At 70.2% G+C, this 55,992-nt stretch carries 57 protein-coding genes (2 of these 57 running past the window's edge); 23 read left to right on the top strand and 34 right to left on the bottom strand.

The annotated features are described in order from the left end of the window. Together EER30_RS16200 and EER30_RS16195 are read right to left on the bottom strand one after the other, a co-directional pair. Positions 1–555: the 5' portion of a class II 3-deoxy-7-phosphoheptulonate synthase gene (locus EER30_RS16200; RefSeq protein ID WP_127501286.1), read on the bottom strand. Its footprint begins 852 nt before the window's first position; 555 of the gene's 1,407 nt are visible here — the first part of the coding sequence; it begins with the start codon at positions 553–555; its stop codon lies beyond the left edge, outside the window. A 66-nt stretch (positions 556–621) separates the two neighbouring features. Then, positions 622–2,079 (bottom strand): glycosyl hydrolase family 18 protein, encoded by a 1,458-nt coding sequence (locus EER30_RS16195; RefSeq protein ID WP_127501285.1) that lies wholly within the window; start codon positions 2,077–2,079, stop codon positions 622–624. Between the two features lie 221 nt (positions 2,080–2,300). On the opposite strand from EER30_RS16195, the gene EER30_RS16190 reads away from it, so the two are divergent. Then, positions 2,301–2,972: a DUF429 domain-containing protein gene (locus tag EER30_RS16190; RefSeq protein ID WP_240670052.1), complete on the top strand. Its 672-nt coding sequence runs from the start codon at positions 2,301–2,303 to the stop codon at positions 2,970–2,972. Here EER30_RS16190 and EER30_RS16185 read toward each other — a convergent pair. Continuing rightward, a complete protein-coding gene (locus EER30_RS16185; protein ID WP_127501283.1) occupies positions 2,969–3,487 on the bottom strand; it encodes a hypothetical protein in 519 nt (172 codons plus the stop codon). The two genes, EER30_RS16190 and EER30_RS16185, sit on opposite strands and share 4 nt — an antisense overlap. Positions 3,488–3,648: 161 nt before the next feature. Here EER30_RS16185 and EER30_RS16180 point away from each other — a divergent pair, with 161 nt between their 5' ends. Genes EER30_RS16180 through EER30_RS16170 form a run of 3 tightly spaced genes read left to right on the top strand, consistent with a single transcriptional unit; the run spans position 3,649 to position 7,369 of the window. Beyond that, a complete protein-coding gene (locus EER30_RS16180; protein WP_127501282.1) occupies positions 3,649–5,508 on the top strand; it encodes an SCO2524 family protein in 1,860 nt (619 codons plus the stop codon). Positions 5,509–5,510: 2 nt separating this feature from the next. After that, positions 5,511–6,413, top strand: a complete 903-nt coding sequence (locus tag EER30_RS16175) for an SCO2523 family variant P-loop protein (RefSeq protein ID WP_127501281.1) — start codon at positions 5,511–5,513, stop codon at positions 6,411–6,413. Then, positions 6,410–7,369, top strand: a complete 960-nt coding sequence (locus tag EER30_RS16170) for an SCO2522 family protein (RefSeq protein ID WP_127501280.1) — start codon at positions 6,410–6,412, stop codon at positions 7,367–7,369. The genes EER30_RS16175 and EER30_RS16170 overlap by 4 nt, the downstream gene beginning before the upstream one ends. 3 nt (positions 7,370–7,372) lie before the next feature. Here the strand turns inward: EER30_RS16170 and EER30_RS16165 are convergent, their stop codons facing one another. Together EER30_RS16165 and EER30_RS16160 are read right to left on the bottom strand one after the other, a co-directional pair. Next, on the bottom strand, positions 7,373–8,344 hold the full coding sequence (locus EER30_RS16165) for a DUF6879 family protein (RefSeq protein ID WP_127501279.1): 972 nt from the start codon (positions 8,342–8,344) through the stop codon (positions 7,373–7,375). Beyond that, complete coding sequence (locus EER30_RS16160; RefSeq protein WP_127501278.1) at positions 8,341–9,273, bottom strand: SCO2521 family protein; 933 nt, start codon at positions 9,271–9,273, stop codon at positions 8,341–8,343. Before EER30_RS16160 ends, EER30_RS16165 begins: the two co-directional genes overlap by 4 nt. A 180-nt stretch (positions 9,274–9,453) precedes the next feature. Here EER30_RS16160 and EER30_RS16155 point away from each other — a divergent pair, with 180 nt between their 5' ends. Then, positions 9,454–10,428, top strand: coding sequence for an FAD-dependent oxidoreductase (locus tag EER30_RS16155; protein ID WP_127501277.1), 975 nt, complete (start codon positions 9,454–9,456; stop codon positions 10,426–10,428). Here the strand turns inward: EER30_RS16155 and EER30_RS16150 are convergent. The 5 genes from EER30_RS16150 to EER30_RS16130 form a co-directional block, all read right to left on the bottom strand. Continuing rightward, a complete protein-coding gene (locus tag EER30_RS16150; RefSeq protein ID WP_127501276.1) occupies positions 10,391–11,254 on the bottom strand; it encodes a GNAT family N-acetyltransferase in 864 nt (287 codons plus the stop codon). The two genes, EER30_RS16155 and EER30_RS16150, sit on opposite strands and share 38 nt — an antisense overlap. Positions 11,255–11,482: 228 nt before the next feature. Further along, positions 11,483–12,304 carry a pyrroline-5-carboxylate reductase gene (gene proC, locus EER30_RS16145; RefSeq protein WP_127501275.1) on the bottom strand — a complete coding sequence of 274 codons (822 nt, stop codon included), beginning with the start codon at positions 12,302–12,304 and terminating at the stop codon, positions 11,483–11,485. A gap of 61 nt (positions 12,305–12,365) precedes the next feature. Further along, a complete protein-coding gene (locus EER30_RS16140; protein ID WP_127501274.1) occupies positions 12,366–13,394 on the bottom strand; it encodes a 6-phosphofructokinase in 1,029 nt (342 codons plus the stop codon). A 178-nt stretch (positions 13,395–13,572) separates the two neighbouring features. Next, positions 13,573–14,061: a polyadenylate-specific 3'-exoribonuclease AS gene (locus tag EER30_RS16135; RefSeq protein WP_127501273.1), complete on the bottom strand. Its 489-nt coding sequence runs from the start codon at positions 14,059–14,061 to the stop codon at positions 13,573–13,575. Between the two features lie 7 nt (positions 14,062–14,068). After that, positions 14,069–14,923 (bottom strand): phosphotransferase enzyme family protein, encoded by an 855-nt coding sequence (locus EER30_RS16130; RefSeq protein ID WP_127501272.1) that lies wholly within the window; start codon positions 14,921–14,923, stop codon positions 14,069–14,071. Positions 14,924–15,173: 250 nt separating this feature from the next. Between EER30_RS16130 and EER30_RS16125 the strand changes: the two genes are divergently transcribed. After that, on the top strand, positions 15,174–15,851 hold the full coding sequence (locus EER30_RS16125; RefSeq protein ID WP_432417546.1) for a Crp/Fnr family transcriptional regulator: 678 nt from the start codon (positions 15,174–15,176) through the stop codon (positions 15,849–15,851). 80 nt (positions 15,852–15,931) lie between these two features. Here the strand turns inward: EER30_RS16125 and EER30_RS16120 are convergent, their stop codons facing one another. Then, positions 15,932–16,663, bottom strand: a complete 732-nt coding sequence (locus EER30_RS16120; RefSeq protein WP_127501270.1) for a lysophospholipid acyltransferase family protein — start codon at positions 16,661–16,663, stop codon at positions 15,932–15,934. A 139-nt stretch (positions 16,664–16,802) separates the two neighbouring features. On the opposite strand from EER30_RS16120, the gene EER30_RS16115 reads away from it, so the two are divergent. Together EER30_RS16115 and EER30_RS16110 are read left to right on the top strand one after the other, a co-directional pair. Continuing rightward, positions 16,803–17,636, top strand: coding sequence for a DUF308 domain-containing protein (locus EER30_RS16115; protein ID WP_127501269.1), 834 nt, complete (start codon positions 16,803–16,805; stop codon positions 17,634–17,636). 75 nt (positions 17,637–17,711) lie between these two features. Continuing rightward, a complete protein-coding gene (locus EER30_RS16110) occupies positions 17,712–19,124 on the top strand; it encodes an alpha,alpha-trehalose-phosphate synthase (UDP-forming) (RefSeq protein ID WP_127501268.1) in 1,413 nt (470 codons plus the stop codon). Here the strand turns inward: EER30_RS16110 and EER30_RS16105 are convergent. From EER30_RS16105 to EER30_RS16080, 6 genes are read right to left on the bottom strand one after another with little or no spacing between them, the layout of a single operon-like run. Beyond that, positions 19,110–19,889 (bottom strand): alpha/beta hydrolase, encoded by a 780-nt coding sequence (locus tag EER30_RS16105; RefSeq protein ID WP_127501267.1) that lies wholly within the window; start codon positions 19,887–19,889, stop codon positions 19,110–19,112. The genes EER30_RS16110 and EER30_RS16105 overlap by 15 nt on opposite strands. Continuing rightward, positions 19,886–21,229 carry a flavin-containing monooxygenase gene (locus EER30_RS16100; RefSeq protein ID WP_127501266.1) on the bottom strand — a complete coding sequence of 448 codons (1,344 nt, stop codon included), beginning with the start codon at positions 21,227–21,229 and terminating at the stop codon, positions 19,886–19,888. The genes EER30_RS16105 and EER30_RS16100 overlap by 4 nt, the downstream gene beginning before the upstream one ends. A gap of 25 nt (positions 21,230–21,254) precedes the next feature. Further along, a complete protein-coding gene (locus EER30_RS16095) occupies positions 21,255–21,938 on the bottom strand; it encodes an endonuclease/exonuclease/phosphatase family protein (protein WP_127501265.1) in 684 nt (227 codons plus the stop codon). Positions 21,939–21,953: 15 nt separating this feature from the next. Next, complete coding sequence (locus EER30_RS16090) at positions 21,954–22,904, bottom strand: ROK family glucokinase (RefSeq protein ID WP_127501264.1); 951 nt, start codon at positions 22,902–22,904, stop codon at positions 21,954–21,956. Between the two features lie 25 nt (positions 22,905–22,929). Further along, positions 22,930–23,871, bottom strand: a complete 942-nt coding sequence (locus EER30_RS16085) for a hypothetical protein (RefSeq protein ID WP_127501263.1) — start codon at positions 23,869–23,871, stop codon at positions 22,930–22,932. Positions 23,872–23,885: 14 nt separating this feature from the next. Continuing rightward, the gene (locus tag EER30_RS16080) at positions 23,886–24,335 is read right to left on the bottom strand and encodes an SRPBCC family protein (RefSeq protein ID WP_127501262.1); all 450 of its coding nucleotides are present in this window, start codon (positions 24,333–24,335) and stop codon (positions 23,886–23,888) included. 90 nt (positions 24,336–24,425) lie between these two features. Here EER30_RS16080 and EER30_RS16075 point away from each other — a divergent pair, with 90 nt between their 5' ends. Both EER30_RS16075 and EER30_RS16070 read left to right on the top strand, forming a co-directional pair. After that, entirely contained in the window at positions 24,426–26,114 is a 1,689-nt protein-coding gene (locus tag EER30_RS16075; protein WP_432417545.1) for a GAF domain-containing sensor histidine kinase, read from the top strand. A 7-nt stretch (positions 26,115–26,121) separates the two neighbouring features. Then, complete coding sequence (locus EER30_RS16070) at positions 26,122–26,790, top strand: response regulator transcription factor (RefSeq protein ID WP_020512124.1); 669 nt, start codon at positions 26,122–26,124, stop codon at positions 26,788–26,790. A gap of 127 nt (positions 26,791–26,917) precedes the next feature. Here the strand turns inward: EER30_RS16070 and EER30_RS16065 are convergent, their stop codons facing one another. After that, positions 26,918–27,334 (bottom strand): DUF4395 domain-containing protein, encoded by a 417-nt coding sequence (locus EER30_RS16065; RefSeq protein ID WP_127501261.1) that lies wholly within the window; start codon positions 27,332–27,334, stop codon positions 26,918–26,920. Positions 27,335–27,509: 175 nt separating this feature from the next. Here EER30_RS16065 and EER30_RS16060 point away from each other — a divergent pair, with 175 nt between their 5' ends. Beyond that, positions 27,510–27,806: a hypothetical protein gene (locus EER30_RS16060; RefSeq protein WP_240670051.1), complete on the top strand. Its 297-nt coding sequence runs from the start codon at positions 27,510–27,512 to the stop codon at positions 27,804–27,806. 40 nt (positions 27,807–27,846) lie between these two features. On the opposite strand, the gene EER30_RS48690 is transcribed toward EER30_RS16060, so the two are convergent. From EER30_RS48690 to EER30_RS16035, 5 genes are all read right to left on the bottom strand, one after another. After that, a complete protein-coding gene (locus tag EER30_RS48690) occupies positions 27,847–28,227 on the bottom strand; it encodes a TlpA family protein disulfide reductase (RefSeq protein ID WP_240670050.1) in 381 nt (126 codons plus the stop codon). A gap of 349 nt (positions 28,228–28,576) precedes the next feature. Beyond that, positions 28,577–29,704, bottom strand: coding sequence for a glycosyltransferase family 4 protein (locus EER30_RS16050; RefSeq protein WP_127501259.1), 1,128 nt, complete (start codon positions 29,702–29,704; stop codon positions 28,577–28,579). Continuing rightward, a complete protein-coding gene (locus EER30_RS16045) occupies positions 29,704–30,960 on the bottom strand; it encodes a M48 family metallopeptidase (protein ID WP_127501258.1) in 1,257 nt (418 codons plus the stop codon). Before EER30_RS16045 ends, EER30_RS16050 begins: the two co-directional genes overlap by 1 nt. A gap of 76 nt (positions 30,961–31,036) precedes the next feature. After that, positions 31,037–31,258 carry a hypothetical protein gene (locus EER30_RS16040; protein WP_127501257.1) on the bottom strand — a complete coding sequence of 74 codons (222 nt, stop codon included), beginning with the start codon at positions 31,256–31,258 and terminating at the stop codon, positions 31,037–31,039. A 117-nt stretch (positions 31,259–31,375) separates the two neighbouring features. Then, positions 31,376–32,746, bottom strand: a complete 1,371-nt coding sequence (locus EER30_RS16035) for an NYN domain-containing protein (protein WP_127501256.1) — start codon at positions 32,744–32,746, stop codon at positions 31,376–31,378. A gap of 103 nt (positions 32,747–32,849) precedes the next feature. Here EER30_RS16035 and EER30_RS16030 point away from each other — a divergent pair, with 103 nt between their 5' ends. The 4 genes from EER30_RS16030 (at position 32,850) to EER30_RS16015 (ending at position 37,911) form a co-directional block, all read left to right on the top strand. Next, the gene (locus EER30_RS16030; protein WP_127501255.1) at positions 32,850–34,649 is read left to right on the top strand and encodes a DEDD exonuclease domain-containing protein; all 1,800 of its coding nucleotides are present in this window, start codon (positions 32,850–32,852) and stop codon (positions 34,647–34,649) included. A 108-nt stretch (positions 34,650–34,757) separates the two neighbouring features. Further along, positions 34,758–36,548 carry a RelA/SpoT family protein gene (locus EER30_RS16025; protein ID WP_127501254.1) on the top strand — a complete coding sequence of 597 codons (1,791 nt, stop codon included), beginning with the start codon at positions 34,758–34,760 and terminating at the stop codon, positions 36,546–36,548. 83 nt (positions 36,549–36,631) lie between these two features. After that, positions 36,632–37,081 (top strand): NUDIX hydrolase, encoded by a 450-nt coding sequence (locus EER30_RS16020; RefSeq protein ID WP_127501553.1) that lies wholly within the window; start codon positions 36,632–36,634, stop codon positions 37,079–37,081. After that, positions 37,078–37,911: a nucleotidyltransferase family protein gene (locus EER30_RS16015; RefSeq protein WP_127501253.1), complete on the top strand. Its 834-nt coding sequence runs from the start codon at positions 37,078–37,080 to the stop codon at positions 37,909–37,911. The genes EER30_RS16020 and EER30_RS16015 overlap by 4 nt, the downstream gene beginning before the upstream one ends. A 519-nt stretch (positions 37,912–38,430) precedes the next feature. On the opposite strand, the gene EER30_RS16010 is transcribed toward EER30_RS16015, so the two are convergent. The 5 genes from EER30_RS16010 to ctaE form a co-directional block, all read right to left on the bottom strand. After that, entirely contained in the window at positions 38,431–38,718 is a 288-nt protein-coding gene (locus EER30_RS16010; protein WP_127501252.1) for an Lrp/AsnC family transcriptional regulator, read from the bottom strand. A 119-nt stretch (positions 38,719–38,837) separates the two neighbouring features. Beyond that, a complete protein-coding gene (gene qcrB / locus EER30_RS16005; protein WP_127501251.1) occupies positions 38,838–40,445 on the bottom strand; it encodes a cytochrome bc1 complex cytochrome b subunit in 1,608 nt (535 codons plus the stop codon). Further along, entirely contained in the window at positions 40,442–41,548 is a 1,107-nt protein-coding gene (gene qcrA, locus EER30_RS16000) for a cytochrome bc1 complex Rieske iron-sulfur subunit (RefSeq protein WP_127501250.1), read from the bottom strand. Before qcrA ends, qcrB begins: the two co-directional genes overlap by 4 nt. Beyond that, a complete protein-coding gene (qcrC, locus tag EER30_RS15995) occupies positions 41,545–42,399 on the bottom strand; it encodes a cytochrome bc1 complex diheme cytochrome c subunit (RefSeq protein ID WP_127501249.1) in 855 nt (284 codons plus the stop codon). Before qcrC ends, qcrA begins: the two co-directional genes overlap by 4 nt. A gap of 52 nt (positions 42,400–42,451) precedes the next feature. Then, entirely contained in the window at positions 42,452–43,051 is a 600-nt protein-coding gene (ctaE, locus tag EER30_RS15990; protein WP_127501248.1) for an aa3-type cytochrome oxidase subunit III, read from the bottom strand. A 124-nt stretch (positions 43,052–43,175) separates the two neighbouring features. Between ctaE and EER30_RS15985 the strand changes: the two genes are divergently transcribed. The 4 genes from EER30_RS15985 (at position 43,176) to EER30_RS15970 (ending at position 46,078) form a co-directional block, all read left to right on the top strand. Continuing rightward, the gene (locus EER30_RS15985) at positions 43,176–44,153 is read left to right on the top strand and encodes a cytochrome c oxidase assembly protein (protein WP_127501552.1); all 978 of its coding nucleotides are present in this window, start codon (positions 43,176–43,178) and stop codon (positions 44,151–44,153) included. Positions 44,154–44,203: 50 nt separating this feature from the next. Then, a complete protein-coding gene (locus EER30_RS15980; protein ID WP_127501247.1) occupies positions 44,204–44,641 on the top strand; it encodes a hypothetical protein in 438 nt (145 codons plus the stop codon). 50 nt (positions 44,642–44,691) lie between these two features. After that, the gene (trpD, locus tag EER30_RS15975; protein WP_127501246.1) at positions 44,692–45,750 is read left to right on the top strand and encodes an anthranilate phosphoribosyltransferase; all 1,059 of its coding nucleotides are present in this window, start codon (positions 44,692–44,694) and stop codon (positions 45,748–45,750) included. 121 nt (positions 45,751–45,871) lie between these two features. Then, positions 45,872–46,078, top strand: coding sequence for a hypothetical protein (locus tag EER30_RS15970; RefSeq protein WP_127501245.1), 207 nt, complete (start codon positions 45,872–45,874; stop codon positions 46,076–46,078). 1,339 nt (positions 46,079–47,417) lie between these two features. Here the strand turns inward: EER30_RS15970 and EER30_RS15960 are convergent. After that, a complete protein-coding gene (locus EER30_RS15960; RefSeq protein WP_127501244.1) occupies positions 47,418–47,843 on the bottom strand; it encodes a cytochrome c oxidase subunit 4 in 426 nt (141 codons plus the stop codon). A 7-nt stretch (positions 47,844–47,850) separates the two neighbouring features. Beyond that, positions 47,851–48,729 (bottom strand): aa3-type cytochrome oxidase subunit II, encoded by an 879-nt coding sequence (ctaC, locus tag EER30_RS15955; RefSeq protein ID WP_127501551.1) that lies wholly within the window; start codon positions 48,727–48,729, stop codon positions 47,851–47,853. A gap of 250 nt (positions 48,730–48,979) precedes the next feature. Between ctaC and EER30_RS15950 the strand changes: the two genes are divergently transcribed. Both EER30_RS15950 and EER30_RS15945 read left to right on the top strand, forming a co-directional pair. After that, the gene (locus EER30_RS15950; RefSeq protein WP_240670049.1) at positions 48,980–50,125 is read left to right on the top strand and encodes a cysteine desulfurase family protein; all 1,146 of its coding nucleotides are present in this window, start codon (positions 48,980–48,982) and stop codon (positions 50,123–50,125) included. Then, complete coding sequence (locus tag EER30_RS15945) at positions 50,125–50,340, top strand: sulfurtransferase TusA family protein (RefSeq protein WP_127501242.1); 216 nt, start codon at positions 50,125–50,127, stop codon at positions 50,338–50,340. Before EER30_RS15950 ends, EER30_RS15945 begins: the two co-directional genes overlap by 1 nt. Positions 50,341–50,375: 35 nt before the next feature. Here the strand turns inward: EER30_RS15945 and EER30_RS15940 are convergent, their stop codons facing one another. From EER30_RS15940 to EER30_RS15925, 4 genes are all read right to left on the bottom strand, one after another. Beyond that, on the bottom strand, positions 50,376–50,876 hold the full coding sequence (locus tag EER30_RS15940; protein ID WP_127501241.1) for a P-loop nucleotide/nucleoside kinase family protein: 501 nt from the start codon (positions 50,874–50,876) through the stop codon (positions 50,376–50,378). A gap of 54 nt (positions 50,877–50,930) precedes the next feature. Continuing rightward, positions 50,931–51,908 carry a carbohydrate kinase family protein gene (locus EER30_RS15935; RefSeq protein WP_127501240.1) on the bottom strand — a complete coding sequence of 326 codons (978 nt, stop codon included), beginning with the start codon at positions 51,906–51,908 and terminating at the stop codon, positions 50,931–50,933. A 121-nt stretch (positions 51,909–52,029) separates the two neighbouring features. Beyond that, positions 52,030–52,398, bottom strand: coding sequence for an iron-sulfur cluster insertion protein ErpA (gene erpA, locus EER30_RS15930; RefSeq protein WP_127501239.1), 369 nt, complete (start codon positions 52,396–52,398; stop codon positions 52,030–52,032). A gap of 129 nt (positions 52,399–52,527) precedes the next feature. Beyond that, entirely contained in the window at positions 52,528–53,637 is a 1,110-nt protein-coding gene (locus EER30_RS15925; RefSeq protein ID WP_127501238.1) for a glycerate kinase family protein, read from the bottom strand. Positions 53,638–53,698: 61 nt separating this feature from the next. On the opposite strand from EER30_RS15925, the gene nadA reads away from it, so the two are divergent. Then, on the top strand, positions 53,699–54,919 hold the full coding sequence (nadA, locus tag EER30_RS15920) for a quinolinate synthase NadA (RefSeq protein ID WP_127501237.1): 1,221 nt from the start codon (positions 53,699–53,701) through the stop codon (positions 54,917–54,919). Between the two features lie 249 nt (positions 54,920–55,168). Beyond that, positions 55,169–55,992 carry the 5' portion of a UDP-N-acetylglucosamine 1-carboxyvinyltransferase gene (murA, locus tag EER30_RS15915; protein ID WP_127501236.1) on the top strand. It continues 535 nt past the right edge of the window, so only the first 824 of its 1,359 coding nucleotides appear in the window; the start codon lies at positions 55,169–55,171; its stop codon lies off the right edge, out of view.

The raw sequence follows: 55,992 nt of genomic DNA, 5'->3' as shown, positions 1-55,992 counted from the left end.
GTTCGCGTAGGCCCGGATCATGCGCTGCGGGTCGGCCACGCGGGCCGCCTCGTTCGCGTCGAGCGAGTTGATCAGGTCGCCGCGGTAGGCCGGGAGGCCCAGCGAGTCGGTCGCCGACGAGCGGGGCTTGGTGTACTGCCCGGCGACGCGCGCGACCTTCACGACCGGCATCGAGGCGCCGTACGTGAGCACGACCGCCATCTGCAGCAGGGTGCGCGCGTTGGCGAGCAGGTGGCTCTCGGTGTTGTCGGCGAACGTCTCGGCGCAGTCGCCGCCCTGCAGCAGGAACGCCCGCCCCTCGCACACGTCGGCCAGTTTGGCCCGCAGCTGGTCGACCTCGTAGGGCGCGACGATCGACGGGACGTTGTCGAGGACCTCGCAGACCTTGGCGACCTCGCCCATGTCGGCCCACGGCGGCATCTGCAACCGGGGCAGGTCACGCCATCGGTCGAGGCCGAGCGCCTCGTCCTCGGCGGAGTCGGTCGACGGGCGGGAGGTCTGCAGGGCCTGGTGACCCACTCCCGGGTAGCTGAGCTGATGCCACTCTCGGCGCATGACTGAAAGCGTACGGAAGCGGGGCACCGAGCCTGCGCCCGGTGCCCCGCTTCGTGTCCGAGAGAACTACAGGTTGTTCTTGATCGCGCTGATCAGCTCACCGTTGCTGGTGTCGCCCGAGAACTCCCAGAAGAACGCCCCGGCCAGACCCTGGTTCTTGAGGTAGGTCATCTTGCCCGAGATCGTCGACGGGGTGTCGTAGCTCCACCAGTTGCTGCCACATTTCGCGTACGCCGTGCCGCCGACCGTGCCGGTGGCCGGGCAACTGTTCTTGAGGACCTTGTAGTCCTCGATGCCCGCTTCGTACGTTCCCGGCGCCGCACCACTGGCCGAGCCGCCCGGCGCTGTCTGGCTGACGCCCGTCCAGCCGCGGCCGTAGAACCCGATGCCGAGCAGGATCTTGCTGGCCGGCACACCCTTGCTCTTGAGTTTCTGGATCGCCGCGTCGGAGTAGAACCCGGCCTGCGGGATGCCCTGGTACGAGTTCAGCGGCGAGTGCGGGGCGGTCGGGCCCTGCGGGGCGAAGGCGCCGAAGTAGTCGTAGGTCATCGGGAAGACGAAGTTCAGCTTCGAGATGCCCGCGGCGTAATCGGCCACGTCCATCTTGCCGCCGTTCGAGCCGTCCGCCGTGATCGCCGAGGTGACCAGGAAGTTCTGGCCGAACTTGTTGCGCAGCGCCGTGATGACGTTGTTGTAGGAGTTCGGGCCGGACGCGTCGCAGGACAGTCCGCAGGCGTTCGGGTACTCCCAGTCGATGTCGATGCCGTCGAAGACGTCCGACCAGCGCGAGTCCTTGACCAGGTTGTAGCACGAGTTCGCGAAGGCGGTCGGGTTCGCCGCGGCCTGGGTGAAGCCGCCGCTCCAGGTCCAGCCGCCGAACGACCAGATCACCTTGATGTTCGGGTACGCCTTCTTGAGCTTACGCAACTGGTTGAACGACCCGCGCAGCGCGCCGGCGTCCCACGTGTCGGCGACACCGTCCACACTGTTCGCCGCCGTGTAGGCCATGTCGTAGTCGGCGTAGGAGTCGCCGATCGTGCACTGGCCGCCGGTCGTGTTGCCGAACGCGTAGAGGATGTGCGTCAGCTTCGAGGCCGAGCCCGAGGTCACCAGGTTCTTCACGAAGTACTGCCGCTGGTAGACGCCCCACTGGGCGAAGTAGCCGACGACGTTCTTGCCGCTGGTGCCCGGCGGCGTGGTCGTCGGCGGTGTCGTGGGCGGGGTGGTCGGGGGCGTGGTGGGCGGCGTCGTCGGGGGCGTGGTGCCGCCGTCACAGGTGCCGTTGTCGATCCAGACGTCCCACTGTCCGCTGTGCGTGGCCGGCGACTCGTTCTGAGTCCACCACTTGGCGGTGTAGTTGTGGCCGCTCTGGGAGGCGACGTTGTCCTTGACGTAGGTAGCAGTGGCAGACCACGCGGGGGCACAGGCCGCTGCGGCCGAGGCCTGCGACACCGGGACCGCGGCGGTGGCGGCCACCAGCACGATCGCCGACGCCCAGGTGGCGCGGCGGAGGGATTTCTGCACGAGGGTCTCCTCTGAACAGTTAGGAAAGTTTCCAAAAAGTTCGTTGTGGAGACGGTAGTCACATCTATTGACGATCGTCAAGATGTTGTTGAGGTATTCGCAACTGCTTAAGTTTGTCGCCCGGACGGCTACGGGGTGCACACTGACGGACACAGCGCGTAGTCTGCGGACATGACCAATACCGACGTCGTTGCCACTGAGGCCCAACGCCGCCGATGAGCATGAGAGTGATTGGCGTCGATGCGTACGCGCTGGGCTGGGTCGGTGTCGAGCTGCGGGACGGCTCGTTCGGCCGGGCCGTGCTCGCCTCCACCCTCTACGAGATAGTCGCCGGCAGCTCCGGCGCCTCGGTCATCGGTGTGGACATTCCCCTCGGCATGCTCCCCGACCGATGGCGAGCGGCCGACACCCTCGCCGCCGACCAGCTCGGCCCCCGGCGCGGCAGCGTCTTCCGGGTGCCGCCGCGCGCGGTCTGGCAGGAGGGCGACTTCACCGCGGCCAACCGGCTCTGCCGCGAGCTGACCGGGGCCGGTCTCTCGCGCCAGTCCTGGGCGTTACGACCCAAGCTGCTGGAGGCCAACGCGATCTGGGAACGGCATCCGGGCCTGCTCTTCGAGGCGCACCCCGAGGTCTCGTTCCGCACGATGGCGGGCGAACCTCTGCAGTACGCGAAGAAGACGTGGTCCGGTCAGGCGCGGCGCCGGGAACTGCTGGCCCGCAACGGCATCGTGCTGCCCGACCAGCTCGGACCGGCCGGTCAGGCCCCGCCCGACGACATCCTGGACGCGGCCGCCGTGGCCTGGTCGGCCCACCGCATGGCGATCGGCACGGCATTGAGCCACCCGAGCCCACCCGAGGAGAACAACGGGACGAAAATCGCTATTTGGTACTAACCACGGCGAGGCTTCGGCGCGACGGCGGCCTCCTCGAGCAGTTCGTCGACGAAGGCTACGAAGCGGGCCGAGTAGTAGCGCTTGACCGCCGGCCAGATCAGGGCCCACTCCCGGGTGGCGCAGTCGCTGCGCACGACCTCGAGCCAGCCCAGCCAGATGTCGTCGGAGAGCGAGTCCTCCAGGTACGAGATGTAGTTGGACTCGTGGATGTCGGCCCGGATGAACAGGAACATCAGCAGTTTGTTGCGCTCGTGGTCGCCCGTCGGGATGCCGCGGGTGCGCAGGAACCACTCGAGCATCCGCGGCTCGGAAGTGATCAGGAAGGTCAACGAGTCGGACGAGTGACCCACGAGTCCGAGGTGGGCGCTCTGCTCGAGGGCCCGGCCGGTGATCCGGCTCTGGCGCGTGACCTCGCGGGCCTGCACCGCGACGCTGCGCGTCTGCAGCGCGGCCAGGCACAGTGACCCGGCCACCGCCAGCAGGGACAAGATCTGCAGCCAGTCCACCAACTTCACCTGGATCTCCTCATCACTCGACGGCGGCCGGATCGTAAAGGCGTACGCCGCGACCCCGCGTCCACCGCCAGACGGATTGCCGGATGGTTCGTCTTTTGTAGACTGAGCGTGTTTCGACGGTAGCGCTCGGTCATGATCGCGCGCGGGACAGGTGGCGGCCCATGAGAGTGGAACCCCGGCAGCAGCTCCTGGAGATCTGGCAGGCGGTCATCCGGCACTCCTATCCGGACGACAAGTGGCAGTGGGGTGGCCGCGACGGCAGCAACTCCATCAGCGACGCCGAGCAACTGCTGTGCATCCTCGGCCCGGCCACCGAGATCGACGCGTTCACGATCGACGAGCCCGACCGGATGGCCAAGGACGTGCAGGCGGTGCTGAGGCCGCTGGGCGGGCTGACCGACATCCCGCTGCGCCTGATCGAGGCCGTCGACGAATACCTCCAGAAGTACACCGACGAGTCGGGAACGCCGATCTTCTCGTGCGACAGCTACTTCGGCGTCAGCGCCGACGCCGACGACAAGACACTCCTGCCGCGGCAGCGGAACCAGCCGGTGGTCGACTCGTTCGCCATCTCGCTGTCGCTGTCGCTCGCGGCCATCGGCTTCGCCCGCCAGTTCCGCGAGAGTGTCAAGCGCCGCGCCATACTCGACAAACTCGACGACGTCGAGGCCCGAGCCAGCAAGCGCCTGACCGCGGCGATGGTCGGCCTGCTGCGCTGCTTCACGGTCAACATCTTCGACGTCGACTCCCGCGACGGCCGCGCCCTGTGCCGCACGGTCAACCAGAGCCGGCTGTCCGACCGGCGCATCGTGACCCTGCTGCACAAGGAGCTCCGCGAGATCCGGGCCAGCCTGCGCGACGTCACGATCGGGTCCGGCGCCGGCCTGGCCGAAGACCTGGAACTGCCCGACCGGCTCTTCGAGTGCGGCTGGGGCTGGGGCATCATCCGCGACGCGCCGGCCATCACCACCCGCGCGGACGTGGGCGAACAACAGGAGGGCATGGCCGAACCCGCCCCCTACATCTACTTCACCGTCGTGGCGCTGGACGCGATCGAGGCCCTGTTCTCCGAGCGCACCCGGCTGCTCGGCCTGCTCACCGAGGAGCAGCAGCGGCTCGCCCAGGGCCTTCAGCTGCGCTGGGATCTCACCCAGTCGTACTGGTCGAAGATCGCCGTGGCCGACTTCGGCGGGGTCCGCTGGCCGCTCGAGGACATCCCCTGGCAGCGCACGACCGAGAAGGAGACCGAATACTTCAGCCTCCACGTCTCGTCCATCGTGGTGCAGGACCTGGTTCGCAAACGCGCCCGCGACACCGACCTCGACCGGGTCGGCCGGGTGCTGGAAGAGCTGGCCAACCGGTCCCGCATCACCCGGCGCGTGTTCGGCGGCGACGAGGCCTACCAGCTGCACGCGCCGGGCTTCACGATCAACCTGAACGGCAGCGACGAGGACGGCGGCCCCCGCCTCACCTGGGTGATGTCCGATTTCGCGCCGCTGCTGCTGCAACGCACGATCAGCCTCGCCGGGCTGCTCGGCGACCCGGAGCTGCGCGGCCGCATGCTGACCCTGGCCGACCAGATCTGGGCGCACCTGCACGACCGGCGGCTGCGCGACGAGGACCGGCGCGGCCTGTGGGACCAGCCCGCCCAGGTCTTCCCGCCCTTCACGACCGAATACGACAAGCCCTCCTGGTACTACACCAAGAGAGTGGTCGACGGGCTGATGACCGCGGCCGACGTGATCACCAGTCCACCGCTGCGCAGCACGTCACTCACCGAGGAGGCGACCTACCTGCTGAGCGAGGCCGATCACCTCTTCGACCGGGAACTGCTCAAGGGCTCCCCGAGCGGGGGCCAGGCAATCCGTGGCGAGCTGCAGGAACTGCGGATCAAGCTCGACCGGGCCTGGGCGATCCGCGACGGACGCCCCGGCACCGCCGTCGCCCTGGCGAACGAGATCCTGCTGCGGCTCGACCGTTTCGCCGCGGCCCGCGACGACGACGTGGACGGCGGGTTCTGACCGTGCTGATCTTCGCGACGTCCGACAAGGGCGGCACCGGCCGGTCGGTGACGTCGGGAAACATGGCCTACCGATGCGCGCTCTCGGGCAAGCACGTCTGCTATGTCGACTTCGACTTCGGCTCCCCCACCGCCGGCGCCGTGTTCAACATCGACGGCGCCCAGCACGGCGTGACCGGCGGCGGCCTGCACTCCTACCTGCTCGGGGACACCGCCGACCCGGAACGCATCGACATCTTCAGCCGCGCCGACCGGCTCAGCCTGCGAGACAGGCCACCGGGCTCGGGCCGGCTCGTGCTCCTGCCGGGCGACAGCGGCGGCGGCGAGTTCCCCAGCAGCCGCGAACTCGTCCGCCGGTGCGCGACGCTCTTCGACGAACTGAACTCCGAGTTCGAGATCGTCCTGGTCGATCTGAGCGCCGGCCGGTCGTACGCCGCGCAGATGGTGCTGGCCGCAGCCCGCGAGCGGCCCGAGATCCCGGCCCGCTGGCTGGTCTTCCACCGCTGGACGCAGCAGCACATCATCGCGGCGTCCAGCCTCGTCTACGGCGACCGGGGCATCCTGGAGACCGGCGTGGCACTCGGCCACGACCGGGAGCAGCTGCTCGGCTCGCTGCGCTTCATCCGTACGGCCGTGGTCGAGCCGGACGCTCAAGGCCTGACCGCCGAGCAGACCGCGTGGGTCAACGACTGCAACGCCGCGCTGCAGGGCCTGGCTCGCGACCGCGGCGCCGGCAAGCTGGCCGTGCTCGGCTCGGTCCCGCTCGACCCGGTGCTCCAGTGGCGCGAGCAGCTCATCACCAACCGCGACCTGACCGTCAGCCGGATAGCCAATCCGCAGACGGCCGAGGCGTTCGAGGAACTGGCCCGGCTGCTGACCGACGACGCCGCCTGGGAGACGATATGAAGACGCACTTCGAAGAGGCCTCGGCGGTCCCCCGGGTCGCGCAGCTGCCGCTGGCCCACCTCTCGATCGAGCTGGGTCACCTCTACATGGAAGATTTCGCCGGCGGCCCGGCCCAGCTGAGCGAGCATTTCCGGGTGATCCGGCCCTGGGTCGACGCCGCCCGGCGCAGCCTGACCGACAAGCTCGGGCCGGGCCGCTCGCCCCGGGCCAGCACCTGCTTCCTCATCGACGACTACTTCACCCGCTTCAGCCGCCCGGACATCGTCATCGCACAGCTACGGGCGGCCGCGGACGAGCACGGCCTGACCATCGACTACGTCGCCCGCGAATCCGGCTGTGACCGGGCCGGCGACGTCGCCCTGGCCGAGCTGGTACTCGACCGCATCGTGGCCGACCCGCCGCCCGGCACCGACGGGCAGCGTCCGTCGCCGCACGAGACCGGGTGGCTCTACAACAGCGACCGCCTGCCCGGCGAATCGTCGTCGCCCGCGATGAGCGTCGAACGGGACTGGCGGCCGCCGGTCGAGAACGCCCGGAACAAGCACTCCATCGTGATCGCGGTCGAGATCTTCAACGACAAGGGCTGGGCCTGCCCCTATCTGGCCGCCGTGTGGCAGCTCCTGCGGCTGGGCATGCTGCGCTGCGACGGCCGCGCGGTCGCCCAGCCGGTGTCGCTGACCGGCGACCTGCCCCGCGAATGGGACCACCTGCCCGCGGTTCTGCAGCTCAACCCCGACGCGCCGTCGTTCAGCGCCTACCGCACCGTGTCGGTCCTGGCACCGCGGTTCCTTCCCATCGAGGCGGCGGTCCGCGTGGTGCTCAACCAGTTCGCGGCGGACGACGAGGTGCGCGACCAGGTCCACCGCCGGGCCGCCGGCGAACACCTCGACCTTCCCGACGAGTTGGTGCGGCGCATCGAGTACGCGATGGTCGGCGACGTCAGCAAAGTGCGCTGATCCCTATTTCAGCGGCGCCTGTTTCAGCGGCGCCGCGACGTCCCACAGCTCGTCGAACCGGTCGGCCCTCTCGTGGACCCGGGCGGCCCGCAGCACCAGGCGGGTGTTGACCACGATCGGCCGCACATGCTCGTCGATCCACGACCCGGTGGTGACCTCGTAACTGACCACCTCGTCGAAGAGCACGAAGTCGAACAGCGACGTCCGGCGCAGGTGGCTCGCCGCCGACAGGTCGAGGACCCGGACGTCCACGCCGATCGAGACGTGCTGGTGGTAGACCTCCTCCAGCGCGCCGTCGGCCGCCGTGTCGGGCCGGTCGAGGATGAAGATGCGCCGGATCTTCACCCCGCGCTGCACCGCCTCGCGCTGGGCGTCGAGGTAGCGCAGCCCGAGATCGGAGACCCACACGCCGCCGTCGACCGTGGTGAGGCTGGTCGCGTCGATGCTGCGGGAGGACGAGCGGGTCAGGCCGAGCAGCCAGTCGCGGTCCTCCCCGTCATAGGTGGCCTCGCCGCCGTCGCCCAGCTCCTTGAGGAACTCGGCCACTCGCACCAGCTCACGGTGGGCGAAACGGTGGGCGAGTTCCGGGGTCTCCGGACCGATCTTGGTGGCGTGCCGCACGACCTGGCTGAGCAGCTCGGTCTGCACGGCGGACTCCTCGATGAGGCCGAAGAGCTCGGTCGCCTCGCTGATCGCCCGGAACCGCGCGTCGACGCACTCGCGGATGCTCTTGGCCTGCTCGACCTGGCCCAGCTGGACCTCGCGCAACCGGCCCTCGAACTCGACCAGGAACTGGACGAGCAGCGCGACTCCGCCGATCAGCACCGACAGCGTCACGGACACCACGCCGTCCTGGTGGAACAGGTTGGTGATCGCGAAGGCCATGCCGCCGGTGACGAGCGTGACGATGACCTTGCGCAGCACGTCGGGCAGGGAACGGCCGGACGGCTGCACGGGGACGCTGCTCGCGCTCATGACGGCCCCGCCGGCGCCAACCGGCCCAGTTGCCGCAGCGTGCTGACCGCCAGGTGGTCGCGGATGCGCTGCACCGCCGCGCCCCACTGACGGCCGAAACCGGCTCGCTCCTCCAGCGACGTCCAGAAGCCGCGCATCGTCGCGTTCAGCCGGGCGCCCGGCATCCACAGGTGCAGCAGGTGGTCGACCGCGGCGCGGATGCGGTCGGCGCCGGCGGCCGTGCCGGTGAGGTCGGGCCCGCCGTGCTCGAGGATCGCGGTCAACGTCGTGAGAAGCCAGTCGTGCAGGGCGATGTCCTCGCAGAGGGCCACCACCTCGGCGGGCCGGGCACCGTCGGCGACCAGCAGCAGCGAGCGACGGCCCTCGTCGTCCACAGTGAACGACAGCTCGTCGGCGCCGGTCGTGCGGGCGGTCCAGCGCAGCCTCGTGGGCGCGCTGCGGATCGGCGGTCTCTTGTCGATGTCGGGGCTGCGGCGGACCCGCTCGATCACCTGCCCGCCGATGGCATGCAGGTTGAGCAGCGGCGCGACCGGGGGGACGAGGAGGAACGAGCCGGCCAGACCGGCCTCGTCGTAACCGCCGACGATCTCGACGCGGCCGTGACGGGCCAGGTAGTAGGACCACGGAAGCCGGCGGCTGTGGGGGCTGGGCTCCGCGATCACGTGGGCCGATGCCTGGAGCACGTGCCCTCCGGTCAGCATCGCGCGGGTGGCGACCGTACCGATGGCCCGCGTGGTGCGGCGCGGCGCCGTCGGCACCTGACAATCGACGCCGGTCAACCGGGGCGGCGAGGTCACCGACGAGATCGGGCGCTCCGAGCGCAGCACCCGGGCCCCCGCGGTCAGGCCGAGCAGCCGCTCGCCGTCGTGCGGCGGTAGGGCAGCGGAGTTCGGCAGCAGGGAGGTGCGCACCTCGCCCAGAATCAGCATGACCGCGTGCCGCTCCCATCCCCCGGCGGACCGGGCGGAGCGCCACCGACGATCCGACCAGTAAGGTCCGAAGTCGATTGGACCGCACCGCCATCGATTGCGCAACGTCCTCGCAGTGTCACTATCCGTATTGCACGAGGGGGGTATCATGAGGTCCCGATCGGAGGAAAGCGGTCCCGAATGAGCGACCCGACCGGTGTGGTGGTCGTCGGCGCCGGGGTGTCCGGCCTGACCAGCGCGGTGCTTCTCGCCGAGGCGGGCTTCGGTGTGTTGGTCCGCAGTTCAGAGCCGCCCGAAGACACCACGTCCTGTGTGGCCGGAGCCATGTGGGACCCCCATCTGGTCGCCCATCCGCAGGTCGACGCCTGGGCGCAGAAGTCCCTTGAGGTGTTTCGTTCGCTGGCCGCGAAGCCGGGCATCGGGGTCGCCCTCGTCGAGGGCGTCGAGGCCGGCCACCGTGACACGCCCGCCCCCCGCCCCCGCCCCGGCGCCGACCACGTGCGCGAGTGCGACCCGGCGACGCTGCCTCCGACGTTCACGAACGGCTGGCACTACCGGGTGCCGGTCATCGACATGACCGTCTACCTCAGCTATCTGGTCGCGCGTCTGGAGCGGGCGGGCGGCCGGCTCGAGATCGGCCCGCCGGTGACCGCGGCCGAACTGCCCGCGCTCGGCGCGGTCGTCGTCAACTGCAGCGGGCTGGGCGCTCGCCGGCTGGTGCCGGGCGATCCGGTCCGGCCGGTCCGCGGCGACCTGCTGGTCGTGGACAACCCCGGCATCGACACGTTCTTCGTCGAGCACGACAACGACACCGACGAACTGACGACCTACATCCTCCCGCAGGGCCGGCACGTGATGCTGGGCGGCAGCCGCGGCTACGACGACTCGTCACGCCGGCCGCAGCCGTCGGTCGCTCGGGCCATCCTGGAGCGGTGCATCGCGGCCGAGCCCCGGCTCGACGGCACTACAGTGCGGGAACACCGCGTCGGGCTACGACCGGTGCGCCCCCAGGTGCGCCTCGATGCCGACGACCGGCACCCGCACGTGATCCACAACTACGGGCACGGCGGCGCCGGGGTGACCCTCTCGTGGGGCTGCGCGCAAGAGGTGCTGCGCCTCACGACCGCCGCAAGACATAGCAGCCGTCAACACTGAAGCCGGCCACCTGGAAACCGTCGCTCAGCGCCGTCCGCAGACCGTCCCGTACGGCGTACCGCCAGCGCGAGGCCTGGTCGGGCTCGTGCAGCCGCATGCTTTCCACGTCGTGCGGGACGAGCACGAGGCGGACCCCCGGGTCGGTGCCCGGAATCGTCACCTCGGGCCGCTGGTCGAAATCCCACTGACGCACGTCGGGCAGCGGCGCACCGAACAGGGCGGCGGCGGACTGCTCCTTGCGCGGCGGGCGGGCGCCCTGGGTCGAGTCCCACTCGAACACCAGCCGGTCGGTCTGGTCGCCCTCGTTGAGGCCGTCACTCAGGCTTCCGTACGCGTTCTCCAGGTAGCCCACGACGCGGGTGTGCAGCTTGGTGAGGTTGAAGTGGGCGTTGCGCCGCACGAGGGGATCGGAGGTCCACCGGATCACCGGAAGCCCCCGGCTGCGGGCCCACGCGGACTCGTGCTGCTTGAGGCGGTAGCCGAGGCCCATCCCCTGAGACTTCGGGAGCACCCCGACCATGTGGGAGTGCAGATGGCCGTCGCCGCGCCAGGCGACCGCGGCGCCCATCATCTCGTCGCCCCGGAAGACGCCGGCCACATAATTGTCGGACATCGACCAGGCGACCATGAGAGAGACGTTCGCGAGGTCTTCCGGAGTGTCGGTGTTCCAGACCTGACAGAAGACCCGAACCGCTTCCTCGAATTCGGGAATGGTCTTCAGCTCGCGGATCGTCACCCGTGGGGTTCCGGCCGCGTCCCGCTTCCGGCCGCGCGGCTCCCCGGCGCGCGCGGGACGCGGCGGCGGAGCAAGCTTCGTAGCAGTCACGACAAACCACCAGTCGAAGAGGCGAACGGGGCACGGTGCTCGGCGGAATTGCGCCAGCCTAGCCAGGCGTCGAGGGAGCCGCGTCGCCCGTTCACACGATGGTGCGCAATTATCTTAACTGCCCTTTGCGCGACCCGGTAAACACCGAACAGCCGATCGTCACGGATTCTTTTGACACAGTAACGCCCCGTGAGAAGAATAGTGACGATTCGGGCGTAAGGCATCGTCTCAGCGGGGTGCCGCCATCTCCGACGCGATCGCGCGGGCCCGATCACGGGCCGCCTCGAGCGCGGTCAGAAAAGCCGCCCGCAACCCGTGCGTCTCGAGCTCGCGCAGGGCCGCGGCGGTGGTGCCGGCCGGGGACGTGACCGACTCGCGCAGCTTGGCCGGGTGCTCGCCCGAGTCGCGCAGCATGACGGCCGAGCCGAGCGCGGTCTGCACGGCCAGCTCGTGGGCGGTCGTGCGGGGCAGTCCGAGCAGGACGCCGGCCTCGACCATGGCCTCGACGACCAGATAGACGTAGGCCGGACCGGAGCCGCTGAGCGCGGTGACCGCGTCCTGCTGGCTCTCGGGCACGCGCAGCACGCGGCCGAGCGGCCGGAAGAGCTCCTCGGTGATCGCCAGGTGCTCCTCGGTGGCGTGCGCCCCCGGCGACAGCACCGACATCGCCTGATCGACCAGGGCCGGGGTGTTGGTCATGACCCGCACGACGGGCGCGCCGGCCGGGAGCCGTCCGGCGAAGAACCCGGTCGGCAGCCCGGCGCACAGCGACACGACGAGCTTGTCGGCCGGGATCTTCGCGCCCAGCTCGTCGAGAAGCCGGCCCGCGTCCTGCGGCTTCACGCCGATGACCAGCACGTCGGCCACGGCGACGGCCTCGGCGTTGGAGACCGGGCGGATGCCGTAGCGCTCGGTCAGCTCGGCGGCGCGCTCGGGCCGGCGGGCGGTGGCGAACACCCGGTCGACCGGCGTGCCGGAGCGCAGCAGCCCGGCCAGGACCAGCTCGCCGAGTTTGCCCGCGCCGATCACGGCGACACTGTGCTCGGTCATCTCGCCTCCCCTACGAGTAAGGGGCGACCATCACGGTCGCCCCTTACTTACGTCACAACGATCAGCTGCCGAAGAAGACTTCAGCCTCTTCGTAGCGCGAGAGCGGCACGGTCTTGAGCTCACCGGTGCCGTCGATCAGCGGCACGCGCACGATGTCGGTGCCCCGCAGCGCCATCATCTTACCGAAGTCGCCCTCGTTGACGGCGTCGATCGCCTGCAGGCCGAACCGGGTCGCCAGGACGCGGTCGAACGCCGTCGGGGTGCCACCGCGCTGGATGTGACCGAGGACGACCGTACGGGCCTCCTTGCCGGTCTTCTCCTCCAGCTGCTCGGCGAGCCACTGGCCGATGCCGCCGAGGCGCACGTGGCCGAAGGAGTCGAGCTCCTTGCTCTGCAGCGACATCTGGCCGTCGAGCGGCTGGGCGCCCTCGGAGACGACGACGATCGGCGCGTACTCGACCTGGAAACGCTTGGTCACGTAGGTCGCGACCTGGTCGACGTCGAACGGGCGCTCGGGCAGCAGGATCACGTTGGCGCCACCGGCGAGACCGGCGTGCAGGGCGATCCAGCCGGCGTGGCGGCCCATGACCTCGACGACCAGGGTGCGGTGGTGCGACTCGGCCGTGGTGTGCAGCCGGTCGATCGCCTCCATCGCGATGTTCACCGCGGTGTCGAACCCGAAGGTGAAGTCGGTGGCGTTGAGGTCGTTGTCGATCGTCTTGGGCACGCCGACCACGTTGACGCCCAGGTCGTTCAGCTTGGTGGCGACGCCGAGGGTGTCCTCGCCGCCGATCGCCACGAGAGCGTCGACGCCCTGCTCGGCCAGGTTGGCCTTGATCTTCTCGACACCGCCGTCGATCTTGAACGGGTTGGTGCGCGAGGAGCCCAGGATGGTGCCGCCGCGGGGCAGGATGCCGCGGACCTCCGCGATGCCGAGCGGCTTCGTCAGACCCTCGAGCGGGCCCTTCCAGCCGTCGCGGAAGCCGACGAACTCGTGACCGTAAGCGGCGACGCCCTTACGGACCACGGCCCGGATCACCGCGTTGAGACCGGGGCAGTCGCCGCCACCGGTGAGCACGCCGATACGCATGTTTGCTCGTCCTCCCTGATCGGGTCGCGAGATGGAGAAAGCGCCCGTCGAGCCCCAGGGAGTGAGACGTCGGCAGCGCTGCCGAGCCCAGGGCGGGCCGCGATCCGAACTCTAGCCGCCGTCCGCTGCCCGGGTGCAGCGGCCCCGCATTTCCCCCGCCGGGTGACAGCGGCGCGGCTCAGCCACCCATCGCGCGCCAGCGAGCGAGGTTGTGGCGCGCGTCGACCAGCGCGTCGTGGCGGCCCGACATGGTGGGCAGCGTCGGGCGGCCCTTGTCGTCCCAGAGCTGGCGCAGGTCCTTGGTGAACCGGGGAATGGTGCGCGGCAGAGCCGGCATCGCGCCCCAGAGCTGGGCCAGCGCCACGTGGTCGTAGGCGGCGAACCAGGCCCACAACTCGATCTGCTCGTCGCGGCCCGCGACCGGCTCGGTCAGGAACGCGTACAGGTCGTCGCGTATCCGCTCCCGCGAGCGCCAGGCCGGATCGGACGGCGACGGCAGCTTGTCCAGCACGTTGCGCCGCACCCACGGGATGGCGCGGCTGTCGTCGAACTCGGTGCTGACCGCGTAGAACTCGCGGCCGAACTCATCGACCACGCCGATCGAGACCAGGTCGACGGTGCGCCCGTCCTCGATGAACTCGCAGTCATAAAAATAGCGATAGACCATAGGCCGCCTATCCTGACATGCCGTCCAGGGCTTCCCGCGCGCGGCGCAAGTCGTCGTGCCGGCCCCGGCGTGCCGCGCGGTCGGCCCGCTCGGCCCAGCGCAGCCGCAGCAGCACCGGCAGCACCGCGTACAACTCGTCGGCCCCGACCGGCCCGGCGGCCAGATAGCCGTCGAGCAGTTCCTCGGCCCGGGGCAGTCCCCCGGCGTAGACGACAGCCGCGGCCACGTCGTAGACCAGCGGGCCGACCCCGCTGGCCCCGCAGTCGAGCAGGCCGGCGCGCCCGGTGCTCGGGTCGACGACGAAGCCGCCCGGCGCGGGATCTCCGTGCAGAACCCCGTACGTCAATCGGTCGGTGACGGTCAGGCGTTTGGCGGCGGCCGACGCGTCGGTCACGGCGGCGCGCAGCCACGGCTCGGCGTCGAGGTGCGCGGCGGCCGGGTCGAGTGGCTGCCAGGGGCGCAGGCCGGGGTGGTGGAAGCCCTGCAGCGCCCGGTGCGCGGCACCCAGGCGGTCGCCCCACCACTGCTGGTCGATCGGGTCGCAGCCGTCGAGGCGGCGGCCGGGCACGCGGCGCAGCACGGCGAACGCGCCGGCCTCGGTCAGGGCGGTGAGACCTCCGGACAGGGTGCGCACCGGCTCCCCGGCGGCGATGTCGCGGCCGCGAAGATGCTCGGCGGCGGCCAGACCGGCCTCGACCGGCAGGCGGGCGTCGAGATCGGACAGCCGCACGACGTAGCGGCCCGAGCCGGCGGTCACCTCCCAGCCGTGGGACAGCAGGACGTCGTCCAGGGCGGAGATCTCACTGGGGACGAGATGCCACTCGTCCCGCAACGTCGAACGAAGCAGCTCGGCATCGGGCACGGCGGGATTGTGATGGCCCAAGAGCCACACACGACGGACAAAGTGGGCGTCTGTCACGCACGGCATTCAGAGGTTTACAGATAGCGACGATCGGAGCATGATCCTATGAGGCGCTCGCGGTGCAGGCGCGCAGAAATGGCGCCGGCGGGTTGCCGTGTGCTAAGAGTGATCGTCGCGTCGTGGGGGCCGACGCGGCCCACTCGTCGGCCGCGGCTCCCACCGGGGGAGGGATGACGCCGTGGACCATCGCATGCCGGACAATGGCGACGCGCTGACCGGTGTGGAGATGTTCGCCGGCCTCGAGCCGGACGTGCGGCAGCGCGTCATCGCCACCGCCGTTCCGCGCACGTACCGCAAGGGACAGATCATCTTCGTCGAGCACGACCCCGGCGAATCCCTGATCATCCTCAAACGCGGCGCCGTCGCCATCTTCCGCACCGCCCCGACCGGGGAACGCGCGGTGCTCACCGTCGTGCGCCCGCCCGACGTGCTCGGCGAGGTGTCCCTTCTGGACGCGTCGGCCCGCAGCGCCTCGGCCGAGGCCATCGAGGACTGCCAGGCGCTCACGCTGTCCCGGTCGGCCTTCATCGACCTGGTGCACGCCAACCCGCGCATCCTCGACGCGGTGATGCGCTCGGTCGGCGCGCTGATCCGCCGCCTGACCGAGCAGAACACCGATCACGTCTTCCTCGACCTGCCGGGCCGCGTCGCCAAGACCCTCGTACGCCTGGCCGGCGAGAGCCAGGCGCCGATGATCACGATCGAGCTGAACCAGAGCCAGCTCGCCGAGATGGCCGGCGGCTCCCGCCAGAGCGTCAACCAGGCGATCGGCTCGTTCGCCAGCCGCGGATGGCTGCGCACCGAGGGTCGCCGCATCGTCGTGACAGACCTACCGGCCCTCCGCCGCCGAGCGGGCATGACTCAGTAACATGGCCTCGCTCCGCTCGGCGGGCACTGCGCCCCTTGAGGTCGCAGTGCGACTTGGTAGCGGAACGGAGCACGCTGACGTCAGTCGACGCCTTCGACACCGACGGGTGCGGAGCGGCCCTGAACGCGTACGGGGCTCTCGATCTCGGTCTTGAGCTTGCTCGCGTAGACGTCGACGTATTCGCGGCCGCACAACGCCATGAGCTCGAACATGATCTCGTCGGTGATCGTGCGCTCGACGAAGCGGTCGCCCTTGGCGTGGGCGTAGCGGGAGAAGTCGAGCGGCGCGCCGAACCTCATCCGTACGCGCTGGATCTTGGGCATGAGGGTGCCGGTGGGCTGGATCTCGTCGCTGTTGAGGTGGGCCACCGGGACCACGATCGCGCCGCTCTCGAGGACGAGCCGAGCCACCCCGGTCTTGCCGCGGTAGAGGCGCCCATCAGGCGAGCGCGTGCCCTCCGGATAGATCCCGGCGACGCCACCCTCGCCCAGCACCCGCAGCAGGGTGTCGAGAGCCGCCTGGGCCGCCTGGCCGCCCGAACGGTCCACCGGGATCGTCCCTGTGCCGCTGAAGAACTGGCGCATCAGCCAGCCTTTGAGGCCCTTCCCGGTGAAGTACTCCGCTTTGGCGACGAATGTCACCCTGCGGTCCACCACCAAGGGTGTGAATATCGAGTCGGAGAACGAAAGATGGTTGCAGGCCAAAATCACCGGGCCGCTGCGGGGCACGTGAGACAGGCCGCGCACGTCGGGGCGGAAGAGAAGCTTGAGCACGGGTCCGAGAACCACATACTTGAGCAGCCAGTAGAACACAGATGTCCTTTCCTGGACGTCCGGGACATCCCGGCGTGAGGGAAGCCTACGAAGCGGGACGGCGCGCCACAACGCACTCCCGCAACCTGTCCATGTCGTGTCACCATTCAAGGCACGGTCGGCGAGGGAGTGTGCAGGGGTGACAGCGGGTGGCGCCCGCCGCGGGCGGCGGGACAACGGGCTCGACGCGGCCGATTACGCGGTCGCGGGCGACGTGGATCCACGCGTCGGTGAGCACCTTCTGGACGTGCTGGCGGCCGTCGGCATCGCCGCGTATCTGCAACCGACAGCCGATCTGAATCCCATCTTGCGCGCTACCACCCTGCCCGCGCGGCCGATCGACCGTCTTTATGTCGACCGCGCCCACCTCGACGTCGCCCGCGAGCACCTGCACAAGGTGACCGAGGGCCGGCCGCCCACCCTGGCGTCCGACCCGACCGCGGCCCCCGCCCCCGAGCCCGACATCGAGGCCGAGTGGGCCAAGATCGTCGCCGGCTACCACAGCACCGCCGACCCGACCGCCGCCACGCCTTGGCCCGCGGCCGAGGGCATCGAGGCGCCGCCGAAAGAGCCGCCGCGCCAGGGCGGGCTGCCCACGGCGGCCGACTTCTCCGGCGTCTCGCTCAACCGCCGCCGCACCGACCAGCCCGGCGACGATCCGTCGCTGCTCGACGGCCTCGACACCTTCGGCGCCGGCCTGCCCGACGACGACGAGAACGGCGACGACGAGAACGAGCGCTACATCCCGCCGCCGCCCCCGCCGCTGCCGCGCTTCTCGAAATACGCGGTCATCGGCGTGATCGGCGTGATCGTCGGCTTCCTGCTCTTCCTCTTCCCGACCGTGCTGCCGATCGACCGTGACTACGTGACGCTGCTCGGCTTCGCCTCCATCGTCTCGGGGGCCGTCATGCTCGTCTGGCGGCTGCGCTCGGGCGACGACGAGGACGACTACGACGACGGCGCGGTCGTCTGACCCTCGATTATTAAAACCATGTTGAATCGACCACCGTCGGTATAGATCACGGTAGTCATCCGATAACCTTCGGTGATGCGCCAGAGCTCGCTGGTCGTCGTGGCCAACCGTCTCCCGCTCGATGACAGTGCCGCGCCGGACGGCGCCTGCGAATGGCGGCGAAGCCCCGGCGGCCTGGCCGGCGCCCTCCACGCGATCCTCGAACAGACCCCGGCGACCTGGGTGGGCTGGGGTGGCCGCGTCGGGGAGGCCCGCCCGCTGCCCGACATCGGCACCCTGCGGCTGCGCCCGATGTCGCTCTCCGAGGCCGAGCTGCGCGGCTACTACGAGGGCTTCGCCAACTCCACGCTCTGGCCGCTCTACCACGACGCCGTCGTGCAGCCCGTATTCGACCGCGGCTGGTGGGAGTCGTACCGGTCGGTCAACCGGCGCTTCGCCGAGGCCGCCGCCGAGGTCGCCGAGCCGGGCGCGACCGTCTGGGTGCAGGACTACCACCTGCAGCTCGTCCCCCAGCTGTTGCGCGAGCTGCGCCCCGACGTACTGATCGGCTTCTTCCTGCACGTGCCGTTCCCGCCGCCCGAGCTGTTCATGCAGCTCCCCCGCCGGGTCGAGCTGCTGCGCGGCATGCTCGGCGCCGACCTGGTGGGCTTCCAGCGGCCGCAGGCGGCCCACAACGTCGCCCAGCTCGCGGCCAAGCTGCTCGGCACCCACGGCGCCGACACGGCGATCGTCACCGACGACCGGGTCGTCCGCACCGGCGCCTTCCCCGTCTCGATCGACGTGGCCGAGATGCGGTCGCTGTCCGCCCGGCCCTACGTGGCCAACCAGTCCCGGCAGCTGCGGCACGACCTCGGCGGGGCGCACAAGAAGGTGCTGCTCAGCGTCGACCGGCTCGATTACACCAAGGGAATCGAGCACCGCCTCACGGCGTACTCGGAACTCTTGCGCGACGGCCGGGTGCAGGTGCGGGACACCGTGATGGTGCAGGTGGCCGTGCCGAGCCGCGAGCGGGTGGAGAGCTATCGCGGGCTGCGCGACCGCATCGAACGCGAGGTCGGCCGCATCAACGGCGAGTACGGGCGGGTCGGCGAGCCGGCGATCCACTACCTGAACCAGCCGTTCGATCGGGCCGACCTGGCCGCGCTCTACCAGACCGCCGACGTCATGGTGGTGACCCCGCTGCGCGACGGGATGAACCTGGTCGCCAAGGAGTTCGTGGCCGCCCGCCGCGACGACAGCGGCGCGCTGGTGCTCAGCGAGTTCGCCGGGGCGGCCGCCGAGCTCGAGGACGCGTTCCTGGTCAACCCGCACGACGTCGACGGTCTCAAGGAAACGCTGCTGCAGGCGATGGCCGCGACGCCCGACGACCTCGCGACCCGCATGAAGGCCATGCGCGCCTATCTGACCCGGCATGACATCCGCGCCTGGGCCGGCGCCTACCTGACCGATCTCGACCTGGCCCGATCGCCGTCGCTAGGCCTGCGTTAACTCCTTGGTCAGCCAGTCGAGGATCGCCTCGATCGGCTCGGCCCACGCCACGTCGAGCATCAGGTCGTGGCCCATGCCGGGGAAGAGCAGCGGGGCTCCGCCGTAGCGGGTCGCGGTGCGGTCGAGCGAGGCCCGGGGTACGACGCGGTCGTCCGGGCTGCCGACGACCAGCACCGGCGGGTCGCCCACCGGTCGCGGCGCGGGATCATGCTTGATCAGTTCGCGGCGCGGCCGCTCGGCGGTGACTCGTCCGAGCAGCTCGCGGGCCCGCTCGTCCGGCATCTCGGGGCCGAAGAGCTGCTTGCGGCTCAACCGCAGCCGCCCGCCGAACAGCGCCGGGATCGTGCCGCCCGGGTTGGTGCGCAGCGCGGCCCACAGCGTCGTCCGGCCGTCGAGCACGGGTGCGGCCAGCACCGCCGCTCGCACGGGATAACGACCCATCGCGTACGCCACCACGAGCGCGCCGGCTCCCTGGCCCACCAGGACGGCCTGACGCGGCAGCGACGCCGCCACCTGAACGACGTCATGCACGTGGGCCCGGAGGTCGCCCCCGGGGCGCGGGGTCAGCGCGTGCGCCGCGAACCCGCGGGCCGTGGCCTGCGGCAGCCAGTGCTCGGCGAACGCCCACGCCCCGTGCCCGAGCCCCGGCACGAACAGCAACGGAGGCAGATCTTTGTCGGCCTCCTCGGTGAGCGACACAACCTCGCGCTCCACCGCCTCGACCGGTCGCGTCCAGTCGTCGAACCGCAGCAGCTCCGATTTCACTTCGCCGGCTCCATCTCACGCAGAAGACCCTCGACGGCCCGCAGATAGTCGACGTGGTCGACCTCGAACCAGTGCCGGGCGGTGGGCACCACGCGGCGGCGCGACCAGCTCGCGAGCGGCCTGGTCGACTCCTTCTGCTGCACGGCGGCGGCCCGCACCGGGTCGCTCGCGCGCAGCCGCAGCCAGCGCGCGACGGCCACGCTCTGCCAGTGCGCCAGCGGGAAGAGCCCGAAGTCGGCCTGCACCAGCCCCACCACGGCCAGCGTCGGGTGCTTGCGGGCGAACGCGTGCAGGTGCAGGTCGGGTCGTCCGTCCTCGGCGCTGTCGAGCAGCTCGGGGGCGAGGAACTCGAAGCGCGGCCGGTAGCCGGTCGCGGTGATCACCAGGTCGGGCTCGACGCGGCGGCCGTCGGCCAGCACCACCGACGCGTCGTCGAAGCCGGTCACGTCCGGCACCGGAACGATCTTGCCGTGGCCCAGGTAGTACGGGAGCTGGCTGTTGACGATCGGGTGACTCTCGTACGGCTGGTGGTCGGGCTTCGGCAGGCCGTAGCGGGTCAGATCACCGGTCGTCAGCGCGACCACGCGGCGGTAGAGCCACTGGCGCAGCCGCAACGGCAGGCGAAACTGCAGCGTACGGTCGTTGACCTGGTCGGCCGGGCGGCCCATCAGATATTTCGGGGCGTACCAGTAGCCGCGCCGCGTCGAGTGCCAGACCGCGCTCGCCTGCTGGGCCGCCTCGACCGCGATGTCGCAGCCGGTGTTGCCGCCCCCGATCACCAGCACCTTGCGGTTGCGCAGCTGGGCGGGGTCCTTGTACTGCGCGGAATGGATCACCTGGCCGCGGAAGTCGCCGGGGATCTCGGGCCGGGCCGGCGACCAGTTGTGCCCGTTGGCCACGACCACCCCGGCGTACCGCTGCACCCGCTCGGACCCGCCGCCGGTGGACTGTGTCGTCACGTCCCAGCGCCCGTCGCCGACCGGCACGACCGAGACCACCTCGGTGCCGAACCAGACGTCGTCCTCGAGCCGGAAATGCCTGGCGTAGCGCTCCAGATAGGACAGCACCCGCTTGTGGTCGGGATAGTCGGGCCAGGTGTCGGGCATCGGGAAGTCGGGGAACTCGGTGAGCGGGCGCGACGAGATCAGGTGGGTGCCGGCGTAGACCGGGCTGCGGTCGTGCCGCCAGTTCCAGGCGCCGCCGACCGACGTCTCCCGCTCGTAGCAGTCGACCTCGAAGCCGTGCTCACGAAGGTTCTTGATCGCGGCGAGACCGCTGGCGCCGGCCCCGATGACGCACACGGCGTCTCGACGGTCGGCAATGTCGGGAGTGTCGGGCACCCGGCGATATTGCCAGACCGGCCGCTCAGGAGGAAGGGATCTTCAGGTCTACGAGGACGGGAAGATGATCACTCGCGCGTCGGGCCTGGTCGGAGTCGACGACCTCGTACTTTTCGATGGAGATGTCGGGACTCACGAAAATGCCGTCGATGCGCCGGTTGGGCAGCGTGGCCGGGAAAGTGGATCTGCTCGACGCCGCGTCGTCGGAGACCAGCCCGTCCTCGACCGTGCGCCACGCGCCGCCGCCCGGGCCCTCGTTGAGGTCGGCCGCGGCGATCAGCGGACCCTCGACCCGGCTCAGCTCCTGCTTCCACAACGCGGCCTGGGCCGGCCGCTCGTTGGTGTCGGTGGCCAGGTGTGAACCCGAGACGGTGAACGAGCCGCCGCGCACCGAGCCCCGGACGAACGCGGCGCCCCGCAGATGGCGGCCCGGGGTGAGCGGGTAGCGCATGCACCACGTCTCGTGCACCGCCACCCGCAGGCTCACCAGCACCAGGTTGCCCAGCGCGGGCAGGCCGCCGACGGCCACCACCATGCCGAGGTCGTCGGCGAGGGCCGCGCACTTGTGCCGCCACCGGAACCGGCGCGGGGCCTCCTGCACGACGAGCACGTCCGGCCCGAGCTTGCTGATCACACCGATCAGCGCGGCCCGGTCGTCCTTCAGGCCGTGGACGTTGTAGCTGACCACCCGCAGCGAAGCGCCCGACATGATGCCCCCGCCGGATCAGAAACGTCGAGCCAGGTCGGCGGCGCCCACGACGCCGGCCGTGTTGCCCATCTCGGCCGCCTTCAGATCGGCCACCGGAAAGCGGCCGCGCTGTTTGAGCTGGTCGCGATAGGTGGTCTGGGTCGGGGTCATGAGCAGGTCACCGGCCTCGACCACGCCGCCGCCGACCACCAGGATCTGCGGGTCGAAGCTCTGGGCCAGGTCGGCCATCGCGACGCCGAGCCAGTAGCCGATCTGGGCGAACGCGTCGCGGGCCACGCCGTCGCCGGCCCGGGCGGCCTCGGTGATCTGGCGGCCGCTGATCGCCAGCGGGTCGCCGCCGGCCAGTTCGAGCAGCTTCGCGGCGCGCTCGGGTTCCTGCCGGGCACCGGCCCGGGCGAACCGGACCAGGGCGTTGCCGCTGGCGTACTGCTCGAGGCAGCCGAGCCGGCCGCAGCCGCAGGGGTGGCCGTCCGGCACGGACTGGATGTGGCCCAGCTCGGCGGCGATGCCGTTCGCCCCGCGCCAGAGCTTGCCGTTGAGCACGATGCCGCCGCCGATGCCGGTGCCCACGGTGATCATCACCATCGAGTCGTCGGCGTGCCGGGCGACGCCGAACCGGAACTCGGCCCAGGCCGCCACGTTGGCGTCGTTCTCGAGCACGGTCGGCAACCCGACGGCCTTGCTCACGTACTCGCGCAGCGGCTCGTCGCGCCAGGCCAGGTTGGGGGCGAACAGCACGGTCGCGCCGGCCGCGTCGATCCAGGCGGCCGCACCGATGCCGATCGAGGTGGCCTGGGGGAACTCGCGCGCCAATTCGGCCGCGACCTCGACGATCGTGTCCCTGGTGCCGGCCGGGTCCTCGGCCGGGGTGCTGCGCCGGTTCGAAGCCAGCACGGTGCCGTGCTCGTCGACCACCCCACCGGCGACCTTGGTGCCGCCGACGTCCACTCCGATGGTCAGCGTCACGCTGCCCGTCCCCTCATCCGTGCTCTCACGCGGCGCCGTCGCCGCGGGCCTCGTCGCCCGCCCCGCCGTCGTCCGCCTCCGCGGGCACAGCCGCGCCCGCATCATCATGATCCACTGTCGCGCCGGAAGCCACGGAGGCAACACCCGCATCAGCCGTGGCCGCAGCCCAGACATCCAACCTTCGAGGCGTACGGGACTCCCGCGCCACTCGCGCGGCAGTGTCCTCCGTCTCGTCGCCCGCGGCGCCCGCGCGCCGCGCCGCCGCCTGAGCCGCCGCTGCCTCACGCCGTGCCTTGGCCTGGGCTGCCGCCTCGGCCACCCGGCGTTGCGCCTCGGCCGCCGCCCGCAGCGCCGCCGCTCGTCGCTCGGCCAGCTCAGCCGCGTAGTCAGCCGCCGCGCCGGCCGCACTCTCCGTCGTGGCCGCGGCCCACGGATCACCCTGACCCGCCGCGCCGACACGAGCCGCAGAGTCGCCGCCCGCCGGGCCGCCCTGAGCCGCGGGGTCGCTGCCCGCCAGCCCACTCGCGGCCGCGGGGTCGCCGGCATTCGTCGCGGCCGACCAGGCCTCGTCGGCCCGATTGCGGTCGTCGCCCGCGGGCCGGTTCGCCGCGGCCTCGGCTGCCGCGGCCCTGTCTCGGTCGGCTCGGGTCGCCGCCGACCACATCTCGTCCGGGTTGGGCTCGGGCTTCGGCGGCGGTGGGGCCGGGCGCGACCGCTCCCCCAGGATCGCCGAGACCGAGCGCATCAGCCCGGCCACCGAGCCCGCGAGATCACCCGCGCTGCCGGCCAGCCGCGCCGCCGTCTCGGGCTTGGGGTCGCGCATCGCCGCGATCGCCTTGCACACCGGGCACACGCAGCACTCCGGCTCGCCCGTCGCCCACTTCTCGCCGAACGCCTGACCCGTCACGGCCCGCGCCAGCACCGCGGCGACGAGCCGCTCGGCCTCCTCACGCGCTGATCCGGCCATCGAAACCCTCCCCGTCAGCCCGGCAAAGCTTCGACACGGCGCTTGAGCTGCTTCAACGCCGTATCCATGATCATCTTTTCGGCCTTGCGGCGGAACATGCCCAGCATGCCGATCGAGAGCTCGACCTCGAGCGTGTAGGTCACCGTGGTGGACCCGTCGCCGCCCTCGGTGAGGTCGTAGGACCCGCGCTGCGACTTCTGCGTCTTCGACGGCTCGACCAGGTGCCACTCGATGCGCGAGAGGTCGTCGGCATAGGCGTACTCGAGCGTGTAGTCGTCGGCCATCACGCCGGCGTCGATCACGAAACGCACCCGGTAGGCGTAGCCGTCCTCGTATTCCTCGAGGACCTCGACGCGCTTCATCGCCTCGGCCCACTCGGGATAGCTCGGGAAGTCACTGATCACCGCGGCCACGCGGTCGAGCGGCGCCTGGACCTGGATCGACTGCGTCGACGTATCCGCCATGCACGGAGGCTACCTCCCGACTACGACATAAACGCCGCCCGGGCCGGGCGGCACGAGCCAGACCGTCCGGAGGCGGCTACCATCCGTCAGGTGCCGGTGCTAGCCAGTGTCTCCGCGCGCGTCCAACCGCTCGCGGTGGCCGCGCGCATCGTCATGCTCGCGCTGGTCGCGGCGCTCACGCTGATCGCCACGGGCGACGTCGCCCAGCTCGGCTGGATCGCCCTGCTGGCGGTCGCCGCGCTGCCCGCGGTCATCGCTCCCGATCATCCCCTCTTCGCCCCGTTGGGCCGTTTCGCCGAAGTTGTGATCACCGGTCTCGCGGCCGGCTCGATCGCCGTCGCCAGCGATCTGAACAACACATTGGACGCCGGTTTCGGCGCCGAGGCGGTCCTGCCCTACCTGGCGGTCCCGTTGCTGACCGCCGCGCTGCGCCGCCGCCCCACCGAGGGCACCGCGCTGCTCGGCGTCGCGGCCGTGTCGATGGTCGTCGGTGGCACCCTGGTCGGCGAGGTCAGCCCGATCACCCAGCCCGGCTTCCTCGCGGCCAGCGGTCAGTGGCTGGTCCTCGGCGCGATCATCACCTTCGCGGCCGACACGATGCGGCAGTTCATGCAGCCGGCCGAGCCCACCCCCCAGCCGTACGCGGAAGCGACTCGGCTTCTCACCCAGCTGCGCAGCGTGGCTCGTTCGCTGCCCGGCGCCACCCTCGACCCGGGCGGCATCTCGGAGCACCTGCTCGAAGAGCTGCGGCTCGTCAAGCCGTCCGACCGTGCCGCCGTGCTGTCGGCCAGCGGCGGCGGCCGGCTCGTCGTGCTCGCCCAGACCGGCGTCGAGCGCGTCGACTGGGAGGTCACGCTCGACGCCGACTCCGCGATCGCCGACGCCTGGGCCAGCCAGCAGCCGCAGACCGCCAGCCGCTCCCAGGCCCGGTCCAGCCGCCGCGGCGACGTCTCCTCGCTGGTCGTCCCGCTGGTCGCCGGGGTCCGCACGATCGGGCTGGTCATCCTCGAGAGCGATGTCGCCAACGGGTACCCCAAAGAGACCGTCAACGAGGTGACCTGGGTGACCGACGCCGCCGCGCTGCGGCTCGAAGCCGCCCTGCTCTTCGACGACGTGCGCTCGCTGGCCACCAATGAGGAACGTCAGCGCCTCGCCCGCGAGATCCACGACGGGGTCGCGCAAGAGCTGGTGATGGTCGGCTACGGCATCGACAACGCCCAGGCCACCCTGCCCGAGGGCGCCGACGAGACGGCCGAGGAGCTGCGGGCCCTGCGCAGCGAGGTGACCCGAGTGATCACCGAGCTGCGGCTGAGCCTGTTCGAACTGCGTTCCGAGGTGGATCGCAACGGTGGCCTGGCCGCGGCGATCGCCGAATACGCGCGGACGCTGGGCACCTCGGCCGGCCTGCGCGTGCACTTCACCTTTGACGAATCGACGGCCCGGCTGCCCGCCGCGACCGAGGCCGAGCTCTTGCGCATCGCCCAGGAGGCGATCACGAATGCGCGCAAGCACGCCGGAGCCTCTAATCTGTGGGTTACCTGCACCGTCGACCCGCCGTTCGCGGAGATCGAGGTCTCCGACGACGGGCGGGGCTTCGCTGACGACCGCCCGGACGGTCGTTATGGTCTGACCATCATGGCCGAGCGGGCCGAACGGATCCGGGGCCGTTTGAAGATCACGCCGCGACACCCCAGCGGGACAACCGTTGCCGTAGTGCTCGGTTCCAACGCCAGGCGCGATAGCGTGCGAGATAGCGTTTCCGCTCCAGAAGGGGAGTAATCCGAGCATGTCGACCAGTCCGGCGCCGACGACGCGCACCAAGGTTCTCCTTGTTGACGATCATGACTTGATTCGTAAGGGGCTGCGACACGCATTCGAGCGCGACCGTCAGTTCGAGGTCGTCGGTGAGGCGGCCACCGCCGCCGAGGCCGTCCGCCAGGCGGGCGCCCTGCAGCCGGACGTCGTGATCATGGACCTCCGCCTGCCCGACGGCAGCGGCCTCGAGGCCACCAAGGCCCTGCGCAAGAACAACGCCAACATGGGCATCGTGGTCCTCACGATGTACGCGGGCGACGATCAGCTCTTCGGTGCTCTCGAGGCGGGCGCCAGCGCGTTCGTGCCCAAGACCGCCCCGGCCGACGAGGTCGTCGCGGCCGCCCGGCACGCGGCCTCCGCGCCCAGCGCCTTCACCGCGGCCGACCTGGCCGAGGCCATGAAGCGGCGCTTGGCCCCGTCGGGTCCGCAGCTCTCGCCCCGCGAGGGTCAGGTGCTGCGGCTGCTGGCCGACGGCATGAGCGTGGCGGGCATCGCCAAGCAGCTCTTCGTGTCGGAGTCCACGGCCAAGACCCACATCTCGAAGCTCTACGAGAAGCTGGGCGCGGCCAACCGGGCGCAGGCGCTGATGACGGCACTGCGGCTGGGCCTGCTCGAGGCGCCCGACGCCCCGAAGTTCTAGTCCACCCTCCACGACGTCGACGCCCGGGAGCCCCCCACCGGGCGTGTCGTGTTCCCGGGCACCTTCGTGCGCCCGGAAACCGCTCGGCTCGACGAAGCCCGATCGCCGGACGGCGCGGTCGCCCGAATCAAGCGCTCTTCGCGCTGCTCAGACGCTTGATCGCCAGGTAGGCCTCGCAGCCCAGGCACAGGCCGAAGGCCGCGTTGAGAAACGCCGCCAGCAGGCCGAAGGCGGTGAAGACGACGCCGAGCGAGGGCAGGTCGCCGAGGTACCCGACACTCGCGACAGCCAGAAAGCCAAATCCGACCAACTGCGCAAATCGTACGGGTGGGATGGGCTCGGTCTCGGTCGGCGGCCCGAGCCGGGGGCGGACGAGAGCGCGATAGACGTACGCATAGGGGCCGCGCCTCGGGTCGGCCGCGGTGATCGCGAAGACCACCGCCTGGACCAGCGCCAGCCACCCCCACCCGGTCGCCAGCACCACGATGAGCACGATGCTGGTCAGCGTGGCGGCGAACCGCTGCCCGCGGGGATCGAGTTCCATGCCCGTCAGCCTCGCACCTGCCACGGCATCGGCCACCATGACGGGCATCACCGGCGCCGGGGTCAACTTTCCAGGCTGAGAAGCACCTTGAGCAGCAGCGTACGTCTGGCAGGCCGAACTCATCGCTGTCGTAGCCGGCGCCATCATCGGCTACGCGGGCCTGATTTTCTTCGACGTGGCGTGGACGACCGCCATCCAGGACCACGTGCCTCGGCGCATGCTCGGCCGCGTGTCCTCCTGGGACTACCTGACCTCGTTCCTGGCCATGCCGATCGGCAACGTCCTGGCCGGCCCGCTCTCCACCACGTTCGGCACCAGCCGGGTCCTGACCGCCTGCGCCGGAGTCCTCGCCGTGGCGGCGACGTCGCAACTGCTGATCCCCGGCTCCCGCGACCTGACCAGGCGCTTCAACCCCGCCGACGAGGCCCCCGAGCCCCGCCCGCCCGAACTCGCCGAGGTCAACGGCGCCTGATGGGACGGCCGCTCGCCGCGCAACCGTGGCGGGCGGCCGGTCAGAGCACCTCGCCGAGAGCCGCGATCAACTGCGGCTTCCCCGGTACGCCGGTAGCGCGCTTGGCGACCCGTCCCTCACCATCGAGCACGAGCAGCGTCGGCGTACGCCAGATCCCCAGCGCTCGCACCGCGTCGAGGTGGCTCTCGGCATCGACCTCGACGTGCTGAACCCCCGGAACCATCCCCGCCACCTCGGAACTCACCCGCCGAACAGCCCGGCAGGGCGCGCAGAAGGCCGACGAGAACTGCAACAGGGTCGCTTTGGCCTCGCCCACTCCGAGCTCCCGCAGCAGCTCGGCGTCGAGCCGCCCCTCGGCTCCCGGCGCCCCGCCACCCGCCTCGATCACGCCCGGCTCCTCCCGCACGTCCGCGGCCACCACCGGAGCAGCCCCATCGGGCCTCGAAGCTACCCGGCCGGCCGCCGAACCCGAAGTGCTCTCCCCCACGCCGGTCGACCACCCACGGCCGTCAGCCGGCCCCGACTCGCCACCGCCGCCCCGAACTTGACCACGTCCCGGACCGGCATCCCGCAACTGCCCGTCAGCGCGACGCCGCCAAGCCCCGACCGCGACCCCGACGACAAGCACCGCCGCGACCACCCAAAGCCCTACCAAGTCCATAGGACAACTCTGTCACGGCCTGCCCCGGTCCGCGAGAGCCGATCGGAGCGAGCAGCCCATCCCAGGATGGCGTGGATGCGGGTCAGGCATGAGCTGGCCGAGCCACCTCTCACGCGCCGTTCAGCAGGCGGGTCATTCGGGCGGCTTGGGTTTCCCAGCGCCACTCCTGCTCGACCCAGGCCCGCCCCGCGGCGCCCATCGCCTTGGCCTTCGCCTGGTCGGTCAGCAGGTCGGTGAGGCGGACGGCCAGGGCCTCGACATCACGGCCGCCGACGACGTAGCCGGTTTCGCCCTTGCGGACGGCGTCGGGAGCCCCGCCGGAGTCGCCGCCCACGACGGGCAGGCCCGTGGCCGAGGCTTCCAGGTAGACGATGCCCAGGCCCTCGACGTCGAGGCCCGCGGCCCTCGTGCGGCACGGCATGGCATAGACGTCGCCCGCCGCGTAGTGGGCCGGCAGCTCGGCCCACGGCACCGAGCCGGTGAAGACCACGTCTTTCTCGACGTCGTGCTCGCGCGCCAGGCGGGTCAGCGTCTTGCGGTAGGGGCCGCCGCTGACCAGAAGCAACGCCGCGTCGGGCACGCGCCGGCGGATCGTGGGCAGCGCCCGGATCAGCATGTCTTGGCCCTTGCGCGCGACCAAGCGTGAGACACACACGATGACCGGCCGGCCGGTGAGGCCATGGCGGGCGCGCACCTCGCTGCCGTCGACGCCGGGGTGGAATGTGTCGACGTCGACGCCGGGGGCGAGCCTTTCCAACGAGGTCAGGCCGTGCAGCGCCTGGTCGAGGCGGACGCGCTGGTAGTCGCCCAGGTAGGTCACCACGTCGTTGCCCCGGGCGATGCGCCGCAGCAGGCCGCGCGCGCCGGGCAGCGCGGCCCAGCCGATCTCGTGGCCGTGGGTCAGCGCGACTCCGCGGGTGATGCCGGCCCGGCGGCGCAGGCCCTCGGCGAGCAGACCCAGCGGTGCGGCGGCGCCGAACCAGACGCGGTCGCAGTCGTGGGCGCGGGCGATCTCGGCGGCCCGCCGCGCGACCGCGGGCGTCGGGAGCAGCACGCCGGTCTGCTCGCGAACCACCTCGAACGGCTGCTCGGCGTCGAACTCGGACGCGCCGCGCCAGGTGGAGGCATACACGACCACGGAGCCCGCCGGCTGGCGCACGGCCAGGTTGTGCACGAACTGCTGGATGCCCCCGGGGCGAGGCGGGAAGTCGTTGGTGACCAGCAGGGTGCGGCCCATCAGCGCTCACCCCGGGCGAAGGCGCGGGCGGCGGCCATGCGTTCCACCGTGGACGGGTGTGAGGCGAACATGAGGTGCTCCCAGGCGGGTGGGTCGGGGTCGGACAGATTGACGGAGCCGAGGCGGCGCTGCATGGCCTCGAAGGTGACCGGGTCGCCGGTGAGCACGAGGGCGTGCTCGTCGGCGCGGGCCTCGATGCGCCGCGAGACGAACGCCTGGGCCGGCCCCGCGGCCAGTCCCGCGAGGGTGACCAGGGCGATCAGCAGGCCGATGGCGCGGGGCTCGCCGATGCTGTCGACGCCGGCCCGGGCGAGCAGCCACCCCCAGCCGCCGAGCAGGTAGAGCGCGATCACCGCGGCCGCCGTGCCCAGCGCGCCGAGGACCGTGCCGACCAGGACGTCGCCGTCCTTGGCGTGGCCGAGCTCGTGGGCGGCGACCGAGACGACCTCGTCCGGCTCGGCCTCGGTGAGCATGGTGTCGTAGACGACGATGCGCCGCGTGGGGCCGAGCCCCGAGACGTACGCGTTGACGGCTCGGGTGCGCCGCGACGCGTCGGCCACCAGCACGTCTTTGACCGGCACGCCGTCGCGGGCGGCCAGCTCGATCAGCTCGGTGCGCAACGCGCCTTCGGGCATCGGGGTGAACTTGTTGAAGACCGGCTCGACCAGCACCGGCAGCACGAACGAGAGCAGCACGACGAGCCCGGCGGCGCCGGCCGCGGCGAACGCCCACCACCACCGCGGCGCGAAGTGGGTGACCGTGTAGAAGCCGGCCAGCACGAGCCCGCCGATGACGGCGCCGACCGCCCACCCCTTGAGCAGGTCGATCGTCCACGCGCCCCACGACTGGGTCGAGATGCCGTAGCGGACGACGATGGTGTGCCGCCAGGCCGCCAACGGCAGTGAGACGACCTCGGCGACCAGGACGACCGCGAACCCGCCCAGGACCGCCTGGCCCAACCAGTGGCCGCCGAACGGGCGCCCGGCCTGGGTGACGAGCCACGCGCCCAGCGGCGTGAGCCCGATGACCAGCGCGACGATCAGACCGAGGACCATCGACGCGTACGAGCCCGGACGCAGCTCGGCCCGGAACTCACGGGCGCGGGCCACCTGGTCGCGCGGGAACTCGCCGAGGGCGTCGACCTGGTCGGCGCGCGGCGCGGGCGGCCGGTGCCAGGGGACGGTCACGAAGGCCACGACGGCCAGCGCCGCCAGCAGAACCACGAGCGCCGCAGCCGCCCACAGACGAGGCGTCATGCCGAACCACGTGTCCTCATAGCCCCACCTTCACCGCCGGCAACACACCGTGACCGACCATCCTAGAGATGCGCGATCACGCCACGTGACGCCCTCGCGGGAACATCGGCACCACCACGGGCGGCTCGGGCGTCTCGAGCAGCTCGACCTCGAAGCCGGCCGTCTCGAACACCTCGATCGCCCGCAGCTCGCCCGGCGTCAGGTCACCGATGCCGTCCGGCGTGGTCAGCAGGGTTGCGACCAGGCAGCCCCGGCACTCACCGGGATTTCGGTCGCAGCGACCGCAGTCGACGATCATCACTCCTCCTCCCCGGGTGGCGGCGCGACGTCAACGGGGGAAGCACCGTCGCGGACCGACCACCATCGGTGACCAGAACGCTAGGCGCAGGGTGTGACAAAAACCGGAAACCGCAGGTCAGGACCGGGACAGCCGACGAAGCAGGGAGTCTGCCCCCATCGGGTACGCACCGTGGCGGCGTACGCCGTCGGCTACCTCGCGGTCGGAGGAGATGACCACGAGGGGGCGGCCCGCCGGCTCGGCCCGCACGAGCTGACGGATCAGCTCGTCGGCGGTGTCGCCCTTACGCGAGAAGAGCACCCGCACCCCGCGCGGGGCCGGCGGAAGCCCGTGCACCCGCTCGGCGCCGTCGAAGACCACGGTCACCTCGTCGCCGGTCTGGGCCGCGATGCCGCCGAGCCCGGTGATCAGGCGTTTGCGCTGCTGTTCGAGCGACATCTCGGCGAAGCCGCGCTTGGTCACGTTGTAGCCGTCGACGATCAGGTGGGCCCGGGGCAGGGCCAGAAGCTGGTCGAGCCGGCCGGGGTCGTCGGTGTCCTGCGCGCGGGCGCGGGACCGCTCGGGCGAGCCGGGGCGTTCGGCCGACGCGTCGGCGACGAAGTCGGCCGGCATCTTGTCGGTCGGGTTGAGCGCGAGCTCGCGGCGCAGCCCGGAGGCGGCCTGCCCGATCGTCTCGATCAGCAGCCAGAGCCGGGCGTCGTCGGCCGACCGGGCGTCCTTGGCCGCCTGCTTGCCGGTGGCGGCGAGCGCCTCGGCCTCGGCCAGCCGGCTCTTGAGGCGGCGCACCTCGGCGTCGTGGTCGGCCGCGACGCGCGACGCGCGCCCCTTCTCGGTGGCCAGCAGGTCGCTCGCGCGCTTCTGCTGGGCCTGGGCCTCGCGCAGGGCCCGGCCGCTCGCGCGGTGTTCCTCGCGCAACTGGCCGAGCTCCTCGCGGACCCGGGCCAGCTCGTCGCGCAGCTTCTCGGCCTCGACCTTGGCCACGGCGCGGTCGTGCTCGGCGCGGGCGGCGCGCTGGTCGGCCTCGCGCACCTGGTGGGCGACGGCGGCGCTGTCGGCCTCGGCCTGCACGGCCTGGCCGGCCTCCTCGATCAGCTCGCGCCAGCCCTCGGGACGGGCCAGGTAGGCCAGCGCGGCGACCTCGACCGGGTCGGCGGCGGCCGGGGCCACGCCGGAGGCGACGGCCGCGCCCAGGTCACCGGCGTCGGTCACGCAGCGGCCGCTGATGCGCTGGCGGAACAGCGGGTCGGCGGCGAGCTGAGCGGCGATCTCGCGGCCGCCGAGCCGCGCGCGGCGGTTGGGCGCGAACCGGGCGACCTTGCGCATCTGGGGCGGGACCTCGTCGGCCGGCAGGCTCGGCAGGGCGGCCGCGGCCATGGTCGTGATCCGTTGCCGGACCGGCTCGGGCAGCACCGGTTCCGGGGCAAACTCCGCATCCGGGACAGACGCCTCCTGATCAGGGCGGTCGCCGGAAGGCTGGAGCTCGGACATCTGCCTATTCTCCCACCGTGCACCGGAGAAAAGCTTGTCGAAGCAAGTGATCTTTTCCGGACCGGCTTCGTTATTGTCGTACCCCCGCTCTAATCTCCCCGCCGTGGCACAACCGGCATATGTCCAGGGCACTCTGGACACGCTTCTGAGCGCCGACGGGTCGGTCGACCCGGCGGCGCTCTCGCTCAGCGACACCACTTTCGTGGTGCTCGACCTCGAGACGACCGGCGGCGCGGCCGACGGCGCCGGCATCACCGAGATCGGCGCGGTCAAGGTCCGCGGCGGGGAGGAGCTCGGCAAATTCCAGACCCTGGTCAACCCGGGTGAGCGGCTGCCGCCGTTCATCACCGTCCTGACCGGCATCACCGAGGCCATGCTGGCCCCGGCCCCGCCGATCGAGGCGGTGCTGCCCAGCCTGCTCGAGTTCCTGCGCGGCTCGGTCCTGGTGGCCCACAACGCGCCCTACGACGTCGGCTTCCTCAAGGCCGCCTGCGCCCGCCACGGCTACCCCTGGCCCCAGCCCCGGGTGCTCGACACGGCCGCCGTCGCCCGCCGCGCGCTCACCCGCGACGAGGTGCCCAACCGCAAGCTGGGCACGCTGGCCCAGTTCTTCCGCTCGCCCGTGCAGCCCAACCACCGCGCGCTCGACGACGCCCGGGCGACGGTCGACGTGCTGCACGGGCTGATCGAGCGGCTCGGCAGCTACCGCGTGCACACCCTCGGCGACGCGATCGAGTTCGCCAAGGCGGTCACCCCCACCCAGCGCCGCCAGCGTCACCTGGCCGACGGCCTGCCCCACGTCCCCGGGGTCTACGTCTTCCGCGCCGCCGACGACCGCCCGCTCTACGTGGGCACGTCGAAAGACATCGCCACCCGCGTCCGCAGCTATTTCACGGCCAGCGAGAAACGCGCGCGCATCTCCGAGATGCTCGGCGCCGCCACCCGGGTCGAAGCGGTCGAGTGTGCCCACTCGCTCGAGGCCGAGGTGCGTGAGCTGCGGCTGATCGCGGCCCACTCCCCGCCCTACAACCGCCGGTCCAAATATCCCGACCGGGTCGTCTGGCTCAAACTCACCGCCGAGGCCTACCCTCGGTTGTCGGTGGTCCGCGCGCTGGCCGACGACGACGCGGCCTATCTCGGCCCGTTCTCGTCGCGCAAGACGGCCGAGCTGGCCGCCGCCGGGGTCTACGACGCCGTCCCCCTGCGCCAGTGCAGCCACAAGCTCTCGGTGCGCACCCCCACCCCCGCCTGCGCCCTCGCCGAGCTGGGCCGCTGCTCCGCCCCGTGCGAGCACAAGATCACCCCCGAGGCGTACGAGGTGACGGCCGCGCTGCCGTTCCGCACCGCCATCCACGGTGACCCCGAGCAGGTCGTCCACGCCCTGATGGAACGCATCGAGGCCCTGTCCGACAAGCAGCGCTACGAGGAGGCGGCAGTGCTGCGCTCCCGGCTGATCGCTCTGCTGCGAGCCACCGTACGCATGCAGCGGTTGTCTGCTTTGACCAGACTGGCGGAGATCGTCGCCGCGCGCCGGGACGGGAACGGCGGCTGGGAGATCTGCGTCGTCCGGCACGGAAGGCTGGCCGGCGCGGCCACCTCCCCGCCCCGCGAGCACCCCCGCCCGACGCTCGACGCGGTCCGCCTGACCGCCGAGACGGTCCTACCCGGACGGGGCCCGATCCCGGCCGCGTCGGCCGAGGAGACCGAGCGGATCCTCGCCTGGCTCGAGCGGCCCGACACCCGGCTGGTGGAAACTTCTGGCGACTGGGTGTCACCGGTTCGTGGCGCCGCGCGTTTCACCACCCTGCTCAACAGGGCAGAAGCGGCAGCATCGGGCAAAGACTCGGCCGTTCGCTCATCGGTAACTGACCGTTCGGATGACGCTCGCTCGCTTAGGCTGTAAGGCAAGTGGAATCCCACGCCTGGTTCGCGGGGCTTCACGACGATTTGGTCATCGGCTCCCGCGGTCCCCCGCGCGAGAACCGGTGGCCCTGCGGTTAGGGGGTGTCCAGTGGACGTCGACGCCGGCCACGGCGCCGCCCTTGGACGTGCCCTGCCAAGTCCCCAGCGCGACCAGTCGATCACTCAGCGTCTCCGCTCGTTCCTGAGCTTTCCCGGCAACGACGACGATCCCTTGACGTCGCTGACCCGGGCCCACCGCAACGTGCACCCGTCGGCCGACGCCGGCGTCCTGCGGCGCGGCTACGCGATCGCCGAGAACATGCACCGGGGCCAGATGCGCAAGTCCGGCGAGCCCTACATCACCCATCCGCTTGCCGTCGCCCAGATCTGCGCCGACCTCGGCATGGATACGACCACTCTGGTCGCCGCCCTGCTGCACGACACGGTGGAGGACACGAGCTACACGCTTGAGGCGCTGCACGGCGACTTCGGCCCCGAGGTGACCCACCTGGTCGACGGCGTGACCAAGTTCGACAAGGCGTTCTACGGCAAGGCGGCCGAGGCCGAGACGATCCGCAAGATGATCGTGGCGGCCGGCAAGGACGTGCGCGTCCTCGTGATCAAGCTGGCCGACCGGCTGCACAACATGCGTACGCTCGACGCCCGCTCGCCCGCGAGCCGCGCCCGCATCGCCACCGCCACCCTCGACGTGCTCGTCCCGCTCTGCGACCGGCTCGGCATCCAGGCCCTCAAGCGCGACCTCGACGACGTGGTGCTCTTCCACCTCGAGCCCGACTCGTTCGCGCGCATCGACGAGCACGTGAAGAACCGCCCCGGCTGGGACGACTACCTCGGCGAGGTCAGCGGCAAGGCCCGCGCGGCCCTGCGCCGCCAGCGCGTGACCGCCGAGGTGACCCCACGCCCGCGGCACTACTACTCGATCTGGAAGGACACGGTCGCCGGCGGCCACACCGTCCCGTTCGACCTGCCCCGCATCGCCGTGATCGTCGACGGCCCCGAGACCGACTGTTACGCCGCGCTCGGCGCCATCCACGGCCAGTGGCGCCCGGTCGCCGGCCGCTTCAAAGACTTCATCGCCTCCCCCAAGAACAACCTCTACCGCTCGCTGCACACCACCGTGACCGGCCCCGACGGCCGCCTCGTCGAGGTCCTGATCCGGACGAGGGCGATGCACCGCTACTCGGAGTACGGCGTCGCCACGACCTACCGATACCCGAAGTACGCGGAAACCGCCGAGGCGTCGGGCTCCGACCAGCTCACCTGGCTCAAGCGGGTGCTCGACTGGCAGCAGGACACCACCGACGCCGCCCAGTTCCTCGCCTCGCTGCGCTGCGACCTCGCCGAGGCTCAGATCACGGTCTTCGCCCACGGCCACGCGATCGAGCTGCCCGGCGGCTCCACCCCCGTCGACCTGGCCTACGAGCTGAGCTCCCAGACCGGCGACCAGTGTCTCGCGGCGACGATCAACGGCCGCCTCGCCCCGCTCAGCTCCCAGCTCCGCGACGGCGACGTGGTCGAGATCTTCGCCGAGACCGACGGCCACGTGGAGGTGGAGCCGAACGCTCCTCGCGGCCCGCGCCGCGAGTGGCTCGGCTTCGTCAAATCGAGCCAGGCCCAGATGCAGATCAACCGCTATTTCGACGAGCAGAACGAACCCGGCATCAGCATCGCCGACAAGGTACGCCTGGGCCGCGCGACGATCGGCCTGACACTCCGCAAACACGACCGGGGCCTGGCCAGCGAGGTGCCCCTGCGCCGCCTGGCCGAAGAGCTCGGCTATCCCGACCTCGAAACCATGCTGGTCGCCGTCTGCGAGCGCAACCTCGAGCCCGACACCGTGGTCGAGCAGCTCATCGCCCTGGTCGACCACCCCGACTGACCGGCGTCCCCCGCCCCAGTAGCCTTACGTACGTGAATCTGACTCGGCGCGTGCGGGCGTACGCATATCAGACGTTCTACCGCATGCCGAGTCCTCTGCGCCGCGCCGCCGTGCGCCTGGTCGCCCCGAAATACCTGGTCGGCGCCGTCGCCCTGATCCGCGACACCGAGTCCGACCGGCTCCTGCTGCTGCGTCAGCCCAGCAAGAAGGGCTGGAGCCTCCCCGCCGGCCTCTTGAAGCGCCACGAGGCCCCCCACGTCGGCGCCGCCCGCGAACTCTTCGAGGAGACCGGCGTCCGCGTGGCCCCCGAGGCTCTGACGCCCGGCACCCCCAACGCGATCATCCACACCGTCGGCGTGGTCGACACCGTCTGGTTCGGCATGGTCAACGCCTCCGACACAGAACTGCACATCGACGGCGGCGAGATCGTGGCGGCCGACTGGTTCTCCCTGTCCGACCTGCCCCGCCTGACCTCGAACACGACCCACCTGCTGAAGCACTACGACCTGACCCAGTGGCCGGGCCACCCGTGACCACCCCCGAGGTCGCCGGCATCATCCTGGCCGCCGGCGAGGGCCAGCGCCTGCGCCCCCTGACGTCGCTGGTCCCCAAGGCCCTGTGCCCGGTCGGCAACGTCGCCCTCCTGGACCATGCCCTGGCCCGCTTGACCGGCCTGGGCCTGACCGACGTGGCCGTGAACGCCGCCTACCTGTCCAACCAGGTGGTACGGCACGTTGGCGACCGCGCCCACCTCTCGGTCGAGCCCGACGGCCCGGTCGGCACCTCCGGCGGCGTAGGCCGTCTCAAGCACTGGATCGACGGCCGTGGCGCCCTGGTCGGCAACGCCGACGCCTACCTGTCCGACCCGGCTCGCGACCCCGGCAAGGACGTAGCCGCCCTCCTGGACGGCTGGTCCGGCGACACCGTCCGCATGCTCACCAAGCCCAACCTCCCCGGCGCCACCGGCGGCTTCAGCGGCCGCCGCTTCACCGGCTTCTCACTCCTGCCTTGGCGCTACGTCCGCGACCTCGCCGAAACCCCCAGCGACCTGGTACGCACGGTCTGGCGCCCCGCCGAGGCCGAGCACGCCCTGGAGCTCATCAACTACGACGGCATCTACATAGACACCGGCACCCCCACCGACTACCTACGAGCCAACCTGCACGCCGCGCACGGCGGTTCCCTGGTAGACCCCTCCGCCGTGGTCACCGGCTCCGTCACGTCCTCGGTAGTGGGCCCCGCCGCCGCCGTACACGGTTCCGTCCTCCGCAGCGTCGTCTGGCCCTCTGCCACGGTGTCCACTTCCGAGTCCTTGAGTGATGCCATCCGCGGCCCCCACGGTTTGACGGTCCAGGTCCGCTAAACCCTGGCGCCCCAGCCCCCGGCCCGAACGCTCGGAGATCCAGCCACTTTGTCAGGCAGCCGCTTGGGAATACGCCCCATCAAACCGCGCCGCCCGGCTGTCCGAGCGCCACAACCAACGATCCCGCCCGAGAACATTTCTTTACCCGAGCACTACCCCACCTTGTCTCATCCCCCACTGGCCGCGACCCTTTACCCAAGGGCTCTGAGCTCTCCCCTTTGAAGGGCGCGAAGCGTCCGGCCCGAACCGGCACGGTGCGGCTGCTTGACCACCGCCAAGCTCCGCCCGGGTGACATGCCGACAGGCAAGACCACAGCGCGGAAGCCGATCTACGTCCCGCAAGGGGATCATTCAGGCCAAGATGCAATCAGAGCCGGGGCTGACCCATTCCCTGGCCGTCACCGACCACCACGCAAGGCTGAGGCCGGGGTGGTAGTTCATGGCAATAGGATGCTTTTTATTTTGCCATGAACTGCCACCCCGGCCTCAGCCGTCAAAGCGCAAGAAAGCCAAAGGGCATCAATCAGCGTCCGGCAACCCAATAGCAAACGCATCCTCAAGGTCATGCTTGGAATAAGCCCGGAACGCGATATGAGACTCGGTATTAACGACCCCAGGAGTCTTAGAAATCTTCCCAGCGATAACTTCAGCGATGTCATCGAACCGGGACACCCGAACGATAGCGATCAGGTCGACGTTCCCGGCCACAGAGTAGACCTCGCTGACCCCGTCAAGAGCGGCCAGTGCTTCTGCCACCTCGGGGATCGAGTCGGTGGCGCAGTCGATGTGCACGATCGCGGTGTTCACTCGCGGGCTCCTCGGCTATGAGGGCGGGATGGTCGCGACCATGCTATCCGCCGGTTCGGTTCCCAGACGTGAGAAGGGGCCCGCTTTCGCAGGCCCCTTCTCTTCGTGCTTCTTCGGTTCTAGCGACCGCTGGTGACTTCTTCGCGGTCGGCCCCGCTCACCGGCGGCATGCCCGGCGACACTGGGGCTTCGGCCGGCTTTTCGACCGGGAAGAAGAAGCCCTTGACCGCCGGCGCGAGGGCACCGACCCGGTTCATCTTCTTCGGGACGACCCAGCCGCCGTATTCCAGCGGGATGGGGTGGCCGTGGTCGTCGACCGGGCCGAGCGGCTGGTGGATTTCGACGAACTGGCCGTTCGGGAGGCGACGGATGATGCCCGTCTCCACGCCGTGGGCGAGGACTTCGCGGTCGTGCTGTTGCAGGCCGAGGCAGATGCGTACGGCGATGAAGTACATGATCGGCGGCAGGATGATCAGGCCGATGCGGCCGGCCCAGGTCATCGCGTTCAGGCTGATGTGGAACTTGTCAGCGATGACGTCGTTGGCGCCGGAGATCGTGCCGATCAGGAAGAACGTGACCGCCATGACGCCGACACCGACGCGTTCCGGGTTGTCGCGCGGGCGTTCCAGCAGGTTGTGGATGCGCTTGTCGCCGCTCTTGCGGGCTTCGAGCCACGGCCAGACCATCGGGGCCGTGGTGAAGAAGCCGAGGCCGACGACGGCCGGCCAGAACAGCGGCGGGATGCTGTAGTCGCCCAGGTAGATCTGCCAGTTCGGCATGAGCCGGACCAGGCCGTCGAGGAACATGACGTACCAGTCGGGCTGGGACGCCGAGGAGACCTCGGAGGCGCGGTAGGGACCGAACAGCCAGATCGGGTTGATCTGGAACAGACCCGCGAGCAGCGCGATCGTGCCGAAGACGGCCATGAAGAAGCCGCCCTGCTTGAGCGCGTAGCGCGGGAACATGCGTTCGCCGACCACGTTGGTGTTGGTGCGCATCGGGCCGGGCCACTGGGTGTGCTTCTGCTTGAAGACCAGGGCCAGGTGGACCGTGATCAGGCCGAGCAGGCCGGCTGGGATGAGCAGCACGTGCACGATGTAGAACCGGCCGATGATGAAGTGGCCGGGGAACTCGCCGCCGAAGATCGCGGCCGACACCCAGGTGCCGACGACCGGGATGGACAGCATGATCGCCGAGGCGATGCGCAGGCCGGTGCCGGAGAGGCCGTCGTCGGGGAGCGAGTAGCCGGTGAAGCCGGCCAGGAAGGCCAGCAGGAACAGGGCCATGCCGATGACCCAGTTCGTCTCACGCGGCTTGCGATATGCACCGGTGAAGAAGATGCGCAGCATGTGCACGACGATCGACGCCACGAACAGCAGCGCGGCCCAGTGGTGCATCTGCCGCATGAACAGACCGCCGCGCACCTCGAACGACAGGTGCAGCGACGACGCGTACGCCTGGGACATCTCCGTGCCGCGCAGGGCGGGGTAGGAGCCCTGGTAGGCGGTCTCCGTCATCGACGGGTCGAAAAAGAGCGTCAGGAACACGCCGGTGAGCAGCAGGATGATGAACGAGAACAGCGCGATCTCGCCCAGCAGGAAGGACCAGTGGTCCGGGAAGACCTTGTTGAGCAGCGCCCGCAGGGGCGTGGAGGCTTGGAACCGCTCGTCTACGCCCTTGGCGAAGGTGACCGGCGCCTGTTGAAGATCTGCTTTCCGACGCTTCACGGCCGCTCCCAGAAGTCAGGTCCGACAGTGTCCTTGTAGTCGGACGTTGCCACGAAGTAGCCCTCCTCGTCCACTCCCAGCGGCAGCATGGGCAGCCGGCGGGTGGCGGGGCCGAAGATCGGCTGCGCGTTCCTGGTGATCAGGAACTGCGACTGGTGGCAGGGGCACAGCAGGCGGTTGGTCTGCTGCTCGTACAGGCTCGCCGGGCAACCGGCGTGCGTGCAGATCTTGGAGTACGCGATGTAGTCGCCCCACATCGACCCCTTGTTGCGCGGGTCGGCGTCAGCCTCGGCGCGAGCCTTGGCCGCGTCGTCCCCGCGCAGGTGGATGAGCAGGGTGGGCGAGTCGGCGTACTCGTTGGTGGCGCCGTGCGGGATGCCGGGGAAGACCGTCATCTGGCCGCCGGTGCTGACGTCCTCCGGGCGGATCGGGGTGCCGTCGTCGCGGGTGAGCCGCACCGGGTTGCCACCGTTGTTGGACGGGTGGAAACCGGTCGTGAACAGGTCGGGGTGCTCGCCCTTGTGCGGGTTCTCGATCAGGCCACCGACCAGGGGCGCGCCCACGGCCAGGCCGATCGGGAGCAGACCGAAGCCGATCGCGCCCTTGAGCAGCGGACGGCGCTGGACGCCGGTGGTCAGCTCGTCGGCGACGAAGAGCATCGCCTGGCCGGTGATCTTCTGCTCGTCGGTCGGCGGCGCGCCGTCGTGCCGCGCCTGGATCGACACCTCGTGCGGGAGCAGCTTCTTGGCCCAGGCCAGGATCGCGAAGCCGATCGCGAACAGCGAGATGCCGAGCGAGATGCCGAGGATGGGGGTGAAGTAGTCGCCCATCGTGTGGCCGAGCTCGAAGCGCCAGGGCCACACGATGTAGAAGACCACGAACGCAAACCCGGCGATGCCACCGATGATGAACAGCAGCGCAATGTTGCGGACGACGCGGTTCTCGGCCTTCGAGTTCGTGCCCTGGAACTGCGACTCGTACGTGACGAGCTCGATCTCGTCGCGGCGCAGGCCCTCTTTGATGATGTCGAGCCGGGTCGCGTCCGGGTGGTGGACATCGAACGGCTTCGCGTCGCCGTCGGTGTCGTGGTGCAGCGTGGTCATGACTTCCCCGCAATCCACAGCGCCGTGAAGACCAGGATCGTGATGCCGACGACGAAGATCGCGACACCCTCGGTCGACGGGCCGTAGCGGCCCAGGTTGAACAGACCGCCCGGGTCCCTGTCCTGCTGAAGCTGCAGGTTGATGTAGGTGATGATCTCGCGCTTCTCGTCCGGCGTGAGCTGGTTGTCGCCGAACACCGGCATGTTCTGCGGGCCGCTCAGCATCGCCGCGTAGATCGTCTCGGGGGTGGCGTCGTGCAGGCCGGGGGCGAACTTGCCCGACGAGAGTGCGCCGCCGCCGCCGCCGAAGCCGTGGCACGACGTGCAGTTGACCCGGAACAGCTCGCCGCCGCGGGCGAGGGCCTCGGGGTTCTCGTCGAGGTTCTCGACGAGCTCGCCCTCGGGCAGCTGCGGGCCTCCACCCAGCTCCTGGATGTACTGGCCGAGCTGCTTCGTCTGGTTCTTGTCGAACAGCGGCCGCTTCTGCTCGGCCTGGGCCTCCTGGCGGACCATCGGCATGCGGCCGGTGCCCACCTGGAACTCCACCGACGCCGAGCCGACGCCGATCAGGCTCGGACCGCGGTCGTCGACACCCTGACCGTCACGCCCGTGACAGGTGAGGCAGCTGTTGTCGTAGAGCTGCTTTCCCTCGAGCGCCGTGGCGGAGAGCTGCCGGGGTTCGTCGGCGAACGCGCCCGGGGCGAAAGCGGTGTAGACGCCGCCGGCGAGCGCGAGAGCGGCGAGCATGCGCACCGCCGCGCCGAGGCGCCGACGCGTCTTGCTCGGCGCGCCGCGCCGGCGGGAGAACACCCGGCTGAACCGGGGCCGGCCGGCGGGGGTGTCAGAAGTCATGGGCTGTGTCCCTCTGGGTTTTGACCTGAAACTCATGGGCGGACGCGGGGGTCTACTGCAGCCAATAGATCATGGCGAACAGCGCGATCCACACGATGTCCACGAAGTGCCAGTAGTACGACACGACGATCGCCGACGTCGCCTGGGCAGGCGTGAACCGGCCCATCGTCGTGCGGATCATGTAGACGATGAAGGCGATCAGACCGCCGGTGACGTGCAGGCCGTGGAAGCCGGTCGTCAGGTAGAACATGGAGCCGTAACCGTCGCCGTTGAGCTTGATGCCCTCGTGGACGAGGTTGCGGTACTCGTTCGCCTGGCCGAGCACGAAGATCAGGCCCATCACGAAGGTGATGGTGAACCAGCGCCGCAGCGCGAACACGTCACCCTTCTCCGCCGCGAAGACGCCGAGCTGGCAGGTGACCGAGGAGAGCACCAGGATCACCGTGAACGTCGTCGCGTACGGGATCTCGAGGTGCCGGGTGTGCTCCGCCCACTGCTCGGGCGCTGCCGCACGGATCGAGAAGTACATCGCGAACAACGCCGCGAAGAACATGAGCTCGCTGGAGAGCCACACGATCGTGCCGACGCTGACCATGTTGGGTCGCGTCAGGGAGTGGATCCTGCTCTTGTCGATGGCTGAGGCCGCTGTCACGGCCTCATTATTGCCCCGCGATCAGTGCAACGTGCTGCGGGGGGTCGAATCAGGCACCAGTTGCAGCCCGGAATATCTGGACCGGACCGGATAGGCCTAGCCTCGAGAGGTGCAGTCAGCCGAAATGCCACCACTAGCCGCCGCAGCCGGGAATACTGTCCTCCCGCCGTTCACGCCGGGTGCGATCTTCACAGAGATCCACTTCGGCAGCCTGGTCGCGCTCTTCCTGCTGGTCTCCGCGGCCCTCTACGGCTACGGCGTCTACCGGCTTCGGCAGCGTGGAGATCACTGGCCGGTCGGGCGCACGGTCGCCTTCGTCGCCGGTGGACTGGGCTCGATCGCGGCCGTGACGATCACCGGCATCGAGGCGTACGACACCACGCTGCTCTCCGTGCACATGGTCCAGCACATGGTGCTGTCGATGGTCGGGCCGATCTTCCTGGCGCTCGGCGCACCGGTCACGCTCGCCCTGCGTACGCTGCCCTCGGCTCCTCGCAACAAGCTGCTCGCGCTGCTGCACAGCCGGGCCGCCAAGGTTCTGACGTTCCCGCTCGTCGCCTTCGGGATCTTCGTGGCGAACCCGTTCGTCCTCTACTTCACCGGCCTCTACGAGCAGACGCTGCTGCACTCGTGGCTGCACGAGTTCATCCACGTGCACTTCATCGTCACCGGCTGCCTGTTCTTCTGGCCGCTGCTGGGCCTCGACCCGCTGCCCGGCCGCTGGCCCTACCCCGGCCGCGCCCTGCTCATGGTGCTGTCGGTGCCGTTCCACACCGTCCTCGGCCTGACGATCATGCAGAGCCCCACGCTGCTGGCCGGCGACTACTACCGAAACCTGGGCCTGAGCTGGACAGATCCGGTCGCCGACCAGGTCACGGCGGGCGGCATCCTGTGGGCCGGCGGCGAGATCGTCAGCGTCACGATGCTGGGCATCCTGATCGTGCAGTGGGTGCGCCAGTCCGAACGCGAAGCCCGCCGCATCGACCGCGCGCTCGACCGGCAGGAGGCCGAGGAGGCCGCCGCGCAGGCCCGCTCCGATGCAGCCAAGATCACAAACGAGGCCCCCGCCGACACCCGCGTACCGGGGTCGGACATCGCGTAAACGGTTCCGTTACGATCGGCGGGCACCTACGACGTGAACCGGGGCACAAAATGAGCGACGCGCAGATCACTCAGTACACGGTCCTCCTCTACAGCGACGATCCCGCTGTGCGTGACCGCATCCGGCTGGCGATCGGGGTGCGACCGGCCGCCGACCTGCAGGTCGAGTTCGCCGACGCCACCACCTGGGAAGACTGCCGCGATCTCCTCGACAAGTACGAGATCGACCTGATGGTGCTCGACGGCGAGGCAGCACCCGCCGGCGGCCTCGGCATCGCCCGCCAGACCAAGGACGAGTACGCCACCCCGCCGCCCACCTGCGTGGTCCTCGCTCGCGCCGCCGACCGCTGGCTGGCCGCGTACGCTCAGGTCGACCAGACCCTCGTCGCGCCGCTCGACCCGGTCACCACCGGCCAGACCGTCGCCGCGATGCTCCGGGCCCGCCGCAACGGCGCCGTCCCGCTGGGCACCCTCGGCACGCTGGGCTGACCGAGGCTCCACACTCACCGACACTCCCCCGCATCCCCGGAGGCCCCGCCATGGGCGCACGCACCTGGCCGAATCTGACGAGCGCACTGCTGCGCGGCGAGGAACTCGGGACCGCCGACACCGCCTGGGCCATGGGCGAGATCATGACCGGCAACGCGACCCCGGCCCAGATCGCCGGGTTCGCCGTCGCACTGCGGGCCAAGGGCGAGACGCCGGGCGAACTGGCCGGCCTGGTCGAGGCGATGCTGGCCAACGCCACGCTGGTCGAGCTGCCGGAAGACGTACGGACAAGCGCTGTCGACGTTGTCGGCACCGGCGGAGACCGGGCCAACACCGTGAACATCTCGACGATGGCGGCGATCATCACAGCCGCCGCCGGTGTGACGGTGGTCAAACACGGTAACAGGTCGGCCTCCTCGACCACGGGCACCGCTGACCTGCTGGAACACTTCGGCATCCCGCTCGACCTGGGCCCCGCGGGCGTGAAGAGCACGGTCACCGGCGCGGGCATCGGGTTCTGCTTCGCGGCCCGCTACCACCCCGGCATGCGGCACGCCGCCGTCACACGACGCGAGCTGGGCCTGCCGACGTTCTTCAACGTGCTCGGCCCACTGACCAACCCGGCCCGGCCCACGGCCGCCGCGGTCGGCTGCTTCGACCCGCGCATGGCACCCGTGATGGCCGCCGTCTTCGCCCGCCGCGGCGACTCGGTGCTGGTCATGCGGGGCGAGGACGGCCTCGACGAATTCACGACCGCCGCCCCGACCCGGCTGTGGAAGGCCGCCGACGGCAAGGTCGAGGAACTCCTGATCGACTCGGTCGAGCTCGGCCTGCCCCGCAGCGAGCCGGCCGCCCTGCGTGGTGGGGACGCGGCCTTCAACGCCGACGTGGCTCACCGCACATTCGCGGGCGAGCCCGGGCCCGTACGGGATGCGGTTGTTCTGAACGTGGCGGCTGCCCTCGCTGCTCAGGCGGGCTTTCCCGGCGATCTCAGAGACACGCTGCGGGCCGGGATCGTCCGGGCCCAGGAAACGATCGACTCCGGGGCGGCGACGGCTCAGCTGGCGCGCTGGGTCGACGCGGCCCAGCAGGCCAAAGCCGGCGAGTAACCCGGACAACCAATCTCACAGCAGACACGCCGCGTGCAATACTCCCAAATGCCGCTTTTACATGGCAGCGTCGGAATCAGTTTCGGGTAATTCCACCTTCCGGCGAAGAGAGGAGCCACCCGTGTCCGACCAGACCCCACGCTGCATCATCTGCGACGGCGACATGATCTTCGAGCTGCCCTCCACCACCACTGACCCGGCCGAAGAACTGGTCTGCACCCGCTGCGGCGCCGCCGAAGTGGTCGCCCCGATCGTCGCCCACCTCTGGCTGGGCCATCCCACTCCACCGCGACGCATCGCGCCGCAACAGCGGCGGGCCGCTGCGTAGCTTATGGCTCCGCTGCGTAGCTCATGGCTCCGCTGCGTAGCTCATGGCTCCGCTGCGTAGCTCATGGCTCCGCTTCGCTCCGCAGGGGCAGTCGCCCTTTAGGCCAATGACTTGAGCCCGGTTTTCCAACGACGCAAACACCACGTCGTTGGAAAACCGGGCTCAAGTCATTGACGGCGACTGCCCACGCAGTTCTCGGACAGCGCCCTCGCGCACGGTAGGGGGCGATGACCGCGACTCGGATGGCGCGCTCGGTTCAGCTACGGGGTGAGTGGTTTCGCGAGGACTGTTGACGGACGGCGCGTTCGCATGAGTGCGGAGCTAGAGAGCTTTTGCCGCGGAGGTCTGCACTCAGCTACCCGGGTCGGGGATTCGGCCCGGGTCGGGCATTCGGCCCGGGTCGGGCATTCGGCCCGGGTCGGGCATTCGGCCCGGGTCGGTCGCGGCGGCACGGTGGTCACTGAGGCTTTCCAGGCGGGCCGGCGTCGTGGTGCCGCGCGGCGCCGCCCGTTGCGCTGACAAGCAGTCAAGCCGGATGACAGTTCCCAATTTCAGGATTACAGGCCCTCCCCTTCCATGATCGATCCGAGATCCTGGTTTCAGGCCCCTGGAACGCGATCGAGGCCCCTGCATCAACGATCAAGCCGGGGAAGGGCCCGTTTCCTGGTTTAGGCACGGCGGCGAGCCAACCGGTCACCGCGACCGGCCGCACCACTGCGGCACCACGACGGTGGCCGGCCTGGACAGCCTGCGCGACCAACCGGTCACCGCGACCGGCCGCATCACTGCGGCACCACGACGGTGGCCGGCCTGGACAGCCTGCGCGACCAACCAGTCACCACGACCGGCCGTCATGGGTAGGGCGGATTGGGCCTCGGGGAACGGCTGCGCGAACCAGATGCCTGCACCGGGCCTCCAGGGCAGACCTCGACCCCGGAGGCTCTCTAGTGGTTGCGCGAGGGCCGTTCACGGACGGCGCGTTCGCATGAGGGCGGAGCTCGTGGTTGCGCGAGGGCCGTTGACGAGCGGCGCGCTTGCGCTGGTGCCGGGCGGACGCTGAGCGACGGCGGTTCACGAGGGTCTTCGCGGCCGTGGACTACGCACTTAGGTGCCTGTTTGAGCGCGGCCGAGGCGCGCTGCTTTTCGTGAAGGCGGGGTGCGAGAGCGAGCGAGGCGCGCTGCTTTTCGTGAAGGCGACGGGCGAGAGCTACCCGGGCAGTCGTCGTCAATGACTTGAGCCCGGTTTTCCGACGCCGTGGTGTTTGCGCGTCGGAAAACCGGGCTCAAGCCATTGACCTAAAAGACGACTGCCCCTGCGGAGCGAAGCGGAGCCATAAACTCAGTGCTCCGCGGGGTGCCGGGTTCCCGTGTAGTACTCAAAGATCATCGAGCACGACGAGAAGATCACCAAGATCATGCCCACGAGCACCAGCCACCACATCCAGAACACCAGGCCGAGGCCGGCGACGGTGCAGGACAGGGCGATCCCGAACGGCCAGTAGCTGCCGGGGCTGAAGAAGCCGATCTCGCCAGCCCCTTCCGCGATCTCGCCGTCCTCGCGGTCTTCCGGGCGCAGGTCGATGCGGCGGGCGACGAACCAGAAGAAGCCGCCGCACATCGAGCACAACAGTCCGGAAAGGATCAGCGCCACGAAGCCGATCCACTCGATCTGACCGGTGGAGAAGTGGGTGTAGATGCCGTAGACGGTGGCCGCTCCGAAGAGGAAGACCGCGACGCCGGCGAAGATCTTGTATTCGGTGCGCACGCTTCCCCTACTTCCCGGCCGTGGTCACGGCGCCCGTGCCTGAGGCGACGGCGTCCCGCTGGTTCCAGCTGTTCTTCTGGCGGCGCGTGTTGAACGGCTCGGTGGTCACGGCGTACTGCTGGTCGCCGGTGTAACCGATGGCCCCCATCGCTTCCTGCGTGGTGGCGCCGCCCTCCTTCGCCTGGAGGAACGTGTCGAACCGTTCGGGCGAGACCACGACCAGCTCGAAGTTCATGAACGCGTGGTAGGTCCCGCAGAGTTCGGCGCACCGGCCGACGTAGCGGCCTTCCTTGTCGAGCGTGAACTCGAACTGGTTGCGAACATTGCCCGGGAACACATCGCGCTTGAAGAGGATTTCGGGCACCCAGAACGAGTGGATGACGTCCTTGCTCGTCTCCTCGATGCGGATCTTCTCGCCGACCGGCAGGACCAGCAGCGGGATCACATCGGACGAACCGACCGTCGAGGCGACCGTGTTGGCCTCTTTGCCGAGCCCGTCGCGGTAGTTGAACTGCCAGTTCCACTTGAACGCGACGACCTCGACCACCTGGTCGGGGTTCTTCGAGAGCTTGTCGACGTCGGTCTGCACGATCGCCGTGTAGTAGAAGAGCACACCCACGATCAGCACCGGGGTGACCGTGTAGAGCACCTCCATCGGCATGTTGAACCGGGTCTGCACGGGCAGCTCGTCACCGCGCTTGCGGTATCGGATGATGCACCAGAAGATCAGGCCCCACACGAAGATGCCCACGATCAGCGCGGCGATCACCGAGGCGATCCACAGGTCGTACATCCTGTGGGCCTGCAGGGTGATGCCCTTGCCCGGCCAGCCGAAGTGGCCGAACGCGTCGCCTACACCTTCCAGCGAACATCCCGAGAGCAGCATCAGCAGTGCCGACCCGCTGAGACCGAGCCCGGCGATCCGGACTGCCGCTCGCGGCCGCACGGCCGAACTCTTTGCGCTCACCTGCTCTTGCCTCCTTAGCAGCGCCGCCTCCCGCCCGAAACGGACACGAATGGCCAGGCGTCACCGTCGGTCGCACATTACTCGACCAGGCCCTGTCCCACCGTTTCGGGGGTCCGATCTTCGGCCGTGCGCGAATGCCCTTCGTCAACCGGACGATACCGTTCGCAAGGTGGAAATCACGCCCGATCCCGTTGGTCCACCCGCTTACCTCGACGCGGCGTCGGCGGCGCCGCTTCATCCGGTGGCCCGTGAGGCCCTTCTGGCTGCGCTTTCCGACGGCTGGGCCGATCCCGCGCGCCTCTATTCGGCCGGCCGCCGGGCTCAGCAGTTGTCCGATGCGGCCCGTGCTGCATTTGCCGAGGTTCTGGGCGTACGACCGGACGAGGTGTCTTTCTGGCCCTCGGGTACGGCGGCCGCGCAGGCCGCCGTGCTCGGAGCGCTCGCCGGCCGGGCTCGCCGGGGCGACACGCTCGTGCACAGCGCCATCGAGCATTCAGCCGTGCTGCACGCGGCCGCTCGCGGCAAGGCGATCGAGGTGGGTGTCGATCGTCGGGGCCGGCTTGACCTCGAGGCCTGGGAACGCGCGGTGAGCGGCGACGGCGTGGCGCTGGCCTCGCTGATCAGTGCGAGTCACGAGGTCGGGACGGTGCAGCCGGTCGCGGCCGCCGCGAGCTACTGCGACGAGGCGGGCGTGCCGCTGTTCGTCGACGCCGCGCAGTCGGTCGGGCGGGTCGACGTACCCGGCGGTTGGTCGTTGCTGAGCGCCAGCGCGCACAAGTGGGGCGGCCCTCCCGGCGTCGGCGTCCTGGCGGTTCGCAAAGGTGTGCGCTGGATCTCCCCGTACCCACAAGATGATCTTTATCGCCCTCAGGCGCCCGGGAGTGTCGATCTGCCGGCCGTGGTGGCCGCGGCGGCCAGCCTGCGCGCCGTCCGAGCCGAGGCCCAGACCGAGGGCGTACGTCTGAGCGCGCTGGTCGACCGCATCCGGGAGCGGGTGCCGATGACCGTTCCGGACGTCGAGGTGGTCGGCGATCCCGTCGAGCGGCTGCCGCACCTGGTCACGTTCTCGTGCCTCTATGTCGACGGGGAGGCGCTGCTGCACGCGCTCGACCGGGCCGGGTTCGCGGTCTCGTCGGGTTCGTCGTGCACGGCGTCGACGCTGCGGCCCAGTCACGTGCTCGAGGCGATGGGCGTGCTCAGCCATGGAAACGTACGGGTCTCGCTGCATTCGGGCACGTCGGAGGCGGACGTCGAACGGTTCCTGACCGTGCTGCCCGGCATCGTCGAGGGCCTGCGCCGGGAAGCGGGAATGTGATGGATCTTGTGCTCGACTGCCGGGGCCTCAAGTGCCCGCTACCGATCATCAGGCTGGCCCAGCGGATCGGCGACGTGCCGGTCGGCGGCGTGGTGCGCCTGCTCGCGGACGACCCCGCGGCGGAGAACGACGTGCAGGCGTGGTGCCGCATGAAGTCTCAGGAGTACTTGGGTTCGCCCGAGAAAGACGTGTTTGAAGTACGCCGGACTGGCTGAGCCGGTCCAACCCCGGCCACCGCCCCTGAACCGGACTAAAGGCTGAGGTACTCCACCACAGCCTCGACGGGGTCGCGGGCCAGGAACGTATCGACGACCAGGCGCGGGCCCAGATAGGGCTCGTATTCGGCCTGACGTTCCAGGACGCGGACCCAGTCGGGCACCCCGTCGTGATCGCGGGACTCGTAGCGCTTCTCGACGCGGCGGCGGTGCTCAGCGTCGTCGCCGACAACCACTTCGACGACCCTCAGCGGCACACCGGCCCGTTCGGCGGCCTCGACCCACAGCAGGCGGGCCGCCTTCACCGGGCTCACCGCGTCGATGATCACGTGGTGGCCCATGTCGAGCTGCACCTCGGCGAGGGCGGCCACCGCCCCGTACGCGGCGAAGCCCGGTCTTGGCTCGGTGACCTCGTAGCGCTGCAGCGCGAAGTCGACGGTGTCGACCGCGAGCACGCACGCCGGCAGTTCTTTCGCGACCCGCGCGGCGAGCGTGCTCTTCCCTACACCGGGGAGCCCGGCGAAGACGGCCAACATCCCGATTTGGTTCCTTTCGGTTTTCCGCCGCGGGGCAGGCTCATGTTCTTTAACTTACGCCGGGAGGAAGGGCTTGATCTCGGCGGCGGCAACCTCGCCGTACGAGTCGGCGAAGCGCTTGGCGAAGTCTTCGGCGCGCACGTCGTATTCCTGGGGGCCGACCGACTCGAGCACGAGCGCGGCGACCAGCGAGCCGACCTGGGCGGCCCGCTCGAGGCCCAGGCCCCAGGACACGGCGGAGAAGAAGCCGGCCCGGAAGCCGTCGCCGACCCCGGTCGGGTCTTCGGCGATCACGTCGCGGGCGACCGGCACGTGGATGCGCTCGATGTCGCGGCCGGTGATCTCGACGCCGTCCTTGCCGAGCGTGGTGACCCGGATCTTGACGTGCTCGAGGACCTGGTCGGAGGTGAGGCCGGCCTTGGTCTCGAGGAGCGAGCGCTCGTAGTCGTTGGTCAGCAGATAGTCGGCCCCGCTGATCAGGGTCAGGACGTCGCTGCCGTCCATGCGGGCGAGCTGCTGCGACGGGTCGGCGGCGAACCTGTAGCCGCGGGACCGGCACTCCTGCGAGTGGCGGATCATCGCGGCCGGGTCGTTCGCGCTGATCAGCACGAGGTCGAGGCCGCCGGCGCGCTCGTGGACCGGGGCGAGCTCGATGTTGCGGGCCTCGGACATCGCGCCCGCGTAGAACGAGGCGATCTGGTTGAGGTCGTCGTCGGTGGTGCAGACGAAGCGCGCCGTGTGGGCGACCTCGCTGACGTGCACCGAGTCGCAGTCGACGCCGTGGCGCTCGAGCCAGGAGCGGTAGTCGGCGAAGTCGGCGCCGACCGCGCCCACCAGGACCGGGGCCAGGCCGAGCTTGCCCATGCCGAACGAGATGTTGCTGGCCACGCCGCCGCGCCGGACGACCAGGTCGTCGACGAGGAACGAGAGGGAGACCTTGTGCAACTGGTCGGCGATGAGCTGGTCGGCGAACTTCCCGGGGAAGTGCATCAGGTGGTCGGTGGCGATCGAGCCGGTGACGGCGATCTTCATGAGGGCCCTCGGGGTTGTGGATACGGGGGGCTTACGTACGCAGCCTACCGGCTCGTTAAACGCAGTAGGCCGTCCCGTTAACGGGACGGCCTACTGGGCGTTGCGTCTTACGCGAGGGCAATCAGTGGAACGAGTCGCCGCAGGCGCAGGAGTTCTGCGCGTTCGGGTTGTCGATCGTGAAGCCCTGGGCGTCGATGCGGTCCGCGAAGTCGATCGTGGCGCCGGCCAGGTAGGGCGAGCTCATGCGGTCGACGACGACCTCGACCCCGCCGAAGTCGCTGACGACGTCACCGTCGAGCGAGCGCTCGTCGAAGAAGAGCTGGTAGCGCAGGCCGGAGCAGCCGCCGGGCTGAACGGCGATGCGCAGGCGCAGGTCGTCGCGCCCTTCCTGCTCGATCAGGGCCTTGACCTTAACCGCGGCGACGTCGGTGAGGATGACGCCGGACGGGGCGGTGGCCTCGACCGACTCGGTGTGCGCTTCAGTGGTCACTAGGTATCTCCCTGCCAGGTGCGGACTGATGCCGTACAGGCCAACGCTAGCCCTATTCCCCATGATTCCCAATCGGGGTGGCTTACTTCACCGCCGTCCAACCATCCCCGCCCGCTGCCCTGGACCGGACTAAACGCGGCTCCACTGCTCGGAGATGCGCGAGGCCAGCTCACGTAGCCCGCGAGCAGGTTCTTTCATCGCCGTTTCGGTGCTGCCGAAGTGCTCGGTGAGGGAATAAGTTTCCGTCACACCAGCCGCAGCCGCCTCTCGGTAACCCGTCTCGTTACGACCGGCGACGACGATGCAGGGCAAACCGCGGTCGCGGGCCGCGCCGGCGATGCCGGCGACGACCTTGCCGCGCAGCGACTGGTGGTCGAAAGATCCCTCTCCCGTGATCACCAGGTCGGCCGCGTCGAACTCGCGGTCGAGCCCGATCGCCGTGCTGACCAGCCCGATTCCCGACACCACGCGCCCGCCGAGGGCGATCAGGGCCGCCCCGATGCCGCCCGCCGCTCCCCCACCGGGGGTGTTCTTCAGGTCGGAGACGTCAAAGGCCTTCTCCAGTACGTCGGCGAACTGCTCGAGGGCGGCGTCGAGGCGATAGACGTCCTCGCGGCTCGCGCCCTTCTGCGGACCGAAGACGTTGCTCGCCCCCTGCAGGCCGGTCAGCGGGTTGTCCACGTCTGTCGCGGCCACCAGGCTCACATCGCGCAGGCGCGGGACGCCGCCGAGCGCCGCGGCCGCGTTCAGGTAGGCGCCGCCGTAGGGCAGGGCATAACCAGCCACGTCGACCGGCGGGGCACCGAGCGCGGCCAGCATGCCCGCCCCGGCGTCGTTGACCGCCGAGCCGCCCAGCCCGATCACGATCTCGCTCGCGCCGGCTTCGACCGCCGCCAGGAGCAACAGCCCCAGACCGTACGAACTGGCGCTGTTGGGATCCCGCTCGTCCGGGCTGAGCAGGTGCAGGCCGCAGGCCAGGGCGCTCTCGACATACGCCGTGGCGCCGGAGAGCAGGATCTCGCCCTCGACCGGCCGGCCGAGCGGGTCGACGGTCGGCACCGGCACGCGCCGCCCGCCCAGCGCCCCGGCCAGCACTTCGATGAAGCCGGGCCCACCGTCGGAGAGCGGCCGCCGCACCAGGTCGTCGCCGGGCTTCGACCAGCCGGCCACGATCGCCTCGGCGACCTCGGGGGCCGACAGCGTGCCGGCGAACTTGTCGGGACAGATCAATACGCGCACGCGTACGAGTGTGGCAGCCCACTGCTGTCGACGACGATCCCTGTCCCACCCCTGTGCGACGATGGCTCGCGTGACGTCGACCTGGACCGAACCCTCGAACACCGCGACCGCCCTGCTCCTGCTCGGCCGGGGCAGCGATCCTGCCTCCGAGCGTGGCGTCGACTGCCCCGGTGACCTGCCCGCGCCCAGCGACCCCGGCCTGGTGGCCCGCGCGACGGCCGCGAAGGCCGCGCTCGGCGACCGGGTCTTCGTGCTCGGTCACCACTATCAACGCGACGAGGTCATCCAGTTCGCCGACGTCACCGGCGACTCGTTCAAGCTCGCCCAGCAGGCCGCGGCCCGCCCCGACGCCGAGTTCATCGTGTTCTGCGGCGTGCACTTCATGGCCGAGAGCGCCGACATCCTGACGACTCCCGAGCAGCGCGTGATCCTGCCCGATCTGGCGGCCGGCTGCTCGATGGCCGACATGGCCGTGCTCGGCCAGGTCGAGACCGCCTGGGAGCACTTCCAAGACCTCGGCATCACTGGACCTGACCGCGGCGGAAAACCCCAGAATGAAAACCGTCGGAATGACATCGTCCCGGTGACCTACATGAACTCGTCAGCCGACATCAAGGGCTTCGTCGGCCGCAACGAGGGCGTCGTCTGCACGTCGTCGAACGCCAAGCGCGCCCTCGACTGGTCGTTCGAGCACGGCAGCAAGGTGTTCTTCCTGCCCGACCAGCACCTCGGCCGCAACACCGCGGTGCTCGAGATGGGCTTCGACCTCGACGACTGCGTGCTCTACGACCCGCACAAGCCCAAGGGCGGGCTCACCGACGAGCAGCTCCGCGACGCCCGCATGATCCTGTGGCGGGGCCACTGCTCGGTGCACGGCCGGTTCACGCTCGACAGCGTCAACGACGTACGCGAGCGCGTCCCCGGGGTCAACGTGCTGGTCCACCCCGAGTGCAAGCACGAGGTCGTGCAGGCCGCCGACTACGTGGGCTCCACGGAATACATCATCCGGGCACTCGACGCGGCGCCGGCCGGGTCGGCCTGGGCGGTCGGAACAGAGCTGAATCTCGTACGCCGCATGGCGCTGGCCCACCCCGACAAGCAGATCATGTTCCTCGACAAGACGGTCTGCTACTGCTCCACGATGAACCGCATCGACCTGCCGCACCTGGTGTGGACGCTCGAGGAACTGGTGGCCGGCCGCGTACCCAACGTGATCACCGTGGACGACGAAACGGCGAAGTACGCGCGGGTCGCTCTCAACCAGATGCTGGCCCTGCCGTAACTTAAAGTAGTTGCCAAGATCCGCTCTGCGCACTCCGGGCCGCCACCTGCATCGATGCATGTCAACGGCCCGGATCGGATCGCAAATCTGACTTAAGTTTGGTCCTTTCACGACATTCGGGTGTCGTCCTGGCTGGCCTTCTTGTCACTCAGCGCTATGCTCACCCGGTTGCCGAACGGGTACCCCCGCCCGCTCGCTGCCCCTCGATTCAATCCGGGCGCCCCTGACGCCCGCCGGCTGGAGGTTACGTTGACCGACGATGTCCTGGTCGTGCACGGCGGAGCGCCGTTGCAGGGACAGATCCGGGTCCGTGGCGCCAAGAACCTCGTCTCGAAGGCGATGGTGGCCGCCCTGCTGGGCGAGTCACCGAGCCATCTGTACGACGTGCCGCGCATCCGCGACGTCGAGGTGGTCCGCGGCCTGCTCGAGCTGCACGGCGTCAAGGTCAGCGACGGGGCCGACGACGGCGAGATCGTCATGGACCCGACCAACGTCGAGAGCGCCAGCACCGACGAGATCAACGTGCACGCCGGCTCCAGCCGCATCCCGATCCTGCTCTGCGGCCCGTTGCTGCACCGTCTCGGGCACGCGTTCATCCCGGACCTCGGCGGCTGCCACATCGGCCCGCGCCCGATCGACTTCCACATCCAGGCGCTGCGCGAGTTCGGCGCGGTCGTCGAGAAGACCCCCGAGGGCATGCACCTGAGCGCGCCCACCGGCCTGCGGGGCGCCAAGCTCGAACTGCCCTACCCGAGCGTCGGCGCGACCGAGCAGGTGCTGCTCACGGCCGTCCGTGCCGAGGGCGTCACCGAGCTGCGCAACGCGGCCATCGAGCCCGAGATCATGGACCTCATCTGCGTCCTGCAGAAGATGGGCGCGATCATCACGGTGCACACCGACCGGGTCATCGAGGTGCACGGCGTGCCGAGGCTGCACGGCTACAAGCACCGCCCGATCCCCGACCGGATCGAGGCCGCGAGCTGGGCCGCCGCCGCGCTGGCGACCAAGGGCGAGATCGAGGTGCTCGGCGCCCGCCAGGCCGACATGATGACGTTCCTGAACGTCTTCCGGTC

The organism is Actinoplanes solisilvae (genome assembly GCF_003999975.1).
Lineage (GTDB): Bacteria > Actinomycetota > Actinomycetes > Mycobacteriales > Micromonosporaceae > Actinoplanes > Actinoplanes solisilvae.
The sequence above is the reverse complement of the archived record's forward strand: the minus strand, read 5'-3'. Positions and strand labels throughout refer to the sequence as shown.

Coding starts and splice junctions, on each gene's coding strand:
- proC (WP_127501275.1), bottom strand. CDS start 12,304: ATGACCGAGCACAGTGTCGCCGTGATCGGCGCGGGCAAACTCGGCGAG.
- EER30_RS16190 (WP_240670052.1), top strand. CDS start 2,301: ATGAGAGTGATTGGCGTCGATGCGTACGCGCTGGGCTGGGTCGGTGTC.
- EER30_RS16070 (WP_020512124.1), top strand. CDS start 26,122: ATGTCGACCAGTCCGGCGCCGACGACGCGCACCAAGGTTCTCCTTGTT.
- EER30_RS15985 (WP_127501552.1), top strand. CDS start 43,176: ATGCCACCACTAGCCGCCGCAGCCGGGAATACTGTCCTCCCGCCGTTC.
- ctaC (WP_127501551.1), bottom strand. CDS start 48,729: ATGCTGCTCTCGGGATGTTCGCTGGAAGGTGTAGGCGACGCGTTCGGC.
- EER30_RS16110 (WP_127501268.1), top strand. CDS start 17,712: ATGCGCCAGAGCTCGCTGGTCGTCGTGGCCAACCGTCTCCCGCTCGAT.
- EER30_RS16140 (WP_127501274.1), bottom strand. CDS start 13,394: ATGCGTATCGGCGTGCTCACCGGTGGCGGCGACTGCCCCGGTCTCAAC.
- EER30_RS16170 (WP_127501280.1), top strand. CDS start 6,410: ATGAAGACGCACTTCGAAGAGGCCTCGGCGGTCCCCCGGGTCGCGCAG.
- EER30_RS16180 (WP_127501282.1), top strand. CDS start 3,649: ATGAGAGTGGAACCCCGGCAGCAGCTCCTGGAGATCTGGCAGGCGGTC.
- EER30_RS16050 (WP_127501259.1), bottom strand. CDS start 29,704: ATGGGCCGCACCCTGCTGGTCACCAACGACTTCCCGCCTCGCCCCGGG.
- EER30_RS16125 (WP_432417546.1), top strand. CDS start 15,174: ATGCCGGACAATGGCGACGCGCTGACCGGTGTGGAGATGTTCGCCGGC.
- EER30_RS16160 (WP_127501278.1), bottom strand. CDS start 9,273: ATGCTGATTCTGGGCGAGGTGCGCACCTCCCTGCTGCCGAACTCCGCT.
- EER30_RS16155 (WP_127501277.1), top strand. CDS start 9,454: ATGAGCGACCCGACCGGTGTGGTGGTCGTCGGCGCCGGGGTGTCCGGC.
- EER30_RS16165 (WP_127501279.1), bottom strand. CDS start 8,344: ATGAGCGCGAGCAGCGTCCCCGTGCAGCCGTCCGGCCGTTCCCTGCCC.
- EER30_RS16045 (WP_127501258.1), bottom strand. CDS start 30,960: ATGACGCCTCGTCTGTGGGCGGCTGCGGCGCTCGTGGTTCTGCTGGCG.
- qcrA (WP_127501250.1), bottom strand. CDS start 41,548: ATGACCACGCTGCACCACGACACCGACGGCGACGCGAAGCCGTTCGAT.
- EER30_RS15980 (WP_127501247.1), top strand. CDS start 44,204: ATGAGCGACGCGCAGATCACTCAGTACACGGTCCTCCTCTACAGCGAC.
- EER30_RS16095 (WP_127501265.1), bottom strand. CDS start 21,938: ATGTCGGGCGCTTCGCTGCGGGTGGTCAGCTACAACGTCCACGGCCTG.
- qcrC (WP_127501249.1), bottom strand. CDS start 42,399: ATGACTTCTGACACCCCCGCCGGCCGGCCCCGGTTCAGCCGGGTGTTC.
- EER30_RS15935 (WP_127501240.1), bottom strand. CDS start 51,908: ATGAAGATCGCCGTCACCGGCTCGATCGCCACCGACCACCTGATGCAC.
- EER30_RS16085 (WP_127501263.1), bottom strand. CDS start 23,871: ATGGCCGGATCAGCGCGTGAGGAGGCCGAGCGGCTCGTCGCCGCGGTG.
- EER30_RS16135 (WP_127501273.1), bottom strand. CDS start 14,061: ATGGTCTATCGCTATTTTTATGACTGCGAGTTCATCGAGGACGGGCGC.
- EER30_RS15940 (WP_127501241.1), bottom strand. CDS start 50,876: ATGTTGGCCGTCTTCGCCGGGCTCCCCGGTGTAGGGAAGAGCACGCTC.
- EER30_RS16035 (WP_127501256.1), bottom strand. CDS start 32,746: ATGTCCGAGCTCCAGCCTTCCGGCGACCGCCCTGATCAGGAGGCGTCT.
- EER30_RS16065 (WP_127501261.1), bottom strand. CDS start 27,334: ATGGAACTCGATCCCCGCGGGCAGCGGTTCGCCGCCACGCTGACCAGC.
- EER30_RS16020 (WP_127501553.1), top strand. CDS start 36,632: ATGCCGAGTCCTCTGCGCCGCGCCGCCGTGCGCCTGGTCGCCCCGAAA.
- EER30_RS16040 (WP_127501257.1), bottom strand. CDS start 31,258: ATGATCGTCGACTGCGGTCGCTGCGACCGAAATCCCGGTGAGTGCCGG.
- nadA (WP_127501237.1), top strand. CDS start 53,699: ATGGCTCGCGTGACGTCGACCTGGACCGAACCCTCGAACACCGCGACC.
- EER30_RS16080 (WP_127501262.1), bottom strand. CDS start 24,335: ATGGCGGATACGTCGACGCAGTCGATCCAGGTCCAGGCGCCGCTCGAC.
- EER30_RS15945 (WP_127501242.1), top strand. CDS start 50,125: ATGGATCTTGTGCTCGACTGCCGGGGCCTCAAGTGCCCGCTACCGATC.
- trpD (WP_127501246.1), top strand. CDS start 44,692: ATGGGCGCACGCACCTGGCCGAATCTGACGAGCGCACTGCTGCGCGGC.